The sequence below is a fragment of the Pedobacter kyungheensis genome, from assembly GCF_000812965.1.
GTDB lineage: Bacteria > Bacteroidota > Bacteroidia > Sphingobacteriales > Sphingobacteriaceae > Pedobacter > Pedobacter kyungheensis.
Window position 1 is genome coordinate 57,672 of the sequence record NZ_JSYN01000003.1, and the last position, 57,671, is coordinate 115,342.

Annotated in this window: 46 protein-coding genes (1 of these 46 only partly in view); 10 read left to right on the plus strand and 36 right to left on the minus strand. The window is 41.5% G+C overall.

What is annotated here, in order from left to right; translation table 11 throughout:
* The first annotated feature begins 92 nt into the window (after positions 1-92).
* Positions 93-1,196: an AI-2E family transporter gene (locus OC25_RS03435; RefSeq protein WP_039471802.1), complete on the plus strand. Its 1,104-nt coding sequence runs from the start codon at positions 93-95 to the stop codon at positions 1,194-1,196.
* A 77-nt stretch (positions 1,197-1,273) separates the two neighbouring features.
* Here OC25_RS03435 and OC25_RS03440 read toward each other — a convergent pair whose 3' ends face one another.
* The 13 genes from OC25_RS03440 to OC25_RS03500 form a co-directional block, all read right to left on the minus strand.
* Positions 1,274-1,558 carry a hypothetical protein gene (locus tag OC25_RS03440; protein WP_039471804.1) on the minus strand — a complete coding sequence of 95 codons (285 nt, stop codon included), beginning with the start codon at positions 1,556-1,558 and terminating at the stop codon, positions 1,274-1,276.
* Positions 1,559-1,778: 220 nt separating this feature from the next.
* Positions 1,779-2,990: a DUF3570 domain-containing protein gene (locus tag OC25_RS03445; RefSeq protein ID WP_039471806.1), complete on the minus strand. Its 1,212-nt coding sequence runs from the start codon at positions 2,988-2,990 to the stop codon at positions 1,779-1,781.
* Between the two features lie 15 nt (positions 2,991-3,005).
* Entirely contained in the window at positions 3,006-3,236 is a 231-nt protein-coding gene (locus OC25_RS03450) for a DUF4266 domain-containing protein (protein ID WP_039471809.1), read from the minus strand.
* Positions 3,237-3,238: 2 nt separating this feature from the next.
* Entirely contained in the window at positions 3,239-4,171 is a 933-nt protein-coding gene (locus OC25_RS03455; protein WP_039471811.1) for an FAD:protein FMN transferase, read from the minus strand.
* 5 nt (positions 4,172-4,176) lie between these two features.
* On the minus strand, positions 4,177-4,605 hold the full coding sequence (locus OC25_RS03460) for a thioredoxin family protein (protein ID WP_039471813.1): 429 nt from the start codon (positions 4,603-4,605) through the stop codon (positions 4,177-4,179).
* Positions 4,606-4,608: 3 nt separating this feature from the next.
* Positions 4,609-5,031 carry a QcrA and Rieske domain-containing protein gene (locus OC25_RS03465; protein ID WP_039471815.1) on the minus strand — a complete coding sequence of 141 codons (423 nt, stop codon included), beginning with the start codon at positions 5,029-5,031 and terminating at the stop codon, positions 4,609-4,611.
* Between the two features lie 301 nt (positions 5,032-5,332).
* Positions 5,333-6,025 carry a VIT1/CCC1 transporter family protein gene (locus tag OC25_RS03470; protein ID WP_039471817.1) on the minus strand — a complete coding sequence of 231 codons (693 nt, stop codon included), beginning with the start codon at positions 6,023-6,025 and terminating at the stop codon, positions 5,333-5,335.
* Positions 6,026-6,115: 90 nt separating this feature from the next.
* Positions 6,116-6,775: a cytochrome b/b6 domain-containing protein gene (locus OC25_RS03475; protein WP_039471819.1), complete on the minus strand. Its 660-nt coding sequence runs from the start codon at positions 6,773-6,775 to the stop codon at positions 6,116-6,118.
* 4 nt (positions 6,776-6,779) lie between these two features.
* Positions 6,780-8,033 carry a sensor histidine kinase gene (locus OC25_RS03480; RefSeq protein WP_209435560.1) on the minus strand — a complete coding sequence of 418 codons (1,254 nt, stop codon included), beginning with the start codon at positions 8,031-8,033 and terminating at the stop codon, positions 6,780-6,782.
* Positions 8,030-8,707, minus strand: coding sequence for a response regulator transcription factor (locus OC25_RS03485; protein ID WP_039471821.1), 678 nt, complete (start codon positions 8,705-8,707; stop codon positions 8,030-8,032). The genes OC25_RS03480 and OC25_RS03485 overlap by 4 nt, the downstream gene beginning before the upstream one ends.
* A gap of 295 nt (positions 8,708-9,002) precedes the next feature.
* Positions 9,003-9,365: a response regulator gene (locus OC25_RS03490; RefSeq protein WP_039471824.1), complete on the minus strand. Its 363-nt coding sequence runs from the start codon at positions 9,363-9,365 to the stop codon at positions 9,003-9,005.
* Positions 9,358-10,911 carry a sensor histidine kinase gene (locus tag OC25_RS03495; RefSeq protein WP_245221882.1) on the minus strand — a complete coding sequence of 518 codons (1,554 nt, stop codon included), beginning with the start codon at positions 10,909-10,911 and terminating at the stop codon, positions 9,358-9,360. The genes OC25_RS03490 and OC25_RS03495 overlap by 8 nt, the downstream gene beginning before the upstream one ends.
* A gap of 416 nt (positions 10,912-11,327) precedes the next feature.
* The gene (locus OC25_RS03500) at positions 11,328-14,273 is read right to left on the minus strand and encodes a sensor histidine kinase (RefSeq protein ID WP_052265931.1); all 2,946 of its coding nucleotides are present in this window, start codon (positions 14,271-14,273) and stop codon (positions 11,328-11,330) included.
* 224 nt (positions 14,274-14,497) lie between these two features.
* On the opposite strand from OC25_RS03500, the gene OC25_RS03505 reads away from it, so the two are divergent.
* Positions 14,498-14,857 carry a response regulator transcription factor gene (locus tag OC25_RS03505; protein ID WP_039471826.1) on the plus strand — a complete coding sequence of 120 codons (360 nt, stop codon included), beginning with the start codon at positions 14,498-14,500 and terminating at the stop codon, positions 14,855-14,857.
* An 86-nt stretch (positions 14,858-14,943) separates the two neighbouring features.
* Here the strand turns inward: OC25_RS03505 and OC25_RS03510 are convergent, their stop codons facing one another.
* A complete protein-coding gene (locus OC25_RS03510) occupies positions 14,944-16,329 on the minus strand; it encodes a serine hydrolase domain-containing protein (protein WP_039471828.1) in 1,386 nt (461 codons plus the stop codon).
* Between the two features lie 243 nt (positions 16,330-16,572).
* Between OC25_RS03510 and OC25_RS03515 the strand changes: the two genes are divergently transcribed.
* Positions 16,573-17,142 (plus strand): Crp/Fnr family transcriptional regulator, encoded by a 570-nt coding sequence (locus tag OC25_RS03515; protein WP_039471830.1) that lies wholly within the window; start codon positions 16,573-16,575, stop codon positions 17,140-17,142.
* 79 nt (positions 17,143-17,221) lie between these two features.
* Positions 17,222-17,959 (plus strand): SDR family oxidoreductase, encoded by a 738-nt coding sequence (locus tag OC25_RS03520; protein ID WP_039471832.1) that lies wholly within the window; start codon positions 17,222-17,224, stop codon positions 17,957-17,959.
* Between the two features lie 156 nt (positions 17,960-18,115).
* Here OC25_RS03520 and OC25_RS03525 read toward each other — a convergent pair whose 3' ends face one another.
* The 7 genes from OC25_RS03525 to OC25_RS03555 form a co-directional block, all read right to left on the minus strand.
* Positions 18,116-19,033 (minus strand): helix-turn-helix domain-containing protein, encoded by a 918-nt coding sequence (locus tag OC25_RS03525; RefSeq protein ID WP_039471834.1) that lies wholly within the window; start codon positions 19,031-19,033, stop codon positions 18,116-18,118.
* A gap of 37 nt (positions 19,034-19,070) precedes the next feature.
* Entirely contained in the window at positions 19,071-19,973 is a 903-nt protein-coding gene (locus OC25_RS03530) for an SDR family oxidoreductase (protein ID WP_039471836.1), read from the minus strand.
* Positions 19,974-20,122: 149 nt separating this feature from the next.
* Positions 20,123-21,340 carry a DUF4374 domain-containing protein gene (locus OC25_RS03535; protein WP_039471838.1) on the minus strand — a complete coding sequence of 406 codons (1,218 nt, stop codon included), beginning with the start codon at positions 21,338-21,340 and terminating at the stop codon, positions 20,123-20,125.
* 1 nt (position 21,341) lies between these two features.
* Positions 21,342-23,678: a TonB-dependent receptor gene (locus tag OC25_RS03540; RefSeq protein ID WP_039471840.1), complete on the minus strand. Its 2,337-nt coding sequence runs from the start codon at positions 23,676-23,678 to the stop codon at positions 21,342-21,344.
* A 179-nt stretch (positions 23,679-23,857) separates the two neighbouring features.
* Positions 23,858-25,504 carry a PepSY-associated TM helix domain-containing protein gene (locus OC25_RS03545; protein WP_039471842.1) on the minus strand — a complete coding sequence of 549 codons (1,647 nt, stop codon included), beginning with the start codon at positions 25,502-25,504 and terminating at the stop codon, positions 23,858-23,860.
* Position 25,505: 1 nt separating this feature from the next.
* On the minus strand, positions 25,506-25,784 hold the full coding sequence (locus OC25_RS03550) for a hypothetical protein (RefSeq protein ID WP_039471844.1): 279 nt from the start codon (positions 25,782-25,784) through the stop codon (positions 25,506-25,508).
* A 6-nt stretch (positions 25,785-25,790) separates the two neighbouring features.
* Positions 25,791-26,120, minus strand: a complete 330-nt coding sequence (locus OC25_RS03555; RefSeq protein ID WP_156131388.1) for a hypothetical protein — start codon at positions 26,118-26,120, stop codon at positions 25,791-25,793.
* 434 nt (positions 26,121-26,554) lie between these two features.
* On the opposite strand from OC25_RS03555, the gene nhaA reads away from it, so the two are divergent.
* Positions 26,555-27,877, plus strand: a complete 1,323-nt coding sequence (gene nhaA / locus OC25_RS03560; RefSeq protein WP_082018501.1) for a Na+/H+ antiporter NhaA — start codon at positions 26,555-26,557, stop codon at positions 27,875-27,877.
* A 579-nt stretch (positions 27,878-28,456) separates the two neighbouring features.
* Here nhaA and OC25_RS03565 read toward each other — a convergent pair.
* The gene (locus OC25_RS03565) at positions 28,457-28,891 is read right to left on the minus strand and encodes a DUF5990 family protein (protein WP_039471848.1); all 435 of its coding nucleotides are present in this window, start codon (positions 28,889-28,891) and stop codon (positions 28,457-28,459) included.
* Positions 28,892-29,746: 855 nt separating this feature from the next.
* Here OC25_RS03565 and OC25_RS03570 point away from each other — a divergent pair.
* The gene (locus OC25_RS03570; protein WP_039471850.1) at positions 29,747-32,038 is read left to right on the plus strand and encodes an nSTAND3 domain-containing NTPase; all 2,292 of its coding nucleotides are present in this window, start codon (positions 29,747-29,749) and stop codon (positions 32,036-32,038) included.
* An 84-nt stretch (positions 32,039-32,122) separates the two neighbouring features.
* On the opposite strand, the gene OC25_RS03575 is transcribed toward OC25_RS03570, so the two are convergent.
* From OC25_RS03575 to OC25_RS03610, 8 genes are all read right to left on the minus strand, one after another.
* A complete protein-coding gene (locus tag OC25_RS03575; protein WP_039471852.1) occupies positions 32,123-33,559 on the minus strand; it encodes a DNA polymerase in 1,437 nt (478 codons plus the stop codon).
* A complete protein-coding gene (locus tag OC25_RS03580) occupies positions 33,560-35,953 on the minus strand; it encodes an RNA-directed DNA polymerase (protein WP_039471854.1) in 2,394 nt (797 codons plus the stop codon).
* Complete coding sequence (locus tag OC25_RS03585; protein WP_039471856.1) at positions 35,937-36,932, minus strand: ComEC/Rec2 family competence protein; 996 nt, start codon at positions 36,930-36,932, stop codon at positions 35,937-35,939. Before OC25_RS03585 ends, OC25_RS03580 begins: the two co-directional genes overlap by 17 nt.
* A 422-nt stretch (positions 36,933-37,354) precedes the next feature.
* Positions 37,355-37,609 (minus strand): hypothetical protein, encoded by a 255-nt coding sequence (locus OC25_RS03590; protein ID WP_039471858.1) that lies wholly within the window; start codon positions 37,607-37,609, stop codon positions 37,355-37,357.
* An 80-nt stretch (positions 37,610-37,689) separates the two neighbouring features.
* Positions 37,690-38,760: a hypothetical protein gene (locus OC25_RS03595; protein ID WP_039471860.1), complete on the minus strand. Its 1,071-nt coding sequence runs from the start codon at positions 38,758-38,760 to the stop codon at positions 37,690-37,692.
* 290 nt (positions 38,761-39,050) lie between these two features.
* A complete protein-coding gene (locus tag OC25_RS03600; protein WP_039471863.1) occupies positions 39,051-40,091 on the minus strand; it encodes an HNH endonuclease domain-containing protein in 1,041 nt (346 codons plus the stop codon).
* 87 nt (positions 40,092-40,178) lie between these two features.
* Positions 40,179-41,483, minus strand: a complete 1,305-nt coding sequence (locus tag OC25_RS03605; RefSeq protein WP_039471865.1) for a hypothetical protein — start codon at positions 41,481-41,483, stop codon at positions 40,179-40,181.
* A gap of 303 nt (positions 41,484-41,786) precedes the next feature.
* On the minus strand, positions 41,787-45,110 hold the full coding sequence (locus tag OC25_RS03610) for a DEAD/DEAH box helicase (protein ID WP_052265932.1): 3,324 nt from the start codon (positions 45,108-45,110) through the stop codon (positions 41,787-41,789).
* Between the two features lie 257 nt (positions 45,111-45,367).
* Here OC25_RS03610 and OC25_RS03615 point away from each other — a divergent pair, with 257 nt between their 5' ends.
* Positions 45,368-47,218 (plus strand): hypothetical protein, encoded by a 1,851-nt coding sequence (locus OC25_RS03615; protein WP_039471867.1) that lies wholly within the window; start codon positions 45,368-45,370, stop codon positions 47,216-47,218.
* Positions 47,219-47,257: 39 nt separating this feature from the next.
* Here OC25_RS03615 and OC25_RS26690 read toward each other — a convergent pair whose 3' ends face one another.
* The 3 genes from OC25_RS26690 to OC25_RS26695 all read right to left on the minus strand — a co-directional run bounded on the left by OC25_RS26690 (position 47,258) and on the right by OC25_RS26695 (position 50,997).
* Positions 47,258-48,790, minus strand: a complete 1,533-nt coding sequence (locus OC25_RS26690; RefSeq protein WP_052265933.1) for a P-loop NTPase fold protein — start codon at positions 48,788-48,790, stop codon at positions 47,258-47,260.
* 16 nt (positions 48,791-48,806) lie between these two features.
* Positions 48,807-50,126 (minus strand): hypothetical protein, encoded by a 1,320-nt coding sequence (locus tag OC25_RS03625; RefSeq protein WP_039471869.1) that lies wholly within the window; start codon positions 50,124-50,126, stop codon positions 48,807-48,809.
* 292 nt (positions 50,127-50,418) lie between these two features.
* Positions 50,419-50,997 carry a UPF0758 domain-containing protein gene (locus OC25_RS26695; protein WP_052265934.1) on the minus strand — a complete coding sequence of 193 codons (579 nt, stop codon included), beginning with the start codon at positions 50,995-50,997 and terminating at the stop codon, positions 50,419-50,421.
* A 154-nt stretch (positions 50,998-51,151) separates the two neighbouring features.
* Between OC25_RS26695 and OC25_RS03635 the strand changes: the two genes are divergently transcribed.
* Positions 51,152-51,571, plus strand: a complete 420-nt coding sequence (locus OC25_RS03635) for a hypothetical protein (protein ID WP_039471871.1) — start codon at positions 51,152-51,154, stop codon at positions 51,569-51,571.
* Positions 51,572-51,803: 232 nt separating this feature from the next.
* Here OC25_RS03635 and OC25_RS03640 read toward each other — a convergent pair whose 3' ends face one another.
* From OC25_RS03640 to OC25_RS28515, 3 genes are all read right to left on the minus strand, one after another.
* Positions 51,804-53,216 carry a hypothetical protein gene (locus OC25_RS03640; protein WP_039471873.1) on the minus strand — a complete coding sequence of 471 codons (1,413 nt, stop codon included), beginning with the start codon at positions 53,214-53,216 and terminating at the stop codon, positions 51,804-51,806.
* Between the two features lie 561 nt (positions 53,217-53,777).
* Entirely contained in the window at positions 53,778-54,056 is a 279-nt protein-coding gene (locus OC25_RS26700; RefSeq protein WP_156131390.1) for a sigma factor-like helix-turn-helix DNA-binding protein, read from the minus strand.
* 22 nt (positions 54,057-54,078) lie between these two features.
* Positions 54,079-54,354 carry an RNA polymerase sigma factor gene (locus tag OC25_RS28515; protein WP_082018502.1) on the minus strand — a complete coding sequence of 92 codons (276 nt, stop codon included), beginning with the start codon at positions 54,352-54,354 and terminating at the stop codon, positions 54,079-54,081.
* Between the two features lie 419 nt (positions 54,355-54,773).
* On the opposite strand from OC25_RS28515, the gene OC25_RS03650 reads away from it, so the two are divergent.
* Together OC25_RS03650 and OC25_RS03655 are read left to right on the plus strand one after the other, a co-directional pair.
* Positions 54,774-55,682 (plus strand): hypothetical protein, encoded by a 909-nt coding sequence (locus OC25_RS03650; protein WP_039471876.1) that lies wholly within the window; start codon positions 54,774-54,776, stop codon positions 55,680-55,682.
* On the plus strand, positions 55,679-57,671 hold the 5' portion of the coding sequence (locus tag OC25_RS03655; RefSeq protein ID WP_039471877.1) for a hypothetical protein. 1,688 nt of this gene lie beyond the right edge of the window; 1,993 of the gene's 3,681 nt are visible here — the first part of the coding sequence; the start codon lies at positions 55,679-55,681; its stop codon lies beyond the right edge, outside the window. Before OC25_RS03650 ends, OC25_RS03655 begins: the two co-directional genes overlap by 4 nt.

Sequence of the window (57,671 nt, forward strand, 5' to 3'; positions counted from 1 at the left end):
CTGCCAGTTTAAAACAGTATTTGAGAGACTTACATTTTACTTGAATTGATAATTGAAACCACTTATTTAGCAATTTTAAATACGTTTATCCCATGAAAAAAGAATACCCATTTTATATCAAGTCATCTGTTATATTACTTGGACTGGTCATCCTGGTGTTTATCCTGAGCGTGCTCAGAGATATCCTGGTGCCACTGGCTTTTTCTGTGCTGATTGCGATTTTGCTCAACCCTCTGGAAGTTCGTTTGGAACGAAAGTTACCCAAAATCGTAGCAATTATAATTTCGATGCTCATTGCCTTACTGGTCCTTGCCGGTATAGCTTATTTTTTATCCTCGCAGATTTCGCACTTTTTTGATAACATCGATGCGATGAAGCAAAAGTTTACTGAACTACTCAGTAATGGCCAATCCTGGCTCGAAAAAACTTTTGGCATTGCCACTCAAAAGCAAACCGAAATGATAAACGAGGCAGCAAATAATAGTAAAGCAGTAATCGGACAGACTTTAAGTGGCGCAATAGGCGTATTGAGCGTCGTTTTCCTGATTCCGGTCTATACGTTCCTGATCATGCTTTATAAAACTTTGATATTAAATTTCCTATACGAGGTATTCTCTACTGAAAATCAGCATAAAGTAGGAGAAATCCTGACTGAAACAAAATCGGCCATTCAAAGTTATATTGTGGGTTTATTAATCGAGACTGGTATTGTTGCAGTTATGAATTCCTGTGCATTATTGATTCTAGGTGTACCCAATGCCATTTTGATTGGTGTAATTGGGGCCATACTCAATCTGTTACCGTACATTGGTGGAATCATTGCCATCGCGCTGCCGGTATTAATGGCTACTGTTACTTTCGATGGTTTTACCACCCAGTTACTTATTATTGGCGCTTACGCCCTGATTCAGTTTATTGACAATAATTTACTTGTGCCAAAAATTGTATCTTCAAAGGTTCAGATTAATGCGCTGATTTCGATTGTAATCGTTCTACTGGGAGCAGCATTATGGGGTATTCCGGGAATGTTTCTTTCCATTCCATTTGTAGCGGTACTGAAGATTATTTTTGACCGTGTGGAAGGACTTAAACCATGGGGCAAGCTTTTAGGTGATAATATACCTACTGAACACCTCGGACAGCTTAAAAGATTAACCAGGCGAAGAAAGACTGCTGTATCCAAAACTACCGGATAAAAGTAATTGTTGCACCGCAATTAATTTTTGCCAATTCACTTAATGGCAAAACTAATCCAGAACCGGTTTAACTTGTCTTAAGATCGATAAACCGGTTCATTGTCTTGTACACTTTTTGCAAAATCCATCCAATTTTCAAATCCAAGGTAACGAACTAAAATACCCAGTACTTTTTGAGAAGGCGATTCATTAACAACCAGTACGCCAAACAATCTCTTAATTGTACTTTCACTTAAGTACTCATCTGTTGAATAAAATATGTCAATCGATATTTTTCTGCAAAAATGATGTTCTGATGGATCAGTACGAGACTTGCTTAAAATAGCCTTCCTCAACGCGTGAATGTAAGAGCAATCAAACATATCCTAAATATTTGAAACAAATGTAAACCAATATACACCTGTTCGACTATATAAAAGATGTATCCTGTTATAAATCACATTAACGTGACATAAATAGATTCGATTGTGGAATATCATTAAGTTTAAGATAGTTTATTCAATATCAGGTAAGGGTGTTTTCTGTTTTGAAAAGCACCCTAAAACTAATTTTATCGTAAACCCCGCATTTGCAAATAAAACCTTATTTAAATTTCAGGTTTAATGACACAATGTTTGAGGCCAGGCCCGTTGAACGTGAGTAATGACCGTAACGGATTTCAAGCATGTTGAGTCGTTGCCAGCCCAGTACGCCTTTTGGTGGGGATAGACGGATGCCAATCCCATAGAAATCACTGTTCAGGGTTGAAAGGTCATAGTCGCTGGTAAAGTACTGTGCTGAGGGATCGTGCTGACCATAGGCTGCGAAATACCGGGTACCGGTTTGGTTGTTGTAGCGGTAAAACGGACTGATGGAAAAGAAGGAATTCACCTTTACCGGGATTTCGAGTTCTGCCGTGTGCGCCCTTATTCCCCAGTTGTCCATGTAGTAGCGGTAAAAGCTCCGGATCACAAAACGGTCTCCCAGAAAATAGTTCATCCTTAAAGCTATCGGTAATTTATAGCGTTTATCAGGTAAAGTTTCTGCACGCAAAGAACCGTCGGTAAAATAATCCCGCTGGTATTTGGTAGCCAGTAAGCCGTGCTGATAAGATGGCTCAATGATCAGTGCTGCCTGGAAGTTCTTGTTGATGACCTGGGATAGCGAAAAGGAGGTACTAAATGAGTTTCTCGGTGCGGTATCATATTGCTCACCCCCTCTGCCAGTGTTTCCCGTTCGCAGCTCAACAGGCAAAATTACCGTCCACTGGTCCAGGAAGGCCTGCAGCTTGAAATCAAACTGGGTATTTTTATCTTTTGACAGGCGGGTAAGGTTAAAAGCCGCCCCCAGGGATTGGTAGTCAAACTCAGTGGAGTATGATCCTGTAAAACCAAATGAATTACCTGTTTGCTCATTAGAATGCGTCCAGTTCAGCGATGGGTAAATCCGCGTATCGGCAGAGGATGCAGACGAAATGGTACTTGGATCAATTTTATCCGAAGAGGCAGAAGTGTAGTGATCTATGCCCAGTTCGAACAAAAAGGTGTTCTTTTTCCCATGCTTGTTGAACCTGGACATTTGCAGGTCAATGGTGTTGGCAAAGTCGCTTAGTTTTTCGGTACCAATGCCACCGGTTACAGCTGAATTGTTCCCGTTTTGATTGTAGTAGGCTGAAACCAGGTTGACTTCATCGATCTTCAATTTTCGGGATTGATAGCTGCTGCTATCAGATTTTGCGGCTATGGGACTGGTTTGTGCGTAGGCGCCAAACATGCCCAGGTACATAAAAAGTACATGGAAATATATCTTTTTCATCTTGTTCTTTTCTTTTTAATTACAGCCGCAACCGCCACCGCTTTTCCCTCCGTTGGCTCCGGAAGCACCCTCGCGGTATAACTGAAAGCTTTGTTCAAACTTTTGGGATTTCCGTGCGGAGAGGATCATATCCGAATCGTTGATTTTGTTTTTCTGGTAGGGCTTTACGCTGCTGCAAGCGCTCATTGCGATTGAACACACTGCCGCAAGGGCCAGTGAAAGGTAAAATGTCTGGGAAATTTTCATAACTATATCACATTAATATTATCTGAGGTAAAAAGCCTGTCATCATCGTCGATAACGATACAGGCCACTTGTTTAATTTGATTGATGAGCTCAAGGCCAACCTGCGCGCCCATAACCACAACCGGGGTCGCCAAGGCATCTGCCAGCTCGGCGCTGGGGCAGATAATGCTCACGCTTTTTACCCCGCTTACCGGAAGTCCGGTTTTAGGGTCGATGGTGTGTGAGTACCGTTTGCCTCCGATAGTGGCGAATTTTTCGTAATTGCCACTGGTAGCAATGGCCATATTGCTGATTTGTAGTGCAGAAAATGGCTGATTGGTTTGGCTGGGGTCGGCAATACCTACAGTCCAGGGTTTTCCATTTGGCTGGACGCCCCAGGTAATGAGATCACCGGCAGCGTTTACAATACCGCTTGCGATACCCTGTTGCTGCATCACCTGTTTCGCACGGTCAGCAGCGTAGCCTTTTCCGATGCCCCCAAAACCGATGCGCATGCCCTTGTTTTTGAGCAAAACAGTCGATGCTTGCTCATCCAGTTCCACATTGCGGTAATCGATTAATGCTACCGATGCCAGGGCTGTTGCTTTGTCAGGCAGGCTGGTCATTTGCTGATCAAAGTTCCAAAGGCGTTTATCGATAGAGCCATAACTGATATCAAAGGCCCCATCGGTGATTTCGGAGATTTTTTGTGCCCGCTGGATAAGTGCGATGACTTCCTGATCTACACGTATGGGTGCCGTGCCAGCTGCACGGTTAATCTGACAGGTTTGGCTGCTTTCATCGAAGGTGGTGAGGAGGCGCTCAATACGGCTTACCTCAGCTATAGCAGCATCGATGGCCTCATTGCCTTCATTTTCATCCCCGGCAACGGCGGTGAATTCAAAGCGGTTCCCCATCAGTTTCAATACGCGGTTTACACTCAGTTGAGAAGTCATATGAGCTATTTTTTTAACCGGTCAATTTCAGCAACAAATGCTTCGGGGCTTTCATCAGGAAAACCATCCCAGGCTTTCAGCACCTTACCGTTTTCATCTACAAGGACGGTGTAAGGAAATTTGCCCTCTTTATTATAGCGCTCGGCGAGTGCTTCGTTGAGCTTTACCTGCGCTTTTGAAAGCTGGTTTTTCTGCTGTCTTGGAAAATCCGCGCGTACCAGCAGCAAATTATTTGAAGCGTAGCCTTCAAAATTTTCGGATTCGAGGATTTCTTTGCGCAAACGGATACAAGGCCCACACCAGTCAGAACCTGAGAAATTGATCAATATTTGTTTATGATTAGCTTTGGCCAGCTCCTGTGCCTGGGAAAAATCGCCCATCCAGTTGAGCGAGGTGGCGAACAGCCCAAAAAGGGCAATAAATAGTAGTTTCATAATTTAGGAATAAACTCTTAATGAAGTACCTGTTAATTGGGTATTATATACACTGAGGGAACGGGTTGCAGGCCCGTTGGTTACCGCGCCACTTTCAGCAAAAGTTGCACCATGGTTGGGGCAATAAAACCTGCTGTTTGCTGACTGGTAGCTAAGGGTATAGCTTTCATGTGTGCAAGATCGCTGCACAGCGATGTAATTCCCTGTCTTTGTCCTGGCCACAATTACGCCATTGGCCATAAGCGAACCTCCGTTGTTAAGTAGTGCCGCATTGCTTGCAAGGGTCAAATCCAGCGTAAAATCTACACCTGTAGGGCCTGTGGTATCTGCACTGACCTGGTTATCTTTCTTGCAGCCAATACAGTTAATCAGCGCAAAGGCAGCTGCACTCATGCCCATACTGTTTAGAAACTCCTTTCTGTCCATATTTCTTTTTATAGTTAAAATAAACAGCGTGTTACACGATTGGCCAGATGTTCCGATAGATGGTCATTTAGTATCGATGAATCTGGAAAAATTTTGTAAAATTCTATCTATAAAAGCTTCCTGGTTTCCGGTTCCGGGATTTGGGCTAATTGCATCATTAAACGCTTCCCTTTTGTAACAAAACTATTGATAAAGTCTGAAGAAATTCTGAAGTTTTGTGGCCTTAAAATGTTAAATAATGTCAAAAAAAGTAAAGCAATACGCATTTTAAATTTCCAGCTCCAAGGTGAAATCTTTGGGCTTAGCTAACCAGCCTGGCGATCAGGAACGCGGCGCAGGCGGCAATGACCCCGATAATGGTGACCTTAAAGGCTCCTTTTATTGGCGGCTGACCGGTTACTTTACTTTTGAAAAAACCAAAAATGAAAAGGCAGATTGTAGTCAGGATCGCCGAAACCGTAAGTCCATCTACAGGCCTTGATGTAAAAAAATAAGCAGAAAGTGGCAGCATCCCTCCCACGCAATAAGATAATCCAATAGTCAATGCACTGTTCCTTGCCCGGTTGATATCAGGTTTTTCAAGGCCTAACTCAAACTTCATCATAAACTCCACCCAATGATCTTTATTTTTACTGAGCTGCGAAACGATGAGATCTTGCGCCTGCTGATCGAGCCCATAGGCAGAAAAAATTTCTTTGACTTCATCCCGCTCTTTATCCGGCATAGTCTCAATTTCAAGGTATTCTCTTTTGAGCTCACTTTCATAGTGTTCCTGTTCGGTTTTTCCGGCCAGATAACCACCTAGTCCCATGGCAATGCAACCTGCAATAATCTCGGCTATGCCAGCGGTAATGATAACCTTGTTACTGCTCACTGCTGCGCTAAGGCCCGCAGCGAGGGCAAAGGGCACGGTTAATCCGTCACTCATGCCTATCACGATATCGGAGATAAAAGCAGAACTTTTCAGATGCTGCTCGGTGTGTAGTTTTTCCATTTCTTTTTTTTAAAATTCAGGCGATATCCAAGTCAATCTCCCACTTTAAAGATTATCAGATTTTCCAGGAAATCTCAGGGGAAACAAACTTTAGCGCTCTCCACCATTAATCATATCTGAGACAATACCTTTATCTTCTTTTTGCTCTGCAAGCAGTACCCCTGCAATGTGCAGAATGATAAAAATGATGATCAGGTACATGCAAAAACCATGAAACTCTTTAATACTGTGGTTTAAGCTTTCAGAAAAACCTGTCTGGTCTTCGAAAGCCAGCAGCAAGCCACTGACTACCATTATTATAAGCAAGAGATAGAAAATAACGTATAAGCCCTTTACAATAAGCTCATGCCTGGCCTGCTCCCGCTGCTTTTTCAAAGCTTTATAACTTTGGAAAGCGCTTTTAAGCTTGGTCAGCAGGCGCAATTGTGGGGGAAGAAAAAATTCAGCAGCAAGCCTGAACAGGAAAAGTGCGCTTAAAGCATACCCAAAGTAGATATGAAATCCCCATACCTGATCCTCCATTCCATGTATAACTGCGCCTGCCTGATGGTCGGTAACCGTAGCGCCTGCAGCAGATAACTGCGAACGGACAAAACTGCGCTGCTGGCGATCAAAGAGCAGTGCATTAACCAGCACTGTTGCCAGTGAGCCGCTAATCACTAGTAGGTTCAACCAGTGCCATAACCTAACAGTGCCTGGATATTTTTTTGACTTATGTGACGTTTGGCGAGTTAAAAAACTGGATTTCATACGTTCAAGGTTTAAAGGTGATAGTAAAAGTGTGCAGGCCCTTGAGGTAAGCATAACTCAAAGCGTAATGCTGGCGGATGCAGATCTGTTTTAAAATGGCCAGTCCCAGCCCTGTTCCTTCCGAGGTACTGTCTTTATAAAACCGGTCGAAGATCCTGCCTGGATCAAGGGCCGGGTTATGTCCGGTATTGCGGAAAATGATCTGCTGAGCATCCAGGTCGATTTCTATGCGTCCATTTTCATAATTGTGCCTGATCACATTACTGAAAAGGTTATTAATCAAAATCTCAATGAGTTGGCGATTGGCGTGTATCACCACCGGCGAAAGTGCCGTTTGAATGGTTATGTTGCGCTCCTGCATGAGTTCCTGAAAGTATAATACTTTCTCTTTTACCAATGCTTCAAGGTCAATCTGATGCTGGTCCTGCAAGAGGTTATGATCAATTTTAACCAGTAGCAGCAGAGATTGGTTTAACCGGGTTAATTTGGAAGTTGCCCGATAAAGTTCTGCAAGCATCTCCCCTTCACGGGTATCCAGGTTATTGGATTGCAGCATATTATCCAGTCTGGAATTGATTATTGCGAGTGGGGTCATCATTTCATGTGAAGCGTTTTCTGTAAAAAGTTTGATTTCTTCATAATCAGATTTGATTTTCCCCGATAAATCTACCAGGACCTGATTGAGCTGGCGAAACTCTGCTACAGGCATTTCAACCGGCTGGTAAGGTTTTTCCTGGTTGATATTGAAGTCGGTAATATTTTGGAGTAGCTGGCTAAATGGGTTCCAGATTTTTCTAAGCAGCAAACGATTAACCAACAGTACAACCAGCAGCAACAGGCAAACCGGCAAAAGGATAATCAGGCAGATATTTTTGATCTGCTCCTGTTTTTCCATTTTAGATGCGATTACCAGAATCTGGTAAGCTTTGCTATTGAGGTTCATTTCCGTGCGCAAAAAACGTGCGTTTTCACGATGGTGTTTGACTGGATTATAAAACAAGGTATCGCCGTAGACAGCGTAAGACCGGGTAGCTTTTATGGGATGATATTCTACGATCAGGTCTTCAAATTCATGCGGCGAATAAAACTTTCCACCGGTAGAATATTCCTTAACTTCTGTTACCTCTTCTACCAGATCATGGTCAAGCTGGCGGTTAAGGTAAAAAATGAGCATTTGGTAGAAAAGGATCCCGATCAGGATGAGTCCTGTGAAACTGATCAAAATCAGTATACGGTTATATCTGGAGAAAAGTTTCATTCGTTGATGAATTTATAACCTACACCATAAACGCTTTGAAAATAGTCGCCACTTCCGGCATCTGTGAGTTTTTTTCTGATATTGCGGATATGGGTGTAGATAAAGTCGAAGCTATCTGCCATATCTGCATCATCGCCCCATATGTGTTCTACAGCTGCAGATTTGGATATCACTTTGCCTTTATTGGCAATAAAATATAGCAGCAGGTCAAATTCTTTTCGGGTCATATGAACAAGCTGCCCATTTACTTTCACTTCCTTTGCATCCAGGTCTATGGTAATCTCCCGGAAAACGATCTGACGTTCCCCGTGCGCACTTTTTCTTCTGATTATAGCCAGTATCCTTGCATTAAGTTCAGAAAGGTGAAAGGGTTTGGTCAGGTAATCATCGGCACCCAATCCCAACCCGATGAGCTTATCATCGAGTGAGTTTCTGGCCGAGATGATAATCACGCCCTCAGCCCTGTTTGTTCTTTTCAGATAGCTTAATAACTGAAGTCCTTCGCCATCGCCCAGGCCAAGATCTAAAAGAATACAGTCATAATGGTACAAATCTAGTTTTTCCAGTGCTTGCGTGTAAGATATTGCCCCGCTGCAGTTATTACCCAAGCCACTCAGGTATTCGCTGATGCTACTTTGCAGACTAGCCTCATCCTCAACGATTAAAATCTTCATAATAATCAAATATCAATTAAGATATTGAAGACATTTTGAAGTTTTATAAAAAATTACGGTAATTATCTTAGAAATTAAATATTAAATAACCCTGGCGAAGATTTTGTTATTGTGATTGTTGCTTCTATTACGTTGCGGGCAGAGTGGGCTCCGATCTTTTTCAGGATAGACGATAGGATCATTAATCCGTTCATATTTTTTTGAACTGAATGAAACTTTATTACTGATGAGGGATTTTGATAACTCTATTATTATGGCAATTTTTAGTGTAAACTAATATATTATTGCCCTATTTTTAATTAAGCAGCGCATCTACCGATTCTACAATATTACCCAAATCGAAAGGTTTGGCGATAAACTGATCAGCACCTGCAGCATTTGCAATCTGCTCCCCGTCGCGGCTGGCTGAGATGACAATAACCGGTAGTTTATCGTGCTGTGGATGGCTTCTTAAGTACCTGAGTACATCCTGGCCTGAAAGTCTGGGCATCCACAAATCGAGGATAAGCAGATCTGGCTGCACTTTGTCAATAACTTCCTGAACTTTCAGGCTGTCATTCACCGACATCACTTCATGCCCCACCTCTTCCATAATCATTTCCAATACATCAATAATTCCTTCGTCATCATCGCAGATCAGGATTTTTTTCTTATCCATGTTGTTCCTTTCCTGCTTTTGGTAAGGTGAAGCTGAATACTGATCCTTTACCGATTTCGCTTTCTACCCAGAGCGTTCCGTTATGGTTTTTAATAATCTGATCACAGATATAAAGACCTATCCCCATTCCGGGAAACTTCTTCTGAATTTCCACTCCACGGTAAAAACGTTCAAAAACTTTTTTACGGTCTTCCTGGCTCATTCCTAAACCAAAATCTTTTACCGATACCTTTACATACTCGCTTACATTGGCAATATTCACTTCAATTTGCTTTGAATCGGGTGCGTATTTGATGGCGTTTGACAGCAGGTTGGTTACTACCTGCGCAATGTGCGACTCATCGGCAATTACACTAGCTCCGGTTTGGCCTTTAAGCATGATATTATGGGTAGGCACTGTTGCCCGCATACCATCTACTGCTTCTGCAATCATGGCATCAAAATCGAAGCGGGCCACGTGCAATTCCATATTGCCGCTTTGGATACGCGAAACATCAAGCAATTCTCCGATTAAGGCATTTAACCTTTCTACATATACCGAGACTTTTCCAAAGGTCGACAAAAACTTCTGACTGGCGTTTTCAGGCATTGCGCGCTCCAGCAATTGCACATATCCTTTAATGGTGGTTAAAGGGGTACGCAACTCGTGGCTGGCTATCGATAGAAAATCATCTTTTCTGTTTTCTACTTCGCGCCTTTCGGTAATATCTTCTATGGCCAGCAGGATCTGGTCTTTAAACTGTCCTTCAAACTCTACCCTGTATGCATTCAGGAGCATTAGTTTTCTACCAATATGCGGAAAATCATGTTCAACCTCGAAATCTACCACCGGATTATTGGTAGGCAGGATTTTAATGAGCAGATCGCGCAGTTTCGGAATATCCCACTGGTGGTTACCCAAATCATATAGTTGCCGGCCAACGGTTTCTTCCAGACTTACTTTAAAAGTTCTTAAGAAATGGTAGTTTGCACTCAGCACATTAAAATCGGGATCCAGTACCAGCAATCCTTCCCTTACTGTTTCGATGATACTGGAAAGAAAAGCTTCGCTATCTTTCAGGGCCATGGTTCTTTCCCTGATCTTTTTTTCCATCACTGTTTTTTGCTGGCGCAAATCATGTTCAGCATTCTTCCTCCAGGTTACATCGTTCTGAATGCCAATAAAATGAGTAACCTCTCCGGCTTCATTTTTTACAGGGGCCATATAAAGTTCGTTCCAGAAAAGGTCGCCGTTCTTTTTGTAATTTCTGATTTCTACCCGGCATTCTTCGCCTTCGGCAATACAACGGGCTAAAATTTCTCTTTCCTTTTGATTGCGGTCCTGGGCTTGCAGAAACCTGCAGTTATGACCGATAATGTCTTTTCTGGAGTACCCGGTAATATTTTCGAAAGCTTTATTGCAATATATGATAGGATTATCCGGCTGGGTATGATCGGTAATAATTACCCCGGAGTTGGAGGCATCTAATGCCATGGTCATCAGCTGAATATTGGATGCTCCGGCATTTGCTGAAAGGTCAAAATCTCTATTTTTAGCTGTATCCAATTTGATTGTATAATTTGTAAGTGGCTGTTATGTTTAAATGGTGCTTTGAAACACTTAACCCATTTCTGCGGAAATGAATCCTTCATATAACCCCTTCAGGCAGGTTTTGTTTTGCCTTCTTTACAACCAGGGCGCTGCCGGCAGGTAAATCCGGATAGATTTTACAGCTTAAGCCCATTCACTAAATACAGCAAATAGAGATAATTTTATATTTCGTAAACTGATTTTAATGAGGATTTTACTCAGACAGGAAGTATGCGGATTAAAAAATATTATTTTTTTTCAAAACAATCGCCTTGCGGGGCTTGTTACCATCCCACATCTACCTTAAATGATCATAAACTTTGGTTAGTTGAAGATCAAAAGCGGTTGCTGGTTTTGCCGGCAACCGCTTTTTTATGTATGCTGGTTTTATGTTAAACGGCTTCGACTGTCGCCGAAACATTTACAGGTAAAGTAAAGTAGAAGGTAGAGCCTTTCATCGGTTCACTCTCTACCCCGATGCTCCCGCCGTGGCGGTTAATGATTTCTGAGCAGAGGTATAAGCCGACACCAAATCCCCTGAAACCTTTATTGGCCGATTCGGTACGGTAGAAACGCTTAAATACATGCGCCTGGTCTTCCTTTTTAATGCCAACGCCGTAATCGCGAACATGAATAACCACCTGCCCCTGATTTACCGTGATGGCAATTTCAACTTTGGGTGCTTCTGGTGCATACTTAACGGCATTAATAAGCAGATTTGTAATTACCTGACCTATTTTTTCACGGTCACCTTCAACCTTGAGCAGATCTCCTGCGGTAAAGTGAAGCGTATGGCTGGGTGATGTAGATTGTACATCGTTTACAATTTCGCTAACCAGCTTGTGAATATCGAAATGTTCCCGGTTCAGGTGTAACATCCCTTCATCAAGTTTGCTTACATCCAGAAAATCGTCTACCAGCCTGGCCATCTTCGTAACCTGGTAACCTGCCCGCTCAGCTGCATTTGTAATTAGCGGTTGGTTTATGGTTGCAGATTTTTTGGCTATCAATTGTACGTAACCAGAGAGAGCCGTTAAGGGTGTTTTCAATTCGTGGGTTGCTACCGCAACGAAATCGCGCATGCGCCGTTCATTATGGAGCCTCACCCGGTTAATGTTAATTTGTGCCCTTACCTTGCTAAGGAGTTCCTGAGCCGAAAATGGCTTAACCAGGTAATCATCTGCCCCGGCTTCAAGCCCGTCAATCCTGGCTTCTTCGCCCGCCCTTGCCGAGAGAAATATGAGTGGTATCCAGTGTTTTTCCTCCCGTTCCCTTATTTTCTTTAACAAGCCCTTACCATCCAATACCGGCATCATAATATCGCTTAAGATCAGCTCAGGAGTAAAGCCATTAAGCTGTTGCAAGGCGTCGGCACCATTAACCGCAGTGTAAACGGTAAACTCTCCTTCAAGCAGGCGTTTCAGGTAAGCACGCATATCGGCATTGTCATCTACGATGAGTACTTTAGCCCCGGGCTCATTTTCCTGTAGCTGCCCGTCTGGTTCATCTTCATTACTTTGCAGGCTATATGCTTCGCCAAGCAGTCCGGAAGCTTCCTGCAAAAAGGATTCCCTTAAACCACTCATCAGCGCCTGGTAATCTTTCTGGTGTACCTGCGCTTCGGGCAGATGTGCATTACCCAGCGGGATATGGATAATAAAAACTGAGCCTTCGCCAAAGACGCTCTCTACAGCTATATTACCGCCATGCAAACCTACCAGTTCGCTAACCAGCGATAGACCGATACCGCTTCCTTCATGGGTTCGGCCAATAGCGTTTTCGACCCTGTGGAAACGCTCGAACATATGCGGCAGTTCGGATTCGGGTATTCCCACCCCGGTATCTGAAACCTTTAAAACCACATACTGCTCCTCAGGCAATAGTTCAACAGTTATTTTTCCCTTCAGGGTATATTTAAAAGCATTGGAAAGCAGGTTGAGTACAATCTTTTCCCACATCTGGATATCGAGAAAAACTTCGAGCTCAGCCTGAGGGGTTTCTACCACAAGCTCCATCCCTGCTTTTTCGATGATGGAGCGGAAACTACTGGCCAGATCAGCTGTAACTTCAACAATATCAACAGGCTGAAAAGCCGCTTTTACCCTACCCGCTTCTACCCGGCTAAAATCAAGGAGGTTATTTACCAGTTTCAGCAAACGCATCGAATTCCGGTGAGAGGAAAGTACAATTTCACTAATTTCAGGATCAGACATGATGGCCTTATGCTGAAGATCTTCCAGCTGGCCGAGCATCAGTGTAAGCGGAGTGCGGAACTCATGGCTTACATTGCTGAAAAAGGCGGTTTTTGACCGGTCTATCGCCGCGAGGGCTTCGGCACGTTTCTGTTCCTGCTCATAGGCATATACGTTAGAAACAGCACTACTGAAAGTGTTGGCCAGCAGTGAGTAGAACCCGAGGTAATCTTCATCAATTGCCCTTCTGGAACTTACGCCGGCAACGATATAGCCGAATGGTGTTGCTTTTCCTGAAATGAATACCGGCAATATAACTGCCGTATGAGGGGTTTCGGGATAAGGCTGGCAGCTAAAATCGCCAAATCTTGAAGCCAGATCATCCAACACCAGGGCCGACGAGCTTGCTGCTGCAAGCGGCCAGCTTTGATCGCTACCATCCAGTAATATCTCAGGGATGGTTAAAGCTGGGGCAAGCGCTGTACCTGCTGCGCTTACCAAACTGGCAGTTCCACCATCGGCAGCTACGCTGTAGAATAATAAAAAGGGTAAATCGGCTACAAAATCCGGTTGTTTTTCGGCAACCAGGCTGCCAATATCTTCAATGCTTTTGGCTTTGGCCAAAACGGCCGCCATCTCCCGCAGCACCTGGGTCCTGCGCGCATTAAGCATTTTATCTGTAGTTTCTGTAATGGGGTGGAATATACCGCCAACCTCTCCTGATTCATCGCGTATAGGTGCAAATGAAAAGGTCATGAAAGCTTCCTCCAGGTATCCGTAGCGAAACAAAAACATTTGCTGATCGGTAATGTAGGTTCCCTCTCCCTGCTGTCCTCGGGTAAATTTATCGCCTACTACTTCCAGTGCCGACTCCCAGCATACCCGAAAGTTCATCCCCATCGACTGCGGGTGCATTGATCCGCAGATTGGACGATACGCATCATTGTAAATCTGGATCGTTTCCGGTCCCCAGGCAATAAGTATGGGAAAAGTTGAAGAAAGGCACAAACTTACCGATGTTCTTAAACTTTGGGGCCAGGTTTCTACCGGGCCAAGTGGATTATCAGACCAGTCCATCGAACGTATTAACGCCCCCATTTCCCCGCCACCAGATAAGAACTGTTCGCTAGAGATGCTATTATCCATGAATTTTATAATTTATGGCGTTAAAGATAGCATAATTAGCATCAATACAGCTTTAATATCATACAACCATCCATTAGCGCGATCAGGATTCTGTTTCCTGTAAAAATCGATTTGAGCGCTAAGCCAATGGAAATATGAAAACAAGGCACCTCAGTAATTTCTTTTTCTATGAACCTAAAACCATTTGGCTTATTAACTGGTTCTATTGATGTACACGAAATTTTATGAGAAAGAAAGTAATGGTTGTTGAGGATGACCGCGATATCAGGGAAATTATTGGACTGTTGTTGGACCAGGAAGATTATGATGTGAGGCTTTATGCAGATATCAGGAGCTTTAGAAAGGATATGCTTTGGAATGAGCCAAACCTGCTGATAATGGATGTGAGGTTGCCCGATGGAAATGGCCATGACCTGTGCAGGGAGGTGAAAACCGATGAGCGTACCAGCAATATTCCGGTTTTGATGATGTCGGCGCATGCTTCAGCACCGGATGGGTCTAAAAAATTTGTTCCAGACGATTTTATAGCCAAACCTTTTAACATTGATGAATTTGTTTCCAGAGTGAATGCGGTAGCAAACTAAGCAGGAAATTTCAGTGCCGGATAATTTATCTGGCAAGACTAATCTTATTTTTCATCTTGCAAATCGTAAGATTCAACTGCCAGCGCTCAATTATTTTTAAGCCTGAGCATCATGCCTGCAGCATTTTTATTTTCAGGGTATAGCGATACAGCCGTTTGTAAACTTTCCAGGGCTAAGCTGGTGTTGCCTTTCTTTTCATAACATTCTCCCATTAGCTCATAACCATAAGAGCGGTCCTGGGCTTTTGCATCAAGGGCAACGGCCGCTTTAAGTAACGATATTGCATCGTCAAACCGTCCTCTCCGCTGGAGGTATTTTGCAGTACTGATCAGGTCGCCTATTTCAAAGCTAAAATCATAAGATTGCTGTCCGGTGCTTTTCAGGCTGTGGTAGTATTCCATCCCTTTTGAAAAATCGGCAAGTATTTTATCACGGATGCTGAGGTAAAGCGATTTTTTGGGTATGGTGAAGGGCTCATTTTGGAGGATATGGAGTATGGCAGTTTTGAGCGGCCAGACTTTCATTTGCTGGTTATTGGTCATCATCACAATCGAAATGTCATCTTTGGTGTCGTGATAAAATGCTGCTTCGTAATTGCTGTTAGAGCCCTGGTGCTGATGAGAAACCAAAGTATCATCATTAAAACTGGTAGTACCCAGACTGCTTTCTCCGCCGGGGAAATTACGACCAAGTTCCCTTAATGCACTCGCGGGGATTACTTTTCCTGCATCCAGGGCAATCATCCATTTGTATAAATCCCTCGCGGGCAGGCGTACCCATCCCTTTGTTTGCTGGGCGTAAGGAACGGTTTTTCCGTCCTCGTCAAATGCGCGGGCCATGCCTTTACCATCTACAGGGTAATCTACCCGGGCATACTTCATCCCTGCAGCAGGAAAGATATGGGTTTGCAAAAATGTGCTGTAATTCATACCACTAACCATCTCAATAATGCTGCGCTGAAGCGATACATTGATGTGGTTGTAGATATATACGGTTCCGGGTGCAGCTGCAAGCGTTTTGAGGTTTTTCAGGCTCGCTAAAATCAGGCTGTCATTGCCGTCAAGCTCCGGGCCCAGAATGGGTATTGCGCTGGTATAATTGATCAGGTGCCGTATTTTAACTGATTTCGCCCAAAGCGGAAAGGAAGGAAAATATTTGATCAGTTCATCATCCAGCGATAGCTTGCCATGCTCGCTAAGCCACATAATCGCAGCTCCGTTAAATTCCTTACTAATGGATCCAATATCAAACAGCATTTCTTTGCTCAACGGTAGCTTTTGTTCAGCATCTGCCAGGCCAAATGACTGTTCATAGATGATCTTGTTCCCTTTTGCAACCAGGATGTTCCCGTTAAATATACCCCGCTGGTGCGCAACCTTCATCAACGAATCAAGCTGATGTTGCTGTTTATTTTGAGCGAATAAGCTCAAAGGGAAAAAGATAAATATCAGTAAGGCCGGGCGCATTTTCATAGGTGCTTTTTTTATTAGACACCTAACTGTTTAATTAGTTGCAAGGTGGCAGATAATTTTTATCCTTGTTTTAATAGATTCTGTTTCCAGTCTTGTTAAGGCCTTATCTCCTGCCCTGCTTTTTGATTTAGTGATACAAGGTTTTGTATAACATCATATTAAAATTACAACTCATCAACAAGCACTGGCTTTTTTTTGCCAAATGGCAAAAGGGCTAAATTTTCCTTTAAGTATATTGCGGACATGGAAGCACTATTTAACTTTATTTTAAAGTTCGGCAATCTCAACCGGCAACAGATGGATTTTATTGCCAGCAAAGCTAAAACCCTTACGCTGCATAAAGAGGCATACTTTTCGGAAGCCGGCAAAATTGCCAGGCAAGTTGGCTTTATTACCGAAGGCATTCTGAGGGTTTGTTATTACAACAATAAAGGCGAAGAAATTACGAAATATTTTATAGACGAAAATAATCTCGTTGTTGATCTGGAAAGTTTTGACAATGAAATTTGCTCAAGTGCCTATGTGCAGGCAGTTACCGACTGTAAGATGATCGTCTTTTCGCGAAAAGACTGGCTGGAACTGCTGCAAACCATTGTTGGCTGGGATGCCATTGTGCATAAAATTATTTCCAGGGCTTTGATGCAAAAGGTAGAAAGACGAAGCCCACTGGTATCTGAAGATGCAACAACGCGCTACCTTAAATTTATGGAAATTTATCCTTCAGCGGTTAACCGTATCCCACTTGCCTATATTGCGTCCTACCTGGGCGTTACGCAGTCTTCACTGAGCAGGATCAGAAAAAATATCCGCTAAAATCATTATTTGCCAAATGGCAAATGATAGTGGTTTAAAAACATGCAGTTTTACACCATTAATTTAAAACATTTAAAATATGAAAACCGCATTAATTACAGGGGCGAACAGAAGTATTGGCTTCGAGCTTGCCAAACAACTTGCCGGGCAGGGCATATTTGTTTATTTAGGTGCCCGCAGTTTGGCTAAAGGAAACGCTGCTGTACAGGAGTTAAATGAAACCGGGCTTAAAAACCTTAAAGCTATTGAAATAGATGTAACAGATCCCGATTCGATTTTCTCTGCAAGCAAAACTATCGAAACTGAGCAAGGAAAACTGGATATTTTGATCAACAACGCCGGTATTTTAGGCAAAAGTCCGCAAGGTGCCGCAGCAACAGCAGTTGAAGAGATCAGGAACGTTTTTGACACGAATTTCTTTGGTGTAATCGGGGTTACGCAGGCTTTTCTCGAACTGTTAAAGAAATCGGATAGTCCGCGAATCAGCAATATCACTTCCGGTCTTGGTTCACTCACACTGCACAGCGATCCTGAATGGAAGTATTACCAGGTAAAAACAGCTGCTTATGGCCCTTCAAAATCAGCTCTCAATGCTTATACTATTGTCCTCGCACACGAACTGGCAAACCACAATTTCAAAGTGAATGCAATTGACCCTGGTTACACGGCCACAGATTTTAATAACTACAGCGGGCCAGGAACGGTAGAAGATGCCGCCAGCTTTATACTTAAACATACCTTAACCGATAATAACGGACCTAATGGTAAATTTTTCAGCAACGATATTGAGGATAGTACAGGAATAAGCCCCTGGTAATCGCCCCATTTTTTCGGGTACATTTGTGCACTGGAGCACCCTAAAATCTTAATTCCTGTAAAAATTTGGATGCCGGCCTGCTTAAAACAGGTTTGGCATCTGCTAACTAAATGGTATAAATTAACTAAGGGCAGATGGATGTAACCAAAGTTTTGCTCAGTTAAACGACCTGCGGAATTGCAGTGGTGATACCTTGGTTTTATCTTTAAAAAGTTTACTGAACGACTGCGAATGCTCAAAGCCAAGCTCATAGGCAATTTCGCTGACCGAAAGCCCGGTAGTAGATAATCTTTCTTTAGCCCTTTCAATCAGCTTATCGTGAATATGCTGCTGGGTAGTTTGCCCGGTGAGCGATTTTAAGAGGCTGCGCATGTAAGGCGCTGACATTCCGAGTTTTTCAGATAAATACTGCACGCCGGGCAAACCATTACTGCCCATGCTGTCATTTTGGAAATAGTGTTCAAGCAGCTCATCCAGCTTTTGCAGGAACTGGTGACTTGCCTTACCGCGGGTGATAAACTGCCGCTGGTAGAAACGCTGAGAATAGTTAAGCAGCGTTTCCAGCTGCGAGAGCATGATATCCTGGCTAAATTTGTCGATTCCAGACTGATATTCCTGCCGGATATTATCGACAATTTGCTGGATCTTTGCCTCCTCATCAAGGGAAAGGAATAGTGCCTCATCAGCCGCATAATCGAAAAACTCGTATTTTCTGATCGAAGTTGCCAGGTTGCTGTTCCATAGAAAGTCCGGATGAACCATCAGCATCCATCCGGTTGGGTTCTTGCCAGCTGCTTCGCGGATTACGCTCAACACCTGATGTGGAGCCATGGCAAACATAATGCCCTCGTCAAAGTCATAGTCTTTCTGGCCATATCGGTAGTTATGTTCCATATCCCTTTTAACCGATATCACGTAGAAATCGAATATCAGATCCTCCCTTCCAACCTTAATATTTGGAGCCATGTCGCTAAAGTCGACTACGCTGATTAAAGGGTGTTTCGGTGCGGGCAGTCCTCTTAAGGCATGGAACTGGGAGATGGTTTTGAGTATAATGGGCTGGCGATCTGACATTTTACAGCGTATAGATTCGTTGGGTTAAAGATAGGAATTATCGGTCTTTTGGGAAATAAACATCTCCATGAAGATCTTCGAGCAGGCTTGGATGCCTTGGGTTCCAGTCCAACATAGCCCTGGTTTGCTGGCTTGAGGTCTGGTTATCGAGTTGTGCAAAATGTGAGAACCAGCTAAAATGTTCAGTTGCCTGCTCTGCAGAAAGTGAAATTAGCGGAACAGTTAACCGTGCTGCAATTACTTCTGCAATAGAGCTAAAAGGAATGCCCTGCTCGGCCACCGCGTGGTATCTGGTACCACTCTGAAAAGGTTTTTCCAGGGCTTTGAGGTAAAGTTCTGCTGCATCAAGCCGGTGTACTGCCGGCCAATGGTTCTGCCCACCCGCAATCATTGCTGAAGTTTGTCTTTCCCTCGCAATATTAATTAACATGGGTACAAAACCGATCCTGTCGCCTTCTCCGTGTACTGAAGGAGATAACCGGATTACGGCAACTTTTATTCCTTTGCTTACGAGTGCATCGGCTGCGTTTTCTGTTGCTATTCTTGGATGAGGGTGCTGTGCATGGCGGTCGTTTTCGGTGGTAATTCCCTCAGCTGCGAAAAGCGCGGTGCCGGAGGTAATCAGAAATGGTTTTTCTGTTCCGATAAGCGCATCGCCAATGGCGGCAATTACCTTTGCGTCGAGTTTGCACATCTCCTCAAAACGTGAGAAATCGTGTATAAAACCCAGGTGGATAACTGCATCTGCGTTTGCAGCGGCCAATTTGAGGCTTTCGGGGTCGCTAAGGTCTCCGTGGTGAACCTGAGCACCGGTTTCGATTAGCTTTTCTGCTGATTTTTCAGAGCGGGCTAAACCTATAACCTGGTGACCTGCATTGATGAGTTGTTGTGTTACTGCTGTTCCTATGAAACCTGTGGCTCCTGTTACGAATACTTTCATTATTGTTATTTTTTGCTTATCCAAAGTTCGGTGCCAGGCCTACAGATTTTGTATCCAAAAGTGGATATGTTGTAGCCAAAAAAGAAAGCTATAACAAAAAAAGCAGTTAGGATTTCTAACTGCTTTCAAAAAAGAACATATCAAATACGCTAGTCTAAATGCTGTACGGCAGTAATTGTGCCCCCTTCAACCTTTAAACCTTGTTTCGCAGTAGCACTGGCTGCATCAACTTTATAGATATAGCCAATTCCACTGGTTAAGTTTACGCCATAATAAGCGGTTTTACCGTCTTTTGGCGTGTAATTATTGGTCGTAATGCTTTTAACATCAGCCGGCAGGCCTGTTACCTTCTTTATTGTTTTATCTACAACATTTACAATTGCCAGTTCGATACCGGCAGTATAAGCACCTTTAGCAGCAATCGGCTGTACCTGGGCTACAAAGTTATTGGCACCTAAGTAAATCCAGTTGGTGATATAATATCCTGGCAATGCCGTTTCAAAATTAAAGAAATAAGTAAGATCGAATTCAGTTGCGCCTGATTTAATTCTTGTAATTGCCGATGGCTTTGTCGATGTAAATTTTGTTTCGTCTCTTGCTACAGATGATGAGAAGGCATAAGTATCGCCGTTTTCAACAACACCTAAACCATTGGTAAAGTAACGGCCTATAAAACTTGTTCTGTTATCTTTGATGGTTTTTTCTAACTGCATGCCCGGATATGAGTAAACTGCAATCCATGCTTCGTCAGGATAACTGGTTGCAAAGCTCGAATTTTTAATACTGAAAAATGGCGCATATACCTTAGTACCTACCTGTTGTAACCAGCTAAAGTGCGCAATCTCTCCATTGTTTCCGGGAGCCAACGCATCCAATGTACCTGTACCGCTAATTAACAAACTATTGGTGTTTACCTGGTACCAGGTGGCAACGGTAGATCCTGTTGCATTGATGGTTCTGGGAAGTTTGGTTAACAAAATATCGTTATTAACCGGCGCAAATGCCTGAACGGTTTCGGTTTGGAAGTTTGACAGTTTAGTTAGCTTACCCCCCTGAATACTGTAGGTAGTAACCGCACCCGGGTTACCCTGGCCATACAGCATACTAAAGAATTTGTTATTGTGCGTAACATAATACCGGTAGGTTCCATCCTGTTCTACACCATTACCTGCGGTTGAGATTGTTCCAGTCTCTAAGTTACTTGCTGTTAACAAATAATCTGCCACCGCGGTTGAAGCTACAGGCGTAACGGTTAAAATATAATTACCCGGGTTTTCTGCTACCGGATCATCGCTTTTTTTAGCGCAGGAAACAATTGTTGTTGCTAATGCCAATGCAGCAATAGCTTTTGTAAAATGTACTTTCATGTTAATTACGGTTTTTATTAAAGAAATATCTGATGTTTAAGTAGAATGCTCTGCTGGGTTTTTGTAGGCTAAAATTGTCGTAAAGGAAGGCATCGGTAATGTTTTTGGCTTCCAAACCAATGTTGTAGCGGCCATTGGCCATGCTGTAAACGGCATTTACATCGTGTGCCCATTGTTGTGGGATGTTATACTTTTGCTGCCCTAAACTTGGCCAATACAGGTAGAATTCGTGTACATAGAGTAGATTGTAGCCAATATTTAAGCTATTGCCTTTTTTACCCAGGTCTTTTAATGTTACCGATACATCGGCATTACCAAAAAGGTATGGGATGTTTGGCATCTGATCGAGATAAAGCGGACTCACTCCGGTATAACCGGCTTCTACCTTTTGCATGTTCTGCAAATACTGGTATGTTGTAGTGATACCAGCGTTAAGCCAGTTTTTATAAGAGTACCTTATTTCGGCATCCCCGCCATAGGTACGTACACCATCCCTGTTATCGGGTACATATTTACTTTGGTTACTGTTTAAGCGGGTGTAAATAAAATCGTTTGCGTAACGGTAAATTCCATTTGCGTTAATGCCGAAACGGTGGATTTTATTGATGGCAAAATCATAGCTAAAACCTAAGTTAAAGTTGTCGCTTTGCTCCGGTTTAAGGTTTGGATTACCTTCCTGATTAACCAGATCGCCAAAAATATCGTTTGCTTCAGGCATTCTGTTTGCCAGTTCGTATGATGCCTTAACCTGGAAATTTCTGTTAAAGAAATAAGTTAAAGCCGTTCCATAGCCAATTTTCTCGATGGGTGGCTGGTTAATGCCGGTGTTGGTGGTTACGATGTTCTGGTAAATATATTTTCCGAATGCCGTGGCACTGAATTTATCCCTGATGGCGTAACTATAGCCTAAACCAAGAATGTTTTTATTGGTCCGCTTAGGAGCTTCGTCGGCAGTATTCAATGGCCTCAACTCATCATAGCCTTTTCTGTTGAAAAGGTTTAACACATTACTTAAGGCCAGGCTATGGCGTTCAGAGATGGCATAATTTGCTGTGGCCGTTACCAAACCATTATTATTCTGGTAGTTGTACAATGATCTCGAACTCTCTCCGTTTGTGCCGATGGGTTTAAAATTTCCGTACCAATCGAAGCGGCCATTCAGGGTATCAATCCTTTTCTCGCGGCCAAGGTTGTAATTGGCGTTTAAGGTAAGGTCAAGACCTTTAATAAGATTCGCTTTACGGTATTTCAAACTTGGCATAATGATGTTTCCCCTGGTATGAAAACCACCATAAACGGCCACCATCCTTGCTGCTGTTTGTATTTCCTTATAATTCTGGCCTAGGGTAACACCTAATAAAAGTTTGTCGGCGTGTGATTTATTCACTACGCCAACATTCGCAATAAGGGTTTCGTTGTGGTAGGTATCGTGGAAACGGTTTACCATTGCATCTACTGCATAGGCGCCTGTATTGATGTCTGCAGCATCGACCTTAACCTTGTAGTTGTTATCTGAATAATTCTGAAAAGCATTTAGCTGTATGGTAAACCCACTTTTGGTTGTTGTACCAAGATTCAAAACGGTTCTGTGGGTATTAAATGAACCAAAAGCATATGAAGCATCCAGGTAGCTTCCGGCACGTTCTGCAGTAACAATGTTGATCGCACCGCCTAAAGCATCAGATCCAAGCCACATGGGTACTACTCCTTTGTAAACTTCAATTCTATCGGCAAGGTTTACAGGGATGTTATTGATCTGAAAAGAAGATCCAAAATTATCCATCGGTATCCCATCAATAAAATACCTTATCCGGTTACCCGAGAAACCATTTAGCGACAGGTTGAAATTAGACCCTACACCTCCCGATTCGCGAACCCTTACGCCCGAAACACGGTCTAAAGCGCTTGCAATATCGAGCGTACTGTTGTACAGTTTTTTAGCATCAATAGCGGTTACGTTAAACGCCTGCCTGTTGGTTTCTTCAGCCTTGGTTCTGCCGTAAACCTGTACAGTTTCCATTTGCTGTGCATCGGTAAGGATCTTAGCATCAAGGGTACTTTGTGCTCCGTTTTGGACCGATATGGTTTTCTCCAATGTTTTCAAGCCAATACCACTGAAAAGGATGGTATGTTTTCCTACAGGAACCTTTCCGATGATATAGTTCCCGTTATTTTCGGAAAGGGTAAAAAGCTTGCTGTTTTTAATCTTAACTGCGATTCCGGGCAAGGGTTTGCCAGCTTCATCGACGATGGTTCCACCCAGGGAACCCGTTTGGGCATAAGCCGTTGAGCAAAGAATAATAAATATTCCGATCAACAAATTTTTCTTAATTTGCATTACTTTTAATTGACGTTAGAAGTTTGTTTGCGCTAAAGCAAATGATTAGCCGGATGGTGGCAGCCATCCGGTTTTTTATTGGTATTGCTACCTCAAATCAGCTTTGCGCTTATTTATTTCTGGTACTTAAAATGCGGTTGTTTATTTTTTCATATTCCAGTTGGTCTTTTATTTTGAGGTTAAGCTTTTATTGTTTTTAATTTTTCGTGTTGCTTCATTTTAACCAGTACAACTATTGCCAGCACACCTAAAATCAGGAACAGCAAATCAATAAACAGAATTTCAAATTTGCCCTGGTTAAAGGTATTCCAGAACCAATTATTGCGCTTTAGTCCATCGGCTAATGGCAATATGATGCAGGATAGCGCAGACAGGATGAGCGTTTGTTGGTTGGTTATCTTTAAATCTTTCCTGATGATAAAATAAACCGCAAGTATTAACCAGCTGTAAAAATACAGGTGAAAAATATCGCTCTGGCCGGGTTTTTCCATGAAAAGCAACCCTGTCATGGTGAAAGCGGTAACCGGTAACATACTCAGGCATGAAGCCATGAAAATATTGGCAGTCCAGAAATTAAAAACCCGCTTCTTTTTGGGAATGTTATTTTTATCTCTGGCTACCAGCCATATTAAAATACCTGATATGATTACCAGACAGCCCATAATACCCAATACAAAAAATATTACGCGAAGTGGTTTCCCGCCAAAATCACCAAAGTGAAGGTGGTAAATCATGCTCCTCACCTTATCTACGTAGGTAGAACTTTTAACCGGTGAAATTTCTTTTAATACCTTTTGGTCGTTTACCCGATACAGGATTTTCCCTGTACCGGAGAAACGCTCTTGCGCATGGGGTTTGGCCGTGAGGATGACATGCATGTTCGAATCGCCATAGTTTTTGATCTGTAATGAAGCAATCCTGCTATGTGGCCATTTTTTTTCTGCCCGGGCAACAAAATCATTAACGCTGAATTTAGTTTGCAGCGGCTTATAGCTGTAAACAAATTTGGTGGTATCGCTATACTCCAGATCCTGGTATATTGCGGCACTGTTTCCTTTATATAAATATTTGGTATAAGGGCCTATTAAAAATATGTTTGCAATTAATACCACTCCGGTTACTGCAAATACAAGCTGAAAAGGAAAGCCTATCACCCCGATTGCCGTGTGTAAATCTGTCCACAAGGTTTTCCATTTAGACCATGGCCTGAAAGTAAAGAAGTTTGAAAACACCTTATCCCAATGCAACATTAAACCCGTTATGAGCGCAAACAGGAAAAGAAATGAGACCACACCAGCCAACAGGTAACCAAAAGGCGCGCCAAGGTGGATTGGCACAACATTTAACTGTGCCAGAAAATGTAAACGGTAGAGAAATTCTCCCATATCGTACGCATCGGCATAATTACCTGATTTTTGTTGGGCAAAATCATAATTAAAATACATAGAATCCTCATCGCCTCCTCTTCCGCGTCCGCCACGTTTTTTTGGAGCAGCCGCAGGCCTGGCTTTGGGCTTCTTTTTTAAGGTTGTATCATTTGAGGCGCTCATGCTAACGTAAGCGCCCATATCGTGTCTCTGCAGGAAAAAATCGAAATCGCGGCCCAGCAGCTTATTTTTTTGAGCGAGTGAATCGATAATATGGTCGAAATCTCTGGTTACCGTTTTCCGGCCCTGGGTGTAAGATGTATTTTTTTGCCAGGCACTGATCTCTTCCTTAAAGAAAGAAAATGAGCCGGCAAAGAAAATGACGTAAAGCACTGCACAAATGATTATGCCGCTAATGGTATGCGTATGGAAATATATATTGTATTTTCTGTTATCCATTTTATACGATTAAATAGGCACCTGAAAAAATGAGCGTTAATGCCAGGTAAATACCGGCCACTTTCCACACCTGTTTTCCTAAAAAAGCAACGAGCAATAAAGTTGCCCATAATATATAACCGGTAATGAAAGAAGTAGCTACCACATTTTCTTTCGGAAAAGCTTTGCATAGCAATAAATGGAAGGTAAACATAACCAGGTAGCCACCAATGGTTCCGGTGAGGATTTTTGCGAGCCTAAGCCATGGAGATTTGGTGAGGTGTTTCTTGTTTGCAGGCATAAATAATTAAATAAAGATTTCTAATAACAAAACTGCGGCATACAGCGCCGAAAGACCTATTAAACCGATATATCGGAAAGGTTGGAGCACAACTACTAAACTGCCTGTTGCCATTATAGCGACAACTACAGCTACACTGCCACTTGCCCAGCCCATACCTGATATGATTAATGCGCTGCCAATACTGAATAAAACTGCAGCAGCTAAACTGAACTGCCTCGGTTTGGCTACAATTGTTTTCACAAAAACAAGAGAACTGGCTTGCTTATACTGCTTTGAGGTTAGATACAAAATTTCAAAAGCAAGAAGCAACATTAAACAGGCTGTACTTATCATAATTCAGTTTGGTTTCCGGTGGATACTTTTAGATTGTTACCCTAAAAATCTGTGCAAAGATAGTGGCCAAAATTCAGTTTCACAATACTATTTAGAATTAATTTAAATAAAAAGAAGTAATAATTTGCTATGCTATTGCAAATCATACTGTTAGTTTGAGGTTAATTTTGGTATTTCGCCAACTTCCTTAACCGATTGCGAAAGCTAATTCTGTTTGAGTTAAAAACCTTTTCGCCAGTTATAGTTAATACGCTAACCAATCGGCACTAAAATATTGCTGGTGCTGTCAGAAGGCTTTATTGTCAGGCTGTTTGGTACAGATGATATTTAAGGATAGGAAATAACATTGCAGATTAACGTACTTGATTTCCTTAGAAAAAGAACATTTATGGTATTTTTATCGCTAAAACCCTAATTTGCCAGAAAAGGAAACCATGATTAAAAATCTACCCAAAACCCCCATCGAAAAAATTATTGCACCGGTTAGTCGTTTTATACACCTGGAGTATACCAGTGGTATTGTACTGCTGATCAGTGTGGTTGTTGCAATAATATGGGCGAACTCGGCTTTTGGCGAATCGTATCACCACTTGTGGGAAACGCATTTTAAGGTTGGTCTGGGACAACATGTGCTGGATAAGCCTTTACACATCTGGATTAATGATGGTTTGATGGCGCTTTTTTTCTTTGTTATCGGACTTGAACTCAAGCGTGAATTTATGGAGGGTGAACTCTCTACCTTTTCAAAGGCCATACTGCCAATGACAGCCGCATTGGGCGGTATGCTTGTTCCGGCGGGGATTTATGTATTGTTTAATTTGGGTAGTAATGCACAGCATGGGTGGGGCATTCCGATGGCTACAGATATTGCCTTTGCTTTAGCACTTCTTTCCATGGCAGGTAAGCATATCCCTGCTTCGATTAAGGTCTTTCTTTCGGCACTTGCCGTTGCCGATGATTTAGGTGCGGTACTGGTGATTGCTTTTTTTTATACCGGTTCTGTTAATTTTATTGCCCTGGGTATTGCAGGTTTGTTTTTGTTGCTACTCGTTATCGGAAATGCTATGGGGATACGCAACAGTGCGTTTTATTTAATTGTTGGTATAGTTGTTTGGATCGGTTTTCTGCTTTCGGGGGTACACGCTACCCTTGCCGGAGTATTGGTTGCATTCACCATTCCGGCGAGGACCAGGATCGATGAACATGTTTATTCCAATGCGCTCCGCCGTTTGAGTGATGATTTTGACAGGGAGATTCCAAATAACAGTTCGCTCACCACACCTGGCCAGCATCGAACCATCCGCCAGGTAAAAGATCTGAGCACCGCAGCAGAAACGCCGCTTCAAAAAATTGAGCATGCGCTTCATCCTTACGTTGCTTTTTTGATCATGCCCCTTTTTGCACTGGCCAATTCAGGGATTATGATCGGCTCCGATTTCTTTTCTGCCATAGTTAATCCAGTATCGACAGGTGTAATTGTTGGCCTCGTTGTGGGTAAGTTTACAGGGATCATGCTTTTCTGTTATATGATGGTAAAGCTGGGTTTTGCCCGTTTGCCGGAAGGTGCTACATGGAGGCAAATGACGGGTATTTCCTTGCTGGCCGGTATTGGTTTCACCATGTCGCTCTTTATCAGCGGACTTGCCTTTCCGGATCCTCATTTGGCAGATCAGGCTAAATATGGTATTCTGATTGCCTCAGTTACAGCCGGCTTACTGGGCACGCTGGTATTAAGATCGACAGTAAATAAAGGATAAAAATTAAAGCCGGGATGAATGATAGAAGTTAAAAAATCAGGTTTTAAGCGGTTTCTTTGTCCACAGGTTTAGCCTGGATAGTGGCCCGATAAAGTTTTATATGCTTGCAGTTTCATTTAAATATTGCCTGATGGGTATCCTGTTTTTAAGATTGGATATTATTGTCGATTATAAATAAGCTAAATTAACACAATCAAACAGGACTTTATGACAGCGGAGCAGATAGCACTTAAAAAACTGATAAAACAGCGGGATCTCTGAGCATGCGGTCTTACACCCATGTTTAATAAGGTATATCATCAATAAATGTACTAATTTCTACCTGAGTGTGTTAAGCGAGACGCCAACCACCTAAAAAGCATAACGGATTAGCAATTAAAACTTTTTATGTTATAAATGGTTAACATGATATGGAAAGTTTAGATTCATTCGAAAAATTGCTGATAGTAATGTTCCTTACAATTTTAATCATGGGCAGTATTGCAGGATTTGGACTTTACATGGTGCTTTAATCGGATCAAAAAGTTTATCCGTTTATGTTACAGCCCATTTGGTTTAAAATGCATAACAATTCAAGAACTAGCCAACTGCCCAGCCATCAAAAGGTTTTACCGTAGCACAATTAGGCCCTCCATCTTTACCAGTACCGGGAACTTGAGTACACAGTACAGATTTAGTGTCGCTCGTTAACTGATCAAGCATTTCCCAACTGATACCAGTTAATGGTATTTTCAAACGTCTGCTCCATGAGGTATTCGTTTGTCCTGCATAAGTGCCGATGCCTATATAAACAAATTTTCCATTTGCCGGTCCCTGAACATACGACCCTGAAAGGCGTGGGAATGCATCAACACCACGTGTTCCTTTCACCATTAAAGAAAAGCCAAAACGGATATCACCAGAAGACACATTTTGTTTCTGAACAGACACGTATGTATTGCCTGAACCTTTCTGCAAAGCGAAATCTACTCCTGGGGTGGGCTTTATTAAAGTAATCTTTAATGGTAACTCCATTTTTATGTATAAGCCAAATAATCTTTTAACTAAAATAACAATTTATAATAGTGTAAGGAATTTAAATATACACCTGGATAAATCTCTCTATGTCATTGTAGAGTGGAATCTAATGTGCTTTTTATTAAAATATTACCCGACATAATTTCACCAAATTTTGTGTAATATGTATTGGTTTGTATTTTTTTGTATCATTTTGTTAACTATTTTTCACATTAAACACATATCACAGATACGAATAGAAATTTTAGTAAAAAGAAATAAACGAGAAACAAAACAACAAAAACGAGCTACAAATAACGAAAACGAATATACATAAAAAAATCGCCAATTAACTTATAATTAGCGATTTAACTTATTGTTAGTTTTAGAAAATTGTGGTTATTTTGGCATCTATTTACCGATACAGAAAGTAGAACTACCTATAAATCAATAAATTAAAAAGAAAAGGATACAATTACGCAACAGCTATTTCATGACTATTCCAACCTAATACAATGATAAAAATTCCCTTTTAAAAAACCAAAATTTCTCGCTAAAACTTTATAAATTAACGGTTCTCAAATTGGTTTTGATCAGATCTCTGGGAGATGTTAATCCAATAATACTAAACCCACTTACTATCTGTTACGGATCTCTTTTTTGATATTTTCAAGGCTCTCTTAGAATTGGTAAAAATGAGCAGGGCCTTTGTTTTTTGCTTCTTTGACGTTAAGCCTACTAAAATAGCCGCATCTCCGCTCCCGCCTACGACGCTCCGTTTCATCAGCATAAATTATGATGCAAAAACATTTATTAAGCAGCAAACAATCAAGTTTTAATTAAATTAGCTTTTTATATTGTAACAGAGCAAAAATGCCGGAATATTCTTTTTTAAATCTATCACCTGCAGAATTTGAAGAACTAACTAGAGATCTTCTTCAACAAGAGCTTAAAATTCACCTTGAATCATTTAGCAATGGTAGAGATGGCGGGATCGACTTCAGGCACTGTTACCCAAAGTCGGGTGAGATGATAATCCAATGTAAGCGATTTAAGGATTATAAAAGCCTATATAGTAAGCTCAGAGACGAGCTGCCTAAGCTGGTAAAATTAAAACCCAGACGCTATGTACTCAGTACCTCGGCCTCACTGACGCCGAAAAATAAAAAAGAAATTTTTGATCTATTAAAGCCATTCCTAAAAACACCATCAGATATCTATGGTAAAGATGATCTTAACAATTTGTTGGGTAAATTTCCGCAGATAGAAAAGCAACATTTCAAATTATGGCTCTCAAGCGTGAATATCCTGGAGCGCATTTTACATAGCCGAATTTTCAATCAATCCAGCTTTGAAGAAGACCATGTTAAAGAAACTGTCAAATTGTATGTAAATAATAGTAGCCACACTACTGCTAAAGATCTGATTGACCACTTCAACTATGTCATCATTTCTGGCGCTCCTGGGATTGGGAAAACTACACTCGCGCGAATACTTTCATACGAGTATCTTGCGAATGGTTATGAAGAATTCGTTTTTCTTTCTGAGTCCATTGACGATGCATATGCTTTATTTCGAGAGGAGGCAAAACAGGTGTTTTTGTTTGACGACTTTTTAGGTAAAACTTTCCTGGACAAGAAATTAAAAAACAATGAGGACCAGCGTATAATCAGATTCATAGAAAAAATCAAAAAATCTGAAAACAAGATATTGATTATGACTACAAGAGAATATATCCTTGCTCAAGCTAAGTTGCGCTACGATATGTTTGAAAATGATGCGATAGATATTGCAAAATGTGTGATTGATCTTGCTCAGTATACCAAGGTAGTAAGAGCGAAGATTCTTTATAATCACCTCTTTTTTGCCAATGTTGGCGAGGATTACATTCAGGAAATGCTGAATGGTAAAAGCTATAATAAAATAATATCTCATCCTAATTACAGTCCAAGGATAATTCAGACCATTTTTACACCAAGTGTATTAAAAACTATACCTGTAAATAAGTTCATTGAAAGATTCCTTGCATTCCTGGACTACCCTGAGAGCATTTGGAAACATGTATATGAAAACCAGATTACAAATTTCTCCCAGATTATTTTGGCAAATCTGATGACCCTGGGTGCCCCGATTCATTTCAATAACTTAAAACATCAGACAAAAGTCTTCGCAGATAAACATGCTGTTAAATATGGTATTACCTATTCAGAAATCGATTATAATAAAGCAGTAAGGGAATTAGAGAATACTTTTATTAAGACCGAAAGGGATTCTATTGGTACACTGATAGTTAATTATTTGAATCCCTCGGTTCAAGATTTCCTAGTTAACTATTTTTACGAAATGCCGGATTATTTGACTGACATATTTGGTAGTGCTATTTTTATAAACCAATTCTTTGATCTTTTTACGCTTAGAGAAACATCTCCGCTTAATAAAAAGGGACGAAAATCACAGATTAAATTGACCGATAGCCAGATTGAAATTATTGTAGAAAATATCGTTAATAACTTTGACGCTCTAAAGTCTTCCAGACTCAAAAAAGCTACTTTCACAAATACGACAAATTTTCAATGGTATGCTGAGAAATGCACTGTTTACAGTAAAATATCTGAAATAATGGGATCTGGTTTGGTTACAAAAAAGCCGGTTTTGGAATCAATGATAGTTGAGAAATTTCAGGCAGCAATTATTCCACAGGCCTTCCATGGAGATGATCAAAATTACTATATCAGTATCTTTTTAAATTACCAAGATCAATTAGATTTCCAAGATACAACTCTTCTCAAGGCCTATTCCAATACCCTATCGAACCTTTATGATTTTAGTGAATTTTTGAGGTTGAAAGATTCTTTAGCGGGTAGCTTTGAAACTTTTGTATCAAAGGATGAAGAGTTTCTTGATTCAATTAAAGATATCGTTGAATTTGAAGCAGAAAATGCCGAAGACCATCACCTAGAGGAACTGATCGCTGAGATAAAAGGTGTTACCGACGAAACCGGGCTAAATTTTGATGACGTGGTGCAAAGATTAAATGAAAAATGGGAAGATAGCAAAGAAAATTACGAATCAGATTATGATGATGATTACGAGCGGTATGCAACCATAACAGATGTTTCAGAGAGTCAAACTGATATCTCTGATATGTTTGATAGCTTGAAATAAGATCATTTAGAACCTCGACTGGCTTCGGGAAACAGCTCAATATTTGATAATAGGCTAAACATTTCGTTAATGGCCCGGAAATATTTAATCGAATACATCCTTCATATTAACTTTTGCTTTAATTTTTGGACAGACCTTTACGAATTCTTCCAGATAAACTCCCTCAATCTTGGGTTTTAGAGAATCGTACCACAAATTTGAAATCTGGTAAACAGTTCCGTCATGCATAGGAATTAAAAACTTTGCCCTGTCTAGTTCATTTGCGACTCTCATTAGTGCGTTTTTATAGATCAAAGAAGCAGTGGCTTGAATTACATGACTTAACGCCCAGGTAACCTGTTCTTCACCTTTTATACGGAAATTCCCTAACGAGGTACCCACCCGAGAATTGTCCGCCATTTCTTTATCGATTTTCTCCTTAAATTCCTGAAGTTTTATAAATTTTTTAAAGTACAGTTGGGCTTTCAAGTCCAGAGTTGTATCTCCGTACATATAGCGGTAGAACACTACCTTTGCATCTGAACGTTTTTTCGGATCTCCGAAAACAAAGTTAGCCAGGTCTTCATAGATGTCGGTATTGTAAAGATCTATCAACTTTGGATCATCACTCAATGAGGCCAGTATCCCTGCTTCGAACTGCGAGTAATCTATATACAACAGTTTATGAAACCTTTCAGCCACAACAACTTTCCTGTTCGATTTCCTCAAATTCTGAAAAGAAGGTTCCCTCAAAATTATCCTGGAAGTGATAGTGCCAAAACCTAGATATTTTGGATAAGCGCAGGATCCTCCCCCCCAATGAGACTGCATAAAAAGAAGGCTATCGAAGTCTTTTTGGTTCCTGATCATGTCGTACATCAAGCTACAAATTTCGTCGTTATTTCTCCAGGCTTTAAAAGTAAATAGTGCGGACTTTACCAGGCGGTATCCTTTGCTCTTTAAATATTCGGATTGCCAACGCTCGTTCTCGGGATTGAAAATTCGGTATTTGAGCTGCAAAATATTCTTTATTCTATAGATTTCTTTTTCTAAATCAGCACAAAGGTTTCCAGCCAAATTCAAATTTATAGGTACGCCACGTAGTTGGCGTCTATAAATTACATTGTTGATTTGGGCTTCCAAGTCGTTGAAACGGTTTATTTCTTCAGGTTTTTGATTAAGCATATATAAATACAATATGCCCATGCCTCCCAAAAATTCTCGGATTGTGGATAAACTAAGTTTAAAGTCAGGGTCCAATATGTTGTGATATTTCAATGCCTCTAACATTGTCCATTTTTTATATTCCCGCAGATCTTTCCCTTCTTGAGTCATTTGCTTATCAAACCCCTCTAGGTCGACAATTTCTGGCCATTTCCTGAACTGCTTAAATGTTTTTAAATGCCGTATTAGTTCCGAGCTCTGAAAGGTTAGTATCAGATCATCACTTCCAAACTTATGGTTTTCGTAGTAATCATCGGTGGTATCTATATTTCTCGAATACCACTTGTTTTCTATGTAAAGTACTGCTAGTCTAATCATTTAAAGCGAATATAGTTGTTCACTGGTTTCTCCGTTTGCATTATCAAATTCATCGAATCCCCTGACAAAAACAAGATCTCGATCTTTCTTTTTGTGGCTGAATTCATGTGATTTAGCAAGACTAGGATCGGTTTTACCAAGCACGATCTCAGGTCTAAATGAACGTAATGCAACGAGTGCTATTCGGTTCTGAAAGTAACCATGGGTAAATCCCTCTTCGTATTTCCGCAAGATTACCCGACGATACTCCATATCGACCGAACACATGTATATCACCATTGCAGCAATTACTGCTTTGTTGGTATCATCATTCTTTTCAATACATCTTACAGCGTAAGTTTTCAGTTTAGGGATATTAATTTTATGCTTTGCCAGAAGCATCCATATCTGATATACCTGGAAAGCATAAGTGTTATATTTCTCATCCAAAACGATTGGCAAAAGATGTCTGAGTATGTGTTCTTCGACGATCTCTGTCGGCATGAGACTCAAAACTTTACATAGTTCCGTGGTAATCCACGGCCTGTCGACAAGCTCGGCACAGGCCTTCTCAATTGCACTTATTACAATATTATTGAAGCTACTTTCTTCCAACCCCCTATAGGCTAACATCGCGATTGTGTTCAACGCGAAATTCATCTTTTTTGCTGCGTCGTCTCGTTGATCGCTGTGTACGTGAAGGTTGTTAGTTAAAAGTTCTATTGAGGAATGAAATGCTTCATTCTTGTATTGTGCATTATTTGACCTACGATATTTTGCTATTTTAGCTGCCGTGAGATCGAACGCTCCTTTGAAATCACCCCTGCGCTTTTCACCAGGTTGTAAGACTACCTTACCAGGCTTATCATTGAAGGTAAAGATTTCCGTCTTTTGTGAGTTAACCGATAGGTAACATCTCCTCAGTTCGAATTCAAAGGTCTGCAATATCTTTCTCGCCTCATACTTATCTTTGCAGAATATTTTGATATCGTCCATAAAGCGATAGTATTCTGGAGCGTGATGCTGCATAAAAATGTCTACCTGATTGAGATAAAATGAGGCCAACAATGCAGAAGCATCACTATTTTGTGGTAAGCCAACTTTTTTGTCTGTTACCTTACTCAAAATCATTTTGAGCATCTCTGCCGCCTTTAGCTCATTGTCTGTCTCACAAATACGAAGTATCTTACTGTGCAAGAGGTCCTTGCTAATGTTATCAAAAAAATTCAATAAGTCGATTTCAATGACACAGTTATAAAGGTATTTTTCATCCTGATCTTTTTGTTCGGCTACTTCGTGTAAATGGTATTGGAGCTTTCTCCATTGTTCGACACCATTTAAGATCAGGTTACCTGGATCATAAAAATTGTACCTTGCGGAAAACACGTTCGCAATCTGCGCATTGTCAAGTTTTGGTGCAAGTGTGCCGACGCAAGCCATATACATAATCCGGTCTATAAACGGTGATATCAATGCCAACCTTAATGTAAATTTCTTTTTGGGAACATAAAATGTTTCCGCTTGACTAGCCTGATATTCTTTGTTGTTAAAATATTCTTCAAACTGCGCAAAAAGATAATCCTGATTCAACAAATCGATGTACTTAAGCGGATCATGAAACCAGTCATCACCAATATCAGTACTTAACCGTTTGCGGGCAAGCTCCAGATCAACGCAGGTGTCATTGATAAATGCCTGATGGATGTCAACCACCTCGGATTTTATTTCCCTCTTGAAATGCGAGGATTCCGTGGTCAGTTCAACAAGTCCTGAATCTTTCAACCTCACATTGATCTCAGCGAAGGAAATATCGACCAAGTCGACTGTCGCATTCTGAAATTCCGTGTTTGGATATCTAGTGATCACACCAAATAGCGTGCTTCTTGACTGAGAAAAAAGCCCTGCACCAGATAATCCTTTTAACCATGAATATTCTACCGGACCATGCAGCCTGTACCTTTTTGCTAAACTGTCGTTTCGCTGAAAGTCGAACCTTTGGAGTTCGTCTTCGTTAGCAGCAAAAATACCCCAGGCAAAAAAATCTACGTCAGAGTCTCGCAATTCATCAGAAACCAGTATTTGCCGAAAAGTAACCTTTGGATTTTTATTTACTTTGAGAATCACAAGATCTTGGTCAAAAAGCAACAACTTTTCCTTGATCTGCTTATTTTTAATCCATTCCAGCCGTTGGAAACCTTTCTTATCGCTATACAGAACCTCTATGTGGCCTAACTTCGCTTCACTGTAAGGTGTTTTGCTATCTTCCTGAAAAATGTGTTTTGCTGTGAGAACGTAATTATAGCTTTCCAGATTGGAAGTAAGGTATAGAATTCCAGATCCACAAACTTTTACTCCGGCAACGACTGTACAGATCTTGATCCCGCAACCTCGTAAATTGTCAAGTACCGTAGCCATATATCTCGTTATTTTGCTTCAACTTAATTTTATACTTGCGCAACTCATCTGACTTAATATTCAATTTCTCTATTGGTTCGGCATAATTAAATAGAAACTGTATCTCTTCTTTCTGTTGAGGTATAAACTTTGCTACCTTAAGAATCGCCCGTTTATTTGGAAGAAAGTGCTTTTTGCTATTGGTACTTATTATAAATTTCGAGCAATCCATTTTTGATAGCATCGCCTCTGAAAGGCTCCGATAACTGCCATGGTGAGGTAGCTTAACGTAGTCGAAGTAAACCGGATTTCCTGGATTTTCTTCCTGAAGTTTTGAAAGTATTTTGTCCATACGTTCAGGAACACAATCTCCAGTCAGCAAAACTTTCTTTCCTGGTGTCTCGGCCAGTATAACGATACTCGTTTTATTCGACGCCGAATCATCTTGGCTTTCGTCATCTAAGTACTTATCTAGGGCTGCCATCGAAGAATCCCAGTCGCACCTGTAATCACTGGTTAGATATGCGCCTTCAGCCGAGCTGTATGTTTCTAAAACTTCTTTAACTGGTGATAAAAATCTAAGGGTCATTTCCCCAAATGTGCATGCTGGAGTTTCAGCTGTGGCAATGTCCCACTTTGCCGTGTAACCGACCAAAAGGTTTTCCAAATCCCGAGCCTGCCTGTAGGATAGCATATTTTGGTCTGTTGAAGGAATAAGGCCTTTGATCTTTTTAGGTGAATTCAATAGAATTTCTTTTATAAACTCATGCCCAAAATCACCATCAATTGCGGCGCGCACCAGTGCTATGATACCTGAAATATGATCATCATCATGATGGGTAACGATTACTAAATCTAACTTCTGGCCTGCATTGAAGATTTTGGTGACCTCATCACGTATATAAGTGAAGTCATTTCCACCGTCAATGAGAATATTATATGTTCCATCCTGAATAAGAATTGAATCACCAGAGCCTGCTTTCAGGTATTTTATGTTCATACTAAGCGATAATTTTTGCCAATATACAAATTTAATTATCTCAATTCCGGCATTGCGCTAAACCTAAATCTCATCTTAATCCGGGAATCCTGGATAACAGTTTACAAGTCTGTTTTGGTGAATATATTGATGCTTTCTGGTCGGCTCTTTTCTGTCAGGTCTCTTGGTATTTGTCAAAAGCATATGCATTGGTCTTCAGATCATTATTTCTTCTCTCAGCAATTCCTTTTATTTTTTTGAGGCAAGGATTTACCCTTCAAAAATAATAGCTGGTTGATAAAATTGAAGTATTGGCACTATCTGGAAGAGCTGAATCCGCTATCTAGTTCCCACTGAAGTCGGCAATAACATAACGAAAAACATAACGGGATGCTTAAAATAATTGAATCCATGCAGGCCTAAAAAAGCCAAAATTCTTCGGACTAAATTCTATCCTTCCCCATTCTTCTTTTCTTCTCCTGATATTGCTCTTCAAGCGCATTCTGTTTGACATCCGTCCAGAGGTCCGTCATCCGATCATCACTGAGCACCTGATTAGCAGCCAATATCGCAAGGTTATACATCAGGTCCAGCATCAACATCGCTTCTTTCAGACTTATCTTTTCCCCATATTTTTTCAGGATCCTTACTGCCCTTTTCGGAGTTATATTTCTTCTTTCAGGATGTATTTTAATCATGGTTAAAATATTAAGTTATCAATTTTGAACATAGTACAGTCCCCTCTATATTAACTAAAACTAATCAGCAACATAATTCATCATAATCCTCTTTTTTTCGCCGATAATTCCTGCGCTAACTTATTGAGGTCTTCTCCATTCGAATAGCCTTTAAGCTGCCCGGTAAGATAGCCCAAGGTACATTCAAGTCCGGACATCAAACGCCAATTGGTCAAAAGCAAACTCCCACTAATCAGCTGTTTTATCTTTTTTATACTCTGATCAGCATCACGGTTGCCGCTGTCCTGCACGGAAAATCCCATCGTCAAAAATCTGCCGGTCTTTGGTTTTTCAAACTGCAACTTGACAAAACCACTCTTCTCCAGTTCCCCAGTCAGCCGCTGTTCCAATGCAGCCACATTAAGCATCTCAGGCCTCACCACACGTTCTTCTCCCAAATCCCCCTCTTTCCAGCCCGGCATTTCCGCATCCGCCATCAGCTTGATATTCACCAATGCCTGAAGATCCTCGGTAAATGACCGCCGTCCAATAAAATCTATACAATACTTCTGTCTTTCAGCGTCCTCAATCGGCAGGACTTTCCTTTTCCCTATAACTAGCTCCCTTTTATCAACCTTACCACAGGCTAAACAGGTATCAGTAAAGATTATTTTATTTCTGCTCTTTTTCTTTTTGGAAGACACCCTACCCTTACAATGACCGCACCTGCTCTCTGGCAATACATATTCCCTCCTATTTGCATAAACAGCTCTTCTGGGTGCATGATGCGCCGGACAGGCAAAAAAGAAAACAAGGTCATAAGATTCATCGATAAAATCCGACAGCTCTACAAACATCTCTTCCCCACATGTGCCGCACCTGATGTTTTCAGGCACCTTTGCCCTTTTCACCATCCCATCCTTTCTCTCATCAGCAGCCATCCTATTCTTCACCTCCATTTCCCTCGACCTTGCCCACTCTACCCCGGCATCTATAAACCGTCTGTTGAGCGCAACATATTTTGCCACCAAGTCTTTCTCATCCTCCTCCACTGCCTTCACATACAATTTTCTGGCCCCGATCAAAGCCTGCTCTTTTTCCTTCAGATCCGCTATCGTCCGCCTGTCATACTCATCATAATAATATTCATCGGCTCTGCGATGGTTCTCCATAAACGCTTTAGGAAATTGATTTAGCTACAATATACAGCATTACAGGTCTCCTGCATCCAAATGACGATAATTGTATAGTTTTTAAAAATGGTAAAATGCAACTTATGCAAACAGGATCTTTTAAAACATTTTCATCAAACCCAATTCATTTCCGCTTTAAATATCCATAACAATCCAGGCTACCTTATTATTCCAAACTATCGCTCATGGAAGGAAATATCTTCGACCAGGACTTCTCTGACTGGCTCAGCACCAGAGCCATCATCGCTGGAAATATGGGAGAATTACATTCACAGCTTGACGAACTCAAATCCATTGTTAGATGCAATAGTGACCATTGGCTGCATCCGCTCCAACATACTTTGCGCATTAAAATAATCAGGTCCAAGGTCTGGCAGAATCGTAAGGTAATCCTGAAGAAATTTGTTACCCGGGCTTTTTGCCTGAATGATCTCTATTGCATTTTGGTGTAAGGTAAAATAAGGATCAAAATATCTTTCCAATGATGGAAGCTTATTACTTTTCGAACTATTAAACGAAGGACATGCGGGTATCAGGTTCCAGATCAGGTCGTGTGATACGAATGCATATGGCAGAAAATGCTCTACCGCATAATTTCCTACCCCAAGTTTTTTACCTGTATAGATACAATCTACAGCTCCCATTTCCCCTATCACAATATCCCAGAATTTTTTTCGCTGCGCTAAAAGACTTTTTCTCCTGGGCGATTTGATCAGTTTTCCAGGGATATCCGGAACACTGGGATTTCTAGCCTGTAAATATATACTCAAATGCCAATAGCAAAATGACTTTAATATACCGGCATGCTGCTGAAGATAGTCTTTCCACAAAGGGTTTACAATTATATAATCCTGATGCAGCGCATATAAACAGTTATTGGTGAAACACTGCGATTTCAGATAAGCTGTTTTCAAGTTATTGGCATTGAACCATGGGCTCAAAAATCGATGGGGGACTTCAGCATTGAAATACCTCAGTTCTTTAATAGTCTGCTTATTCTCGCTGGCACAAAGCTTTTGAAAAATATACGCTCTACCAGCATCAATGCTAAGATCTTCCAGTTCCTTGATCTTCGCAGAAGCCTGCTGCAGCTTATCCTGTCTCCCAAAGGACACCTTAAAGTAATTAATTGTAAACCAGCTCTGTGCGACCATGTCTGCAAAAAGAGCATTTTTTGACAGCTCAGTTTCTCCATTTTCGGCGCGGCTTAATATTGACAGAAACCAGTAAAATTTATAACTGGCCGAGGTATTGTTGAAACACGCAGCGAGTAGATTCACCGGCAAATGTTCTGTATAGGGTAGCTTCATATAAATAGTGATATCGGGAATAAATAATTAAGATTGTATTATACCGGTCAGGAAAATAAAGTATTTATAATTCTTCTTTATCACTTATCATACACGTGGCTTCCTTCTTCTGTTCTTATTCACCAATGATTTCATCTCAAGTTCTTCCAGCGTTTGAAAGTCCACTGTGACATTCAGGTATTCTTTATTTTTATAGATTTTACCGTCTACGATAAGGTCATGAATATCTGCGTTCCTTATCCAATATTCCTTCAGATCGTTGCCTTGCAGCCAAACCTGTAAAGAATCCTTTCCCTCTTTTTCCTCTTCTTGTACAAGAAAAGACGAATATCTAAAACAAAATACCGGCTCAGCAATAATGCAGTATTTAATCATCTTCACTATCCGGGCAACGACAAGATTTTCATCGGAATGATCAATTTCTTGATACGGAATATTTATTACCAGAATCTTGGGATCTTTTTTTAATGTCACGCTGATTGCCTCAAGTCCATTATCTGTGCAGGCCGCAGTGAACAACTTTGCAATTTTGTCGATCTTTTCCTCCTCGCTTAATGCCCCATCAACCCATATTTTTTCATGATACTGATCACACCTCGCCCGCCATAACTCAAAAGCTTCTCTATCCGCAAGATGATTGGCAAAATGCGAAGCGATTTTCTTATCTGCTACAATCATATTGCCTATATCCAGCCCGAAGACATTTCTGGCCACATCGATCGCGGTGGTAAAGTTGATCATAGCTTGTATTTCAGCCAGTAACTCATGGTTGCTGATTTTCGCTGTTGCCGAAACAAATGGGTTTGAGGAACGCTTGATGTTACGAAAAACGATGTGACCTTCAGCGTAACTTATTCCATGGGTACCAGCATGCGACACAGCATTTCTAATAATGGAAAAATACCCCTCAAACAGCTTGGAATTTTTCATTCTGGACTGAATAAACTCCAGTTTATTGTGTTCGGACCCGCTCAAATTGGCCTGGTTGATGGATGTAAATATCCCTTCTATAAACTGTAGACAGCCCACGATAATCGACAAATAGGGATCATACATATCCGAAACCGTGCTCCGATATAGATTGACCAACCTAATTTGAAAATTTCTGTCAGGAGCAGCCTTTTTTAATTCTTCAAACTGCTGATAAATATAATGCCGGTGATCGCCAGTAAGTTTGATCAGCGCTGCTCCTTCCAAAAAAACTTCTCTTACAAAACGACCAGGATCTTTCCCGAATGCATTATGGAACAGTTCCACTACTTCATTTACAAGTCCGGCTCCCAGTTCCATATCAGAAAAGTTTTCTTCGGCATTTATTTCGACTTCTCTGAGCAGCGGAGTATATTCTTCTATATTTTCACGCGAAATCCTGATAAGAGCTGTTAAATCCATTCTCAAAAATAATGCATTTTCCCGCTTTCATTCAAAGGAACTTGCGGGTATCTCTGATATTTTTTTCAGGCAACAGATATTCACTTCCGTCTGCATGAAAAGCACTCAGATATAACTTTTCGGCAGTTGTCAGCTGCGCTCCCTTTCCCCTAAGTTCCTTTCGTTTGTCTATCGTATTGATCTAAAGTATTCATCAGGCCTATGGTATTTCCCTCAATCGCGGATTCTTATCTGTAGAATTTTTCTGAATACCTAAGATCGTTTCCCCTTAGTTCCAACTGTCCGATCAGCATGAAAATCATGTTAATCACTACATATAATCTGTAACTCTATACCAACAGTTTCCTGCAAAAAGCTATGGGATGCTGCAAGTACTATCTTTTGGTCTGGGGAAATATTGGCCTTAGAAATTCCAGGCTGGACAATAATTATTTCTAGCTTAATTTCTTTGAACCTACTTACCTGACTAACCCTATTTACCAAATTTGCATTACCGGTCAAAAACCTACTCTGTCTTATCGCAGAAGCTAACCTGGTTTCCCGTCCCAATATATGCGTACATAGATCCTTAAATTTCCACTTCCATTTAGTTGACCGTATGGCCTGCGAACAGACCTCAACAACATCATTCACGCGCTCACCAGGTTCCTTCCCTTTAGTGAACTTGCAATGGACCAGCGCCAGCCTTATAAAATCTGCCTCTTCACGGAGGCAGACCAAATCAGCTGATTCACCTGCAGCATCGTCATCAAACACGATCTCATATCCTGCAGCGATGTAAGCCTGCGAAACTCTCCACTGAATGGAGTCATTTCTGATATTTCCTTCTTTCCATAACGACTCTTTCGATATATCGACCCCTCTCCAATCCCAAGGCTCAAAAATTTGCTCCGGCAGCTCAAATTCACGGGGATTCTGAGGTTTGATCAAGAGGTTTCCATCAAGTTCAGAAAGATCAATATAACGGATCAACGGCGGATAGTTCGAAAAATATTCGGATAGGAAAAGATCCTTCCTTCCCATCTTTATCTTAAGCTTGTCCCCACCTTGTTCGCCAACCAAAAAACCATCTTTCCCACCTACAGTCAACACAAATGTTGCCCAAACAGATTCCTGATTATAACTTAAAGTGAACACAATTTCATTAACAGATTTCCGCATTGCTGCAACATCTATATCGATCAATGATAAGGTAAAATCTTTACCATGGCTATCATAAATATTGACTCTTTCCTGCGATTTTCTCAACAGTTCCATCGGCCAGTCAATCGAAAGTGTCCTTATTGCCGGTAAAATTTCGACTTCCTCCGGTATTAATACATTATCTATAATTTTACTTGGATCTATACTCTCATCCAGCAGCTTATCCCCTACGTTTTCACACCATTGGATCAATTCTGGAATACTGCCAGGATCCCTTGCCCATACCCTACCTTTCGCAGAGCACCCAATAGTGACAGGAGCTCCATTCTCCCAACCGGTACCACTCAGGTTGGACTTGCTTGATCCGGTTTTCTCAGTCAGTGCCAAAGCCTGAACAACATCCCCTCCCACGTACATGGCAAAACGAAGATTCCTCCGCCCATTTTTTTTCACGCCGATATTCTGAAAGATCAACCGATTTATCCTGCCCAAGGTCCGAAATATCTGTTCCTCCCTAATCTGTCTTGTCGCACCAACCGCCGAAACCATCTTATCGTAGAAATTCGTTTTCTCCGTTGAAGAAAAATATATTAGTTTGCGTTCCTGATCATAATGGATAACAAACAAGTGCCACTCTGTATCCCTAATCGTTTTAGACCGGGTCCATTTTAATGGAAAATCTACCCTGGTCACGAAATATATCGTCTTGGATTCATCATTCAACCAGACGCGTTGTACCGACATATTATCGGGTACCCCTTCATGAAATCTTTTTGGTTCGAATTTTTCACATTCGTAAATCATGGTATTGAAGGTTGGCTTCAACAAATGATGAGATATTTCTTGGGCATCCACACCATCCTGTCCTCCTTCCAACTGCTTAGATTCATTTAGAAACTTCATCAGTTCAGCATGGGAACGTGCCGCCTGAGAGCTCATTTCACTCAGCAAAATATTCCAATCAGCATCCTCACTGTACAATCTTTCCAGGGCAAGCGATACTTCAGCCCGTGCTATATTTGCAACTATACTGGCCTCTCCTATCTTACTTGCCGAAGTCCTGGTAAACCTACCGGTGAACTGTAAAAGAATAGCCAAACTTTTATGGATATCGTGAACCGCAGCAATTTTCAACTGCGGAAGATCAAATCCCTCTCCCAACATATTCACGCAAACCACAATCCTGCTTTCCCTTGAAAAGATCTTTCTCAATGATGCCTCGCTCCCCTTTTCAACAGAGTGTACCAGCACTGGGTTTAATTCCGGAGCAAGCTGCCTGTAAATCTCAACCACTTTTCCCGCGCGTGTTGTATCGGCACATCTTGCCATTAAAATATGATCTAATTCTGCAGTCAGATCCTGTTTCAGGATTTGGACCGCTTCATTTGCAATATCAGAATCTGATAAGAGATCATCAATCTGATGAACAGGATAGAAATTTATCTTCTTAAAATACCCATCTACCTGGGCCTGTTGTAGCGCATATTCATATAAGACCTTACCATCAACAAGCTTTCCATCACGCCTGTAAGGTGTTGCGGTAAACTGCAGCACTTTCTTTTCCTGAAAAAACTCCTTAAAGGCTGTCCAGGTGGGAGCTGCGATATGGTGGGCCTCATCGATAATGAGCGCATCAACTTTAGAAGCAATTTTCTTGGATGACGGAAAATGAATATCTTCATTCAAAGCCCCCATGCTGGCAATTATTACATTGCACTTATCAAAGATGGTCAGATCTTCATCGCTTTTAGGTATCGAAGTAACCACTCCGACAATTGGGTTTAAGCTATCAAAACCAATATTCCCAAGCTTGCGGAGCAGTCCCAGGGTCAAAAACTTTTCAAATGTCTGTGCTCGGAGCGCCCTGGAGGGTACAACAACCAGTATTTTTCCAGGATTGTAAGCTACCATTGTAGCCAGCATGGTCTCTGTTTTTCCAGTTCCGGTCGGCATGACCAAAGTCCCAGCGCTATGATATAAGCTCCAGTGGCTGCCGATAGCATGAAGGGCCCCAAGCTGTGGTGGACGGAATCCAAAATCTGTTATCTCCCCGCTGCTGTTCTTTTTCTCCGCCTTAAATGAAAAAATATCATGCCAGGTTGCAGCGATCTCACCAGCTATTTTCTCTAAACCAATTTGGACAACCCTGGAACGAAATTCATTGATCAACACATGCTGATCCCAAAAAAGCTTGCCCTCGCTATCAAATGACAGTACCCCTGATACCTCTTCTGGCATAGCAATTTTCTTCCGCTGACTGACTAGTATTTTAATGCCGTCCCGGAGAACAATAGCATTTTCACTTATCCTTGGCGAAATCGGAATTTGTTCAATGGCAATGATTTCCCCATACCGTTCATTTTTGATAATATGGTTTATTTTTCCGATGTTCTGTTTAAAAGCACCGGATTCGATTCTAGGCAGCCTGATTCCGGTACCAGTTTTGAAATTCTTAACAAGTTCTAAAAATTGAGTAGCGGTCATAAAAGATTAATTTCACCCAAAATACAGAATTATTCATCAGTCCGCTCCAAATGTCAGAAATTGCATGCTATTTTTTTTCCTGACCCAATTTTCCATGCCTGAGTTGGTTCCGATAGATCCGCCCTCAATTCAGTCAAACAAGCCAAGCAAATTATACTACAAATCCTGTGAAATCCAACAGCATAGTAAACTTTCATTTTACTACCAATTTCATATCTTCACACAGATTTAACTTTTTAATTCCATAATTTTCGCTCATGTCCACTGATACCTTTTACGACCTCAAATCCAAGTTTTCAAAATCAAACCTGCAGGATTTGATCCAAGACATCCGAGTCGAAGATCTGGTAATCAATGAAAGCGAATATAAAGCCCAGTACATGCATATTCGCCGGGCAGAATTTACCGGACAGGTTCATTTCCACCGAACAGATCTTGGCCTGGGCATCTATTTTGAGGCATGTACCTTTAACCAGATTATCAGCTTTTCATCCCTGAGGGTTGAAGCCTATCAAGAACTTATCTGGGGCGAAGAACTGAGCATCAAGTTTAAGAACTGCGTCTTTAAAGCCCAGGTAGAATTAAAAGAATGTAAATTACATGAGGGAATCCATTTTGAAGACTGTAAATTCTCCGGCCCATTGATATTGGAGAAAATCCGTACACAGCACCAAGGAATTATGCTCGAAAAATGCAACCTAGAAGGTCCGCTATTGATCAAAGAATGCCAGATCAAAGCAGATATACATTTAGCATCCTGCCAGATACAACAAACTGCATTAATTGAGTACGGCAGTGCTGAAAACTTAAAATTCACAGGTCCTGGAACGTTTTCCAAAGGACTGGAACTCTACAACAAGATCATCAGAAACAATATCCTTTTCCACGATGGACTTTTCCGCGGTGAGGTGCATATTAAAGGCCTGCTTAATAAACATGGAGGGCTCAGGCTTTTTGGCAGCCACTTCGAACGCGCCTTTTTTATCGACTACAATGCTTTAGTTCATGAGGGTTATTCCGGGATCCTGCAATATTCTATAGACAGCTGCCGGTTTGCCTCTGGACTGATCGTAAAAGGAGCACGAGGAGACGGCAAATGGACTTCCCCTGTTAAAATGATCATCTTAGAACTAACCCCCAACCTTAGCGGTAACCTCAATTTTAGTGACCTGGATGTAGGAAAAATCTTTATGCAGGGTTATAACAACAGTGCAAACATCAGTTTCACCAATGTAGCAGTCAATGAGCTCTCCATCTGTGAAACCAACAATCAAGGCGGAATTATCTTTTCAGGACTCCGGGCCTCCAAAATCCAATGGGCAGACGACCAAGATCCACTATTGATCAGGAGCTCAGCGGTCAAGATGAACAATACCCATCTGGGCAAAGCACTTTTTTTTCAGAGCGACCTTAACTCCTACGACCTTATCGATCTGCACAATGTGGTACTCACCGACATTTCCACTTCAAATTTAACCTGGTTCAGTCCTTCACAGCTGGAAAACCATCGCATCGATTCTGCCAATGAAACCCTTAAATCAGCAAAACGAAGTGGAAAAAGATACGAAATTACTGCTGCAAGAGAGGTCCTCTACCAGCGCCTGAATGCAGTGAGAGAAATTTACCGCCAGCTAAAATTTGCTTCACAAAAACAGGGAGATACGCCCCAGTCCCTAGAATTTCAACGCCACGAACTCTATTATTACAAGCAGGCCGTAACCCACCAGCGGCCCAGGCAATGGAGTGAATACCTGATCCTCTGGAGCAGTGCAAGCAATAATTACGGCCAGAGCTGGCTTCGCGCACTGACCGGCCTAGTCGTCTTTTCACTGGCTAGCTATATCCCAGTCGGCTTTCTCGCATCAGACAAACTCGACTATAACCACTTCGCTTCCAGTTGGAAAGACCTGGAGATCAGTTTTTGGGTTATCTTGGAGAATCTGAAAATGTGGATCGTGCTACTCAACCCCACCCACCGTATCAAAGACTTAACGGAGAACATAGATCAATCCCCCAAAATCATCTATCTGTTCGACCTGCTCAGTCGGATCATTGTTTCCTATTATATCTTCCAGATGGTAAGTGCATTTAGAAAATTCAGCAAATAATAAATATCCTACCTCCCAAATGTATTTTAGTTAACCGACTTAATGTAAAAGCCCGTTTTGACGGCAAAAACGGAAAGCGTGTAAAAACAAATGAAATGGATTTGGCCTATAAATAACACCAACCTGATCCGGATTATACATTACGATGTACTCCATCTTTCCGCCGCCATTCTCAAAATCTTCGGTCAAGCGGTATTTAATAACATACCCCCTGCCCTTTTCATTGAGCACATTCATTTCCCGCTCTCCGGAAGTGATGTTATAAGTAAAGATTGTGTCTGGACTGATGAAAGGAAGTGAATAATTGATGAGTTCCCTGGCATAGCCTCCATCATCAAAAGCCTTCGGTGTTACCGAATAATCTGAATGGTAATTTCCAGCAAGTTCAGCGATAGCCGCATCCAGGTCCTCTAGCCTGGGGAAGAGCTGTCTCAATAGGTGGATCAGCGATAACAATGGATAAGCAAAAGCCTGCATCCTGAGTTCATTATAGCTAAAAGTATAATCAGCCAGTTCATAAACAGAGAACTTTACCAGACTACGGATCCTCACTGCATCTATATCAATCATCTCACCGACAGTACGGATAAGAACCTTTTGGAACCTATGTCCTTTATCCAACATCTGAACATAGACTCTGGCCAGTTCATCCTGCTGGGCGGTATTCAACCTGGGACGCAGGTAGGCATCATGAAAAAGCTGCTTAAGGAAATCCCGATGCCGAAACTGAAAAATCTCCCGTGAATAAAACTTATCTATATATCCGGAAAATTCAGCCTTTTGCCCAAACCGGTGATGGAAAATATGCTCAATGTTGTTCACATCACACACGAAAACCACCTTATCAAAACCGAACTTATTCTCCTCAGAACGACTGTCGTGATGAGCAGTAAATACATTGAATATCCTAAAAATATGCTCAGGATCCAATCTATCGAGATCATCGATAACCAGTACAACCGGTTTATCTTCATCCCCGCGCACCCTGGAAACGAAATCTCGAATGAGCAGCGTAGTACCATCCAATTCCCTTACACTACCACTCTTCCGCTGGAATGTCTTGATAAATTCCTCAGCACTATCAGTCCCGGTACGCCTAATTTCACCCGAAAAGGTATTATGGGCATCAAACAATTTTTTAAGGGCATCCAACGTATCGGTTGCAGCTTCTCCAAAAGGAATAAAATGTTTGGCAAAAACTTTGAACACCTTATAAAAGTTCACCTCGCTCCTTAGAAATTCCTGCGTAATCAAGCCCTGGCTGATATCTTCTTCGCTAAGCTTGATCTTTTCAGCATATCTTTTCAGTAACGCATCGAGCAGATCAAACTTGATCAGTTCAAAAATATCTTCGTTCGAACTCACCGAATAATCTACCGGATAAAGCTGAACCGAGTGGTAGCTATCGCTATGGGCAGTAAAAAAAGAGTCCAGAAAATAACTCTTACCAGCACCAAAACCTGCCGAAAACATAATCCTTTTATTGTCCGCAGGGGATAAATGTAGCGCAAAACGCTCCAGTTCGCCATCTATGGGAATTCTTTCCCCAGATTTATTCTTAACTTCTTGCATAAGGAATATAATTTGCTTAAGACCGGTCCAATAAATGGGAATAAGCGTCTACCAATTGATCAATAAAACCCGAAGGTGCTGAATAATTGTTCAGATCAGTATCTAATTGCTGAAAAATCTTATAAGGAACATATAAATCAACCATAAAGCCGAACGAAACCGTGAAATAATTTCTATCAGTCTTAACAAAGTGTTTATCAAAGCCGCATTTCTCCCGCCAATTGAACTCCGACCTGAGGTGCTCATCCATCAGCAATTCAAACTCGTTCCAATCCTTCAGATCCCATTTACCAGATTTATCATAAAAATTCTTCGCAGTGTTCAACGGCTTCAAAAGCTGTTCCGGACCAAAATCAAGTGAGGTTACAAAGCGGTTAAAATGGCAAAACTTAATATGGTACTCCAAATCAAGTTCAAAACTTATATCCCCGATCATCAAGGATTTCCGCTCAATCCAGCTAAGCGGTTTATCATAAATATGATAGCCCTGGGACTTGGTATTACCCGGCCAGATGGTAAAAACCATATAATCATCTCCCCGGTGCTGCTGAAAAAAAGGAATGATCTCGCTCGCCCATCCAAAATTGATACCTATGGCCATTCGGTCGGCATAATCCAGTATTTTCTGCGCCGAATGATTAATGATCTGCTTTAACCGGAGATTCCTCGCATGAACCGATTTTTGCGAACTATCGGCTAAGGACGGCAACTGATGGAACGGACGGCTGGAAAACCAGTAAGGATATCTTATTTCAGCCAAAGCAATAAAATCGTCCAGCATCCTCGATCTCCCTCCCCTGAACTGCATCAGGTTGGCTACCTGCTCCATCAGCACCATGGTATGCTTCCAGGAAAAATTTACAGGAACGACGCTTATCTGCTGGCCAGAGGAAACAAGCGGCACAACCTGGTCAAAAAGCTGCTGTTTACAGTCAAAAGTATTCCGCTTCACCTCAATTACTATAGCGATATCCTTGATGGTAATGAGTACATCCGTCAGATTGATTTCCTTTGAAACCGAAGCCTCAAGCGAGAGAAAATCCCCCTTATCAAGATTTCTATCGGCCGTCATTGCAACAGCATAAACCTTCTTTAACCCTGATACTTCCAAAGAATTAGTGTTCACCTGAAGGTCAATCTGATAAACCGAACCATCTTCATAATGATTGAACAGGTAATCATAATCATCCTTTTCAACAATGGCCTGAATGTATTTACTAAAAAAGAGTGTATCGCTTTCCAAACAGATGGCAAAGGCCCTGCTTAGGTTATTTTCGATAAATTCAGAAGAGTTACTTTCGTTATAATAACGAAAAATATTAAGGTGCTGGTTCATGTAGAGCGTTTTTGCGTAAAACTATATATTCTGCAACAATAAACCCAGCAGATATGGAGAAATAAATCAAAAAACAGGACATATGGGGCACCTGGAAAAATTTCACATAACCAAAATCCGGATGGCAATACCGACCAAATAGCGGTACTGTTCTCGATAAAAGGATCAAAAACAACTACCGCTAAAAAAGATTATCCATTGGAAATATTCCGCTTTAAATACAAATCAGCCTAAAATAAAAGCATCACAAATCCACAATAAAAGGTTAAGGATGTATAAGACTTAAGCATAATCAATACCGCCCCAAGCGCCTGCCCAGTTCCATCGCTGCCATAATCGAAGAAGACTTGGCAATCCCCATTCCTGAAAACCGGCACAGTCCGGAAAAATCCAGCGCAGCAAGTCCCTTGAGCTTCCATTCCACGCTCTGTAATATCCTATGGGCAAGCTCGATCGCATTCTCACCCGGCGTACCCGAGCCGATCAACATGGCCAGCAGTTCAGAATCTGTCATCCTACCTGCTCCTCGCTCCAGCATCTTTTCCCTTGGTCTTTCCCCTTCCTGCATTCCCTTGATCCCATGCTCTCCTAACCGCTCTTTATATTGCCCTAAAGCCCACATATCCTGAACCGTCTCATATGCCTTACCATAATGCATGATTGAGGTTATAAGAGAAGAAAAGCTTTCGATAAATATCCCAAAATCCTCTTCAAACACAGGAATCGACTGGCGACCGTAGCCACCACAATGCTGTGCCTCACTTAAGGTAAGACTGATAAAGTTGCTACTGTTAATTGCCCGTTTGTAATCGAAAAAATAGTGTTTGTTTCCCCTAGAGAAGCTTTCAGATGTCAAAATGTTATTTTTCATAATGCCTTTAATTTTTAATCCGCATCAAAGTTGGTCGCTGTGCTAAAAATTAACAGCAGAAAAAAAAATCTTATCTGATAACCAAACAACATAACGGTTTCCACAAAAAATTATCCGATATTAGATATAGGAAACTCTTGAAAAACCAACTTCCATGAGCAACGAAACACCCACCCACGAAAAACCGCGCTGCCGCTACTGCGATAAAATACTACACGGCAGGGCGGGAAAAATCTTCTGTAACGTAGACTGCAAGAACAACTACAATAGCCGTATCCGCTCAGTAGACCGCGCCGAAGAAAACAAACGTTTTCCCGATGTCATCAAAACCATTAAAAATAATTACAGGGTCCTGAAACAATACCGGCTTAACAATTTAAAAGAAGGAGAAATCCGCCATATCAGAAAAGATGAACTGAGGAGGCTTGGTTTTGACCACCGCTTCTGTACGGGAGCAGCACTGGAAGGAGGCCGAGAAATGTGGAAATGCTGCTTTGAATTTTGCTGGAAAGAAGACATGAACTGGCTCACCTTCAAAATTGATCCAGACCTCAACACCCGGTACAATTATTAATGTAAATCCCCTGTTCCATTAAAACCGTAAATGGTAAGACTATTGATCACATCAGCTTTGAAACTCAGTTCTATCATCAAGGATACAACACGCTTTATCTTTACAGAGAAAGTGATGATACAGTCATTGAGAAGCCATATAGAGTTATATCTGCTTATGGATAAACTCAACTAGATCTCATCGCCGCGCCTTGATCCCCAGATTAAATCCTCAGTAAAACTGAAGTTTTTTATCACTCAATCTCAGGAAATTTTACTATTTCCCCAAGCTGCAGCGAAATACTCTCCCTACATGTTTTAGCAAAATGCTGGTCACCGCTTTCAAGAATATGTTTACATACCAGGAAAAGATCTGCAGTTTTTACAAGTCCAATTTGCTCTCGTTTGGCTCCAGTCTGGCACTTGGCGGTGAATGACAGTGTTCTTTCGTTGGGAGATGTTAGCCGTTGCGGATTACCAAACAGCAGCCCCGATGCGCGTTCCTTAACCTCCTCTTTTTCGAAATCAGCATTCAGCCCATCAAGAAGCTGCCTAAATTTAGACACATCTATATCCTTGCTATCCTTACCCTCGCATTCACCTATAAGCCGTTCCCCTTCAGGTGATATAATAATCTGATCGAGTTCCAATTCACCATCGTCATAATTTTCTGCCTTGTAACCAAGAATAATCAAAGCTTTTATAACGGCTTTTTCCAGCGGCTTTCCCGTCTCAAATAGCAGGTCTTTAAGGCTATCCTGTTCCGCTAGCTCATTTCGTAAATCTGCTATCTCTTTCTTTTTTCTAAGAATTTCCTCTGTTAACTTCGAAATCTTGGTCTGGGTAGCCGTGGACGAATGTAGTCCATATGCCGTCTCAGATAGCCAGTTAGGTTTAGGCGTTTTATCCTGCTTTTGATGTAAGACCTTATCGATCTGCACCAAAGAGTTAAGAAAAAGCTTCCCTAATTTAATTCCTTCTGAATTCCAGCTTGTCTTGTCTGTTTTAGAATTATATTGAGTCAATTTATCGATCTCAAAGTCCACATTGGGAAGAAAAACTAGGAAACCTTTTTTCAAAGTTAACGCTGCACCAAGCACCCTGTCTTTGTTTTTTGTAGTAAAAGTCGATCCTTTCCCAATAACATCACTTTTGATATATGTTTCGAATGAAAAATAATCTTTAAAGTTATTATGAAGCTCAGTTACCAGACTTGAATTTGGGTATACCGTTTTTCCACTTGCCGAAGCGAAGTCAACAGAACTAAATGGCAATAAATTATAATTGGTAAATGGGGCTACATGCTCTGTGGTTTTTTGATTCCTACCGGTACCACTAGTTGATTTGGTCCCTGAATAAATATAAAAATCTTGTTTTTTACATAGAACCACCACCAAAGTCCCACCATTTTCTACAAAATGGAGAAGCTCACTTTGCCAGTGCTTGGTATGATCAAGAATCTTTGATGATGAATCTTTGTTGTAGAGCGTTTTGCCCTCATAGACTCCCCTGGAATAATGTGAATCATAGCTAGAATAGGCGGTACTATCTAGGTCAGGAGAAAAGATCGCTATATCTGTTTCAGAAAGGGAACTTATGCTGTCAAGCCTGATATAATTCTCGTCATTGGATGGAATATGAATTCCAATATTCGAAACACGCTTCATTTAGGATTATTAAATAATTAGGTAAGCGAAGATAAAAAAAGTAATCCGCATCACATCTAGGTCAATTCAAGCGAGCCGTTTTTTTTTGCAATTCTTCATCCTTTCCATCAGAAAAACCCTGACCGGGGCAGTTCCAAAGGTAAAATCGCCACACGGTTCATACTCATGTGAGCAGTGAATAATTGACGCAGCCAAACTACATTCAAACGGTTCCTTCAACATCTAATCTCTTACATCGATTAATACAGATAACTTAGCAACACCAGAGCTCGAGAGTAATAATCCGATCATCAGCCTTGAGTTGTGATCCTTTGAATCCTGTTAACCGCGCTGCGCTCGAATTCTCACACTAAAACCATTTGATGGCATAAATAGAATAGTGCTTGTCACACAGTTCAATTAAGGCAACGGCAACCTCGTAGCAGGCAACAGTTCTACAAAATTACACTTTTTCCTATAGCGAGGATAAATTTCCAATGATCCAACACGCCATTAATTAAGCTACATTTCATATAATCCTTCGGTGGCTTATTTTTTGAAAATAATTTTCCGGACCGGTATCTATCTCTTCAGAAGCAGGTACAACAGCACTACTGGACCCAGCTTTTCTCGCAGGATTTTTAGTGATCGGCTGATATTGTTCCGCACCACCCCTTCAGATACTCCCAGTTGTTCAGCTATTTCCTTATGGGCAAGATCATGGTTCCTACTGATCTCGAATGCCTTGCGCATCTGTTCGGGCAGTGCAGCTACTTCGATTTCAATCAACTCCTTAAGCTGCTTCTCACGTACCAAGAAATCCGATTCATACCGACCGGCCTCAGCAAAATCATTCAGCAAGGAAATATATTTATCCCTTACCTTATCGTGATCGATATGATAAGAATCTTATTGCGCGAAATCTTATACAGGTAACCAGACAGCGTGAGCTCAGTTCCAGATCACCCGATCTGTTCAGCAAAGTCAGAAACACCTCCTGCGTGAGGTCTTCTGCTTCTTCATCATCCAGGAGCAGTCTGCGGGCATGACAGTAAAGCACTGCCCAATAGCGGTTATAGATGTCGGTAAACGCTCCCTCGTCCTTCCCTTTTAAAAGATCGGCAAGTTCAAGATCCGAGAAATGGGCATAACAGAGCATAGTCTGCTGGTACTTTTTTATGAATCAGTAATTCCAATACTTATATCACGGCCTGACCTTGAACCCGTTGGAGCTGATCACAAAAACCCACTCTGGTCAGATGGGTTTTCAATGTGTTTATCTACAGCTTTGGCGTACAACCTTCCCTTCGGCACTACATATAGGAAATATTGGATACAAAGGTGGGGATATTTTTCCCAATAATGGAAATAACGGAATGTAATCATTTTGTTAAGCCAAATAAATATGAAATCGCGTATCAAAACTGTCTATAACTTTTTGGGAAGTCAAAACATAAAGCATATCGTTTGAGCGTTTCACAAAAATCAGTATTTATTCAACCAGGCAATGTATATTCCAAGTATGTTTATATTTTAGTAAAACTCAAAACACCTTAATAAAAAATAGCGCTAACAAATATGTCATTCAAAATCCCAAGCCAGCTAAGTGAAGACCAAATTGAATCAGACGTAGCCTCATACCTGGGTTACATCACTCCATTCTGGTCCAAGCGTTTCCGTTTGATTTCCGTAAATGAGGCAAGCTCTGGGGCTGACAAGCTTTTTAATAGGTTTGTGCCTATTTACCTTCAGTTTAAGGTTTCCCAAGGGCTTGACCCCAAAGCCTCAATACTTGGCCAGCTATTGAACAAACCACTGGCCAAAATCATCAGTTACAGGAAATCCAATGGCCTTGCCGGGGATCCGATACTTTATTTTCAATTAAGGAGACAGGCTAAAACAGCTACAGAGTTACAGCACAACCTATTGGCTCGTATGCATAAGCCTCCCCACCAATACGGACTATATATCGCACCCTTAACTTTGGACCTCGCTGAATATGAAAAACTGATGAACCAGGAGCCACGATGGTGGCACCGCATGTGGCGCCCTTTTGATAACCAGGATGCTGAAATAGCCGATAGTATCCAAGCTAAAAAAATATTCCTGGGCAGTAACCCTTTTCTCCGGCACCACATCTCCATACCGGCACATACCGATGTTGATACCCATAACCACCACTATTCTTTTTCAAAGAACGGATCAGAGCTTGCCTGGCATGGAGGGGAGGTACTCAGATCGGATTTCCGCTTATCCACCATGCTTTCTTCAATCTATGAGCATTTTGAAACAAACAGGGAAAACGGTATAAGGCTCCTGCCCTTCATTAATTATACTCAAAATCTCGCACTGGAAGGTAGTCCAGCTTTTGACCAAGAGGATCAATTACGTGAAAGAGCACAGATCGATTATATACAAAACTTCACACGCTTTCTTAAATATGAACATGGGATCAGCCTCATGTTTTTAGTTGACACTAACAGATGACAGTCCTAGACCAGATCAAAAATATAACAGACAGGGGCCTATTTGAAAAAATATGTGTGGATATCCTACGTAATATCCGTCCGGAATATGCCAACATTATCCATGGCGGTTTAAACGAGAAAGGTGAACCGGTGCCCTCCCCTTTGGATGCTTTCCACTGCGATCAAAACGGAAATTTTGTGCTCATCGAGGTAACCTCAGATGACAGCAACCTGCGCAGGAAATGGTTGGATAAAAATACCGGCGACGTTTTTAAAGCACTAGGAAAAGTTCAAGAGTGGCATAGCAATTTCCCAGAGGCAGCATTTACCCTGTGGCTGTGCACCAATCAAAGGGTTAAAGACAGCCATCATAACAAGCTTTTCACGGACGTTGTCGAACTTTGTAAACAATCAGGGGTCACCGTTGAATTCCTTGAACAATCAGCCATAGTATCGTACCTAGAAGATACACCAATTGGTCAATGGATAGCCCAAAAGTCCCTGCATATCAGCGCCAAACAACTATCGAAACCCAAACTCCTTGATTTAACCCTGGTCAACCTGGAAGCCTATGCCCGGGAAATTTTCGCAGGCGAACTAATTACCAGGGCATGTGAAGTTGATTTAGCGGAAATCCTCGACCAATCATACTCCCCGGTGCTACTAGTGGCAAAATCAGGGATGGGAAAATCTACTATTGCCTATAACATTTTAAAAAACTGCTCAAAGACAAAAAAATGGGGGCTTAGGATAAACCACAGCATCGCAGCAGATTCAAGCTCTTTGACCCAGGCCATTAGCAAACAGCTCCTGCAGCACCAGAACGACCTGTTCATCTCCCCTTCCCAGTTCCAAAACCTAAGTGAAAAAGTATTGATTGTGATCGATGACATCAATAAAGCTACCAACCCGACAATACTGCTTGAGCATATTTTGCTATGGCAAAGGGAAAGCAGTTTTAATGTATTGATCCCGGTTTGGCAAAACGTATACGATCAGCTCCCAAAACGTTTCAAAGAGGAAAACACAGACGAAAAAAATAAGCCAGAGCTTTCAGAAACCGTCCTGTTATTAGGCTATTCGACAGAAGAATCAATAGCAGCATTGAAGCTATCGTCCCTGAACAGTGCCCAAAAATTCAGCGACCAACAATTCGAGCGGATATCAGAGGAACTTTTCAACGATCCTTTCCTGATCCGGATCTATGGAGATTTAACCGGTATTGACCAGGACAACTGGCTGGCAAAAACTTCAGCCCCTATTGAAGAATATATCGGGGAACGGTTACTGGACATCCAGCAGAAAGCTTCCATTCCACACTTTAGCCTTGAGCAGGCACTCTTGAAACTTGCTGACCATATGCTAAAGAGCAAACTACAATTCATATCTTTTGTAGCGCTCGAGGACAAACTAGACCGCGAGGACATCAAAATACTTCACCAGATCGGCCTCAACAATGCTATCTTTTCCATCGGCCCAGAAGGGCAGCTTATCTTCAAACATGATAAACTAAGGGACTACCTGCTGTCCAAAGCCATTGCGCGCATGTTTTCCGACCTACCCAAGCATATCCAAACCCTGTCCGAGCCCTACTATGCAGAACTCATCGGCAGGGCACTATCCAACACTAACGGTGAGCAACGATCCAATATATCCAAATGGTTGCTTGGACACTTACCGCTGGCCGTAGTAGAATCCCTGAATTACCACCAGGATGAAGACGCCCATGGACTCATCACCCAGCAGCTCATCACCTGGCTTAAAACGCACAAAGAAAAATTAAACGAGGCAACACTAATTTCCATAAAGGCCAGCCTAAACAATATCCACAATCCCAGTGTCATCCAGATTTGTGATTGCCTGGATACCGATTTTTACACCTTAGGCGCTAATTTTCTAAACGGCCATACCGGCGATGGCATACGCTATATAGCCAGGTTTGCCAATAGTGATTTTGAGCCGAACAGTGGAAATGCCCGCCGTGACTACCTCATGGCCAATTTTAACA

Coding starts and splice junctions, on each gene's coding strand:
- OC25_RS03435 (WP_039471802.1), top strand. CDS start 93: ATGAAAAAAGAATACCCATTTTATATCAAGTCATCTGTTATATTACTT.
- OC25_RS03440 (WP_039471804.1), bottom strand. CDS start 1,558: ATGTTTGATTGCTCTTACATTCACGCGTTGAGGAAGGCTATTTTAAGC.
- OC25_RS03445 (WP_039471806.1), bottom strand. CDS start 2,990: ATGAAAAAGATATATTTCCATGTACTTTTTATGTACCTGGGCATGTTT.
- OC25_RS03450 (WP_039471809.1), bottom strand. CDS start 3,236: ATGAAAATTTCCCAGACATTTTACCTTTCACTGGCCCTTGCGGCAGTG.
- OC25_RS03455 (WP_039471811.1), bottom strand. CDS start 4,171: ATGACTTCTCAACTGAGTGTAAACCGCGTATTGAAACTGATGGGGAAC.
- OC25_RS03460 (WP_039471813.1), bottom strand. CDS start 4,605: ATGAAACTACTATTTATTGCCCTTTTTGGGCTGTTCGCCACCTCGCTC.
- OC25_RS03465 (WP_039471815.1), bottom strand. CDS start 5,031: ATGGACAGAAAGGAGTTTCTAAACAGTATGGGCATGAGTGCAGCTGCC.
- OC25_RS03470 (WP_039471817.1), bottom strand. CDS start 6,025: ATGGAAAAACTACACACCGAGCAGCATCTGAAAAGTTCTGCTTTTATC.
- OC25_RS03475 (WP_039471819.1), bottom strand. CDS start 6,775: ATGAAATCCAGTTTTTTAACTCGCCAAACGTCACATAAGTCAAAAAAA.
- OC25_RS03480 (WP_209435560.1), bottom strand. CDS start 8,033: ATGAAACTTTTCTCCAGATATAACCGTATACTGATTTTGATCAGTTTC.
- OC25_RS03485 (WP_039471821.1), bottom strand. CDS start 8,707: ATGAAGATTTTAATCGTTGAGGATGAGGCTAGTCTGCAAAGTAGCATC.
- OC25_RS03490 (WP_039471824.1), bottom strand. CDS start 9,365: ATGGATAAGAAAAAAATCCTGATCTGCGATGATGACGAAGGAATTATT.
- OC25_RS03500 (WP_052265931.1), bottom strand. CDS start 14,273: ATGGATAATAGCATCTCTAGCGAACAGTTCTTATCTGGTGGCGGGGAA.
- OC25_RS03505 (WP_039471826.1), top strand. CDS start 14,498: ATGAGAAAGAAAGTAATGGTTGTTGAGGATGACCGCGATATCAGGGAA.
- OC25_RS03510 (WP_039471828.1), bottom strand. CDS start 16,329: ATGAAAATGCGCCCGGCCTTACTGATATTTATCTTTTTCCCTTTGAGC.
- OC25_RS03515 (WP_039471830.1), top strand. CDS start 16,573: ATGGAAGCACTATTTAACTTTATTTTAAAGTTCGGCAATCTCAACCGG.
- OC25_RS03520 (WP_039471832.1), top strand. CDS start 17,222: ATGAAAACCGCATTAATTACAGGGGCGAACAGAAGTATTGGCTTCGAG.
- OC25_RS03525 (WP_039471834.1), bottom strand. CDS start 19,033: ATGTCAGATCGCCAGCCCATTATACTCAAAACCATCTCCCAGTTCCAT.
- OC25_RS03530 (WP_039471836.1), bottom strand. CDS start 19,973: ATGAAAGTATTCGTAACAGGAGCCACAGGTTTCATAGGAACAGCAGTA.
- OC25_RS03535 (WP_039471838.1), bottom strand. CDS start 21,340: ATGAAAGTACATTTTACAAAAGCTATTGCTGCATTGGCATTAGCAACA.
- OC25_RS03540 (WP_039471840.1), bottom strand. CDS start 23,678: ATGCAAATTAAGAAAAATTTGTTGATCGGAATATTTATTATTCTTTGC.
- OC25_RS03545 (WP_039471842.1), bottom strand. CDS start 25,504: ATGGATAACAGAAAATACAATATATATTTCCATACGCATACCATTAGC.
- OC25_RS03550 (WP_039471844.1), bottom strand. CDS start 25,784: ATGCCTGCAAACAAGAAACACCTCACCAAATCTCCATGGCTTAGGCTC.
- OC25_RS03555 (WP_156131388.1), bottom strand. CDS start 26,120: ATGATAAGTACAGCCTGTTTAATGTTGCTTCTTGCTTTTGAAATTTTG.
- nhaA (WP_082018501.1), top strand. CDS start 26,555: ATGATTAAAAATCTACCCAAAACCCCCATCGAAAAAATTATTGCACCG.
- OC25_RS03565 (WP_039471848.1), bottom strand. CDS start 28,891: ATGGAGTTACCATTAAAGATTACTTTAATAAAGCCCACCCCAGGAGTA.
- OC25_RS03570 (WP_039471850.1), top strand. CDS start 29,747: ATGCCGGAATATTCTTTTTTAAATCTATCACCTGCAGAATTTGAAGAA.
- OC25_RS03575 (WP_039471852.1), bottom strand. CDS start 33,559: ATGATTAGACTAGCAGTACTTTACATAGAAAACAAGTGGTATTCGAGA.
- OC25_RS03580 (WP_039471854.1), bottom strand. CDS start 35,953: ATGGCTACGGTACTTGACAATTTACGAGGTTGCGGGATCAAGATCTGT.
- OC25_RS03585 (WP_039471856.1), bottom strand. CDS start 36,932: ATGAACATAAAATACCTGAAAGCAGGCTCTGGTGATTCAATTCTTATT.
- OC25_RS03590 (WP_039471858.1), bottom strand. CDS start 37,609: ATGATTAAAATACATCCTGAAAGAAGAAATATAACTCCGAAAAGGGCA.
- OC25_RS03595 (WP_039471860.1), bottom strand. CDS start 38,760: ATGGAGAACCATCGCAGAGCCGATGAATATTATTATGATGAGTATGAC.
- OC25_RS03600 (WP_039471863.1), bottom strand. CDS start 40,091: ATGAAGCTACCCTATACAGAACATTTGCCGGTGAATCTACTCGCTGCG.
- OC25_RS03605 (WP_039471865.1), bottom strand. CDS start 41,483: ATGGATTTAACAGCTCTTATCAGGATTTCGCGTGAAAATATAGAAGAA.
- OC25_RS03610 (WP_052265932.1), bottom strand. CDS start 45,110: ATGACCGCTACTCAATTTTTAGAACTTGTTAAGAATTTCAAAACTGGT.
- OC25_RS03615 (WP_039471867.1), top strand. CDS start 45,368: ATGTCCACTGATACCTTTTACGACCTCAAATCCAAGTTTTCAAAATCA.
- OC25_RS26690 (WP_052265933.1), bottom strand. CDS start 48,790: ATGCAAGAAGTTAAGAATAAATCTGGGGAAAGAATTCCCATAGATGGC.
- OC25_RS03625 (WP_039471869.1), bottom strand. CDS start 50,126: ATGAACCAGCACCTTAATATTTTTCGTTATTATAACGAAAGTAACTCT.
- OC25_RS26695 (WP_052265934.1), bottom strand. CDS start 50,997: ATGAAAAATAACATTTTGACATCTGAAAGCTTCTCTAGGGGAAACAAA.
- OC25_RS03635 (WP_039471871.1), top strand. CDS start 51,152: ATGAGCAACGAAACACCCACCCACGAAAAACCGCGCTGCCGCTACTGC.
- OC25_RS03640 (WP_039471873.1), bottom strand. CDS start 53,216: ATGAAGCGTGTTTCGAATATTGGAATTCATATTCCATCCAATGACGAG.
- OC25_RS28515 (WP_082018502.1), bottom strand. CDS start 54,354: ATGCTCTGTTATGCCCATTTCTCGGATCTTGAACTTGCCGATCTTTTA.
- OC25_RS03650 (WP_039471876.1), top strand. CDS start 54,774: ATGTCATTCAAAATCCCAAGCCAGCTAAGTGAAGACCAAATTGAATCA.